Raw genomic sequence first — 54,620 nt, forward strand, 5'->3', positions numbered from 1 at the left:
GGCGCCGGCTCGCGCGGCCAGGGCGGCGGTTGCGGCCGCTCGATCCGGGAGCCGTGGGTCCGGTGGGGTCCGCAGTAACGCCAGTTCGTGGTACACCGGTGCGGTCGCGGCGATCAGTAGTGCGCGGGCGTCGACCGGCGGTGTGAGTTCGCCGCGCCGGATCGCGCGGTCGACGACGATCCCGGACTGGGTGTAGCGGTCCTCCCACAGCCGCCGCAAAGCCCGGGCGGCCTCCTCCGAGCGGAAGGAGACCGCGATCAGCGCGGCCGCGATCGACGGCCGCTCGGTCAGCGAATCCTGGATCTCGTGGTTGAGCGCCGCCAGATCGCCGCGCAGTGACCCGGTGTCGCGGGGGTGCCAGTCGATATCGGCGGCGGCCGATATGACATCGGTGATGAGGCCGCCGACATCGTGCCAGCGGCGGTACACCGTGGTCCGGTGCACTCCGGCGCGCGCGGCGACCGCATCCACGGTGAGGGCGTCGTAGCCGTGTTCGGTGAGTTCGGCGTGGACGGCCTCGAGTACCTGGGCGCGGATTCGGGCGGTCCGCCCGCCCGGGCGGGGCGCCGGGTGGGGGGTGTCGTCCGGGGAGTGGGAGGTCATGGTCGGAGATCCTGTTGCTCGCGGCGGTGCGGTGTGGCACCATGCTAATGCAACAGTCGTCGCACTAGTGAGGTAGCCGATGCTCATTCGAAGCGTTCCCGCAGTCCTGCGGTCCATCGCGGCCGCGCCGTACTCGAATGCTTCGGAGAGTGTCCATGCCCACCCAGATCACCGCGCTCGCGGTCGGCAAATCCTTCAACGGCCGGCCGGTACTCGATGAGGTGACCTGTTCGCTCGCCGCGGGCGAGCGCACCGGGATCATCGGTGAGAACGGATCCGGTAAATCCACCCTGCTGCGCCTGTTCGCCGGCCGTGAGCGGCCCGATCGCGGCGAGATCGTCGTCCGGGCCGACGGCGGAATCGGCTATCTCGCCCAGGATGAGCACCTGCCACCCGAGATGACCGTGCAGCAGGTCGTCGACCGGGCACTGGGTGAACTGCGCGCGCTGGAGAACCGGATGCGCCTGCTGGAGGCCGCGATGGCCGCCGGTGACGAATCCGCGCCGGCCGAATACGGCGAGCTGACGGCAGTATTCGAACTACGCGGCGGTTACGACGCCGACGCCCGGGTCGAACGGGCCCTGCACGGTTTGGGCCTGGGGCTGGTGGCCCGTGACCGTACGGTCGGCGGACTCTCCGGCGGCGAACAGGTCCGGTTACGGCTGGCCGCGGTATTGGCCGCCGGCCCCGAGGTGCTGCTGCTGGACGAACCGACCAACCACCTCGACGACGAGGCACTGACCTGGCTGGAAAACCATCTGCGGACCCGTCGCGGAACCACGGTGACGGTCTCGCACGACCGGGTGTTCCTCGAACGGGTGGCGACCTCGCTGCTGGAGGTCGACGCGGACCGGCGGCGCATCGTCCGATACGGCAACGGCTACAACGGTTTCCGCGCCGAGAAGGCCGCGGCCCGGCAGCGCTGGGTGCAGGCCCACGCGCAGTGGGAGGCCGATATCGACCGGCTCCGCGACACCGCCGCCACCACGGCGCGCCGCGTCGCGCCCGGCCGGGCGATGAAGGACAACAACAAGATGGCCTACGACCGGGCGGGCGGCCGCGTGCAGCAATCGCTGGCCGGGCGGGTCCGCAATGCCGAGGAACGACTGCGGCGCCTGCTCGCCGATCCGGTTCCGCGACCTCCGGAACCTTTGCGTTTCACACCGGCACTACGCACCGGGAAAGCCGGCGGCGTCGTGCTCGACGCCCGCGATATCGCCGTCGAAGGCCGGCTCGCGCCGACGAGTATCACGCTCGCCCCGGGAGACCGCGTGCTGATCACCGGACCCAACGGCGCGGGCAAGACCAGCCTGCTGCGGGTGCTCGCCGGTGCCCTCGCGCCCGGGCACGGCGTCGTCACCCGGCGCGGGCGGGTCGGATACCTCGCCCAGGAACCGCCGCCGGCCGAACCGGGCCAGACCTTGCAGGAGGCTTTCGCGCGCGGCCGGCCCGGTGATATCGAAGGGCATACCGAACAACTGCTCTCGCTCGGGCTGTTCACCCGCGCACAGCTCACCGCCCGGGTCGCGGAAATGTCCACCGGGCAGCGGCAGCGGCTCGCCCTGGCGCGGCTGGTCCGCGAACCGTGGGAGGTGCTGCTGCTCGACGAACCCACCAACCATCTCGCACCGGAACTCGTGGAGGAACTGGAGACAGCGCTGTCCGATTACCCCGGCGCACTCGTCGTCGTCAGCCACGACCGCCGGCTGCGGGCACGCTGGCACGGCGCGCGCCTCGAGATGCGCGCACCCGCACCGGCCCGCTGAGATCCGCCGCCCTCCGTCCCGCATCCGAAGGAGCCCATCGTGCCCGACCTCGTCCCCGCCGATCCCACTGTCGTGCACCCGATGCCCGGACAACCCCGGGTGGTGCTGTTGAAACCTCTTGTCACCTCACCGTTGATCGAGGTCGGCGAGTTCTCCTACTACGACGACCCCGACGACGCGACCGCGTTCGAAACCCGCAATGTGCTGTACCACTACGGACCGGAGAAGCTGATCATCGGCAAATTCTGCGCGCTGGGCACCGGGGTGCGGTTCATCATGAACGGCGCGAACCACCGGATGGACGGCCCGTCGACCTTTCCGTTCCCCACCATGGGCGGATCCTGGTCGGAGCATTTCGATCTGCTCGCCGACCTGCCGAACCGTGGTGACACCGTGGTCGGCAACGACGTCTGGTTCGGCTACGGGACGACGGTGCTGCCCGGAGTCCGGATCGGCCACGGCGCGATCATCGGGGCCGGGTCCGTGGTCACCGCCGATGTGCCCGATTACGGCATCGTCGGCGGTAATCCGGCCCGGCTGATCCGCACCCGCTACGCCGAGCCGGATATCGCGCGGTTGCTGGCGGTGGCGTGGTGGGACTGGTCGCCGGAAGATATTACGGCCCATATCCGCAGCATCATGTCCGGTACGGTGGCCGACCTCGAGGCTGCGATCGCGGGGCCGCGATGAGCTGTCAAACTGGATCGTATGACGAACGCCGCTCAGGACGACGTAGAGCACGAAGGCCGGACCGTAGGTGTGACAGCAGCGCTGCTGGGGGTTACCGTGCGGGCTCTGTACCACTGGGACGAGATCGGGCTGGTTCGCGCCTCCGCGCGGACCACCGCGGGCTACCGGCTCTACACCGGTTCCGATATCGCCAGGGCGCGGCGCGTGCTCGTGTACCGGGAACTGGGAGTGGCGCTCGACGAGATCGGTGAGCTGCTCGACGCTCCCGCCTCGGCGATCGATTCGCTGCGCCGTCAGCGGGACCGGGTCCGCGCGTACGCCGCGCGGCTGAACCGGACCGCCGAGGGGCTGGACCGGCTGATCGCGGCCCGGGAGGAGGGCATCCTGCTCTCGGACGAGGAAGAGGCCGAGATCTTCGGAGATCACTGGGAACCCGAAGATCTCGCCGAGGAGGCGCGGGGCCACGGGGGTGATCCGTCCGGGCCGGCCTGGAACTGATCGCCGCGGCGGACGCTCAGCCGATGACGGCGTTCATGATGGTGCCGGCGCTGGTCGCGATGACACCGCCGATCATGGCTCCGGCCACCATCTTCGGTGATTCCAGACCGCCGCCGGACCATTTCTCCCAGGCGAATTTGCCACCGGCGTAGATGATCGCGCAGATCCCGGCCAGCAGGACGAACCAGGTGAGGTACCGGACCAGTTGCAGGAATTTATCGGAGATGGGCGGAGCTTCGGGGGTGGGGTTGCCGATTTGCGCCAGCGTATCGGTCACGGCGGCCAGTATCATCTCGCAGCTCACTTGGGTGTTCGGGGCGGGCGGGAACGCACTCGCATCGTAACCGCTCGCCGGGACGGTCGCAGTAATCCCAGCTCCGGGCCGGGATTCGGGTCACCAGCGGTTATAGCGTGAAAGCCGCTGCGCGGCAAGAACTTGCGTCGCGGCGGTACCGGTCTGGATGATGGAGGGGGGCCGTGCGCCCCTGAGGTTGTCGGCGAGGGAGCAGACGGTGAGCATCATCGCGGCGTCATTCATGGACGCAGTTTCGGTATACGCACAGGTCACGGATCCCACCCCGGAGCCGCCGCCGCTGGCGGACAAGATCATGCAGTTCGTCCGGTACGCGACCTGGCTGGCCATTCTTTCCGGAATCGTCAGCATCGTCTACGCGGGCGGGCGATTCGCCTGGGAGAAATGGTCCGGCAGTGGTCTGCAGTCACCGAAGATGGTGGCCGGGGCCATGATCGGCGGTGTGGTCGCCACCAGCGCGGGCACCATCATGAATACCGTGCTGGAGATCTGAGAACGGCCGCGCCGACCGCGTCGGCAACCTTTCGGCTACCCTGGGCGTATCCTGCGATCAGTCCTTCGATACGCGATGATCAGGGAGTATGCCAATGGGCGAGGCCCGGGCCGCGGCAACCGGTGATCTGCTACGAGCGCTGGAAGCCGACCGCCTCCGATTGACCCGGCGTTCGATGCTGGGTCTGCTCGCGATGGCGGGGCTGACGGCCTGCGGGAGCGGCGAGGACGACAGCGATATCCCGCCGTCGGGAACGCCGGCCGATCGTCGCGCGGTGGCCACCGACGCCTATGTCTTCGGATATCCGCTGATCCTGCTGGCCATGATCCGCGGCCGGGCGCTCGAATACGCGGCCGCCAATCGCTTCCAGCACACCTCGTCGCTACCCGCCGCCAGCCAGCGCACCGTCCCCCGGATCGACCTGGACAACCTGTACTCGGTGGGCTGGCTGGACCTGCGGGACGAACCGGTCCTGTTCCGGGTACCCGAGATCGAGGACCGCCGCTGGGCGATGCAGGTTCTGGACGCCTGGACCAATACGGTTTCCTCGCCGACGATCGTGGATCCGGGGGCCGGACCGGACGCGAAAGCGCCGTTCACCTACGCCGTGACCGGACCGGGCTGGTCGGGGACACTGCCGGACGGCGTCGTGGAGATCCGCGTCCCCACCGCCGATGCCTGGTTGTACGGGCGAATAGAGGTACGCGGGCCGTCCGATGTGCCCGCGGTGCGGCGAATCCAGTCGGAATTGCGGCTCTCGCCGCTCAGCGCGTGGAATACCCCGGCGGCCTCGGAATCCGATTCGATCCCGGAGAACCAGGATTGGTCGGAGTCGGCGACCCAGGACAGGGTCGAACAGATGCCCGTCCGCGAATTCTACGAGCAGTTGTGCGACCTGATGGTGGACAATCCGCCCGCGCCGGAGGACGAACCGGCGCTGCGCCGTTTCGCGACGATCGGGATCCGGCCCGGAGGCGAGCCGCAGGGAGTGAGTACCGGTGAGCTGGGCGCCGGCGCCGATGCCGCCCGGAAGCGGATCATCGCCTACGTGGACCCGGGCAGCCAGCTGCGCAACGGCTGGGTACTCGATACCAATGTGGGCAGATACGGCACCAACTATCTGCTCCGCGCGACCACCGCCTACCGGGGTATCGGGGCGAACCTGGCCGTCGTGATCGTGTATCCGGCGCTGTTCGACGAGGCCGACGACAACGGCATGCCGTTGGATTTCGTCCTCCGGTTCGAACCCGGGCAGACTCCGCCGGTGGCCACCTTCTGGTCACTCACCGCCTACGACTCGCAGGGATTCCTGGTGCAGAACCCGGCCGGAATCCAGTCCGTCGGCCATTGGGAGGCGCCGCAACTCGCACCGGACGGCTCACTGGAGATCGCGGTGCAGGCCGCTGATCCGGGGTCCCGGGTACCGCGGACCAACTGGCTGCCGATCCCGGAGCAGGGGCAATTCTCCCTGCTGCTGCGCATGTACAACCCGGACGAACGAGTGCTCGACGGGCAGTGGTCCCCGCCGCCCCTGGTACCGCGCTGACCTCACCCGCTCAGATGTTCGCGCCCTTGTCGCGGTTACAGCCGCGGCACAGGATCTGCAGGTTCGCCGCGCTGGTGGCGCCGCCGCGGCTGAGCGGGATGATGTGGTCGAACTCCAGGTAGTGGCTCTCCCCGCATTCCACACAGCGCCCGCCGTCACGCTGCCACACCTGCGCCTTCACCTCCTGCGGGATACTGCGCGAATCCCGCTGCCCGGGGGCCAGCACCAGCCGTTTGGCGATCCGAAGCGCGCCTTCCAGCGCGGCGGCGAGGTAATCCGGATCGGCGGCGGCGAACAGGGCGCCGCCGCGCGCCGAGGTCGCCGCGACCACGACCGTGCCGTGCTCGGCCGATACCGAGACGATTCGCGACCACGGGATCTCCACCCCGGCGCCCGGGCCGACGAACCGTAGCTTCTTCGTGCTCACGATCAACCGGCCGTCGGTGTGTTTGGGCCCGCGGGCCAGCTCCCGGATATGGGTGGCGTCGATATCGAGGTAGACCAGTTCCTCGGCGTCCAGATGTAGATCCGGGGTGTGAATCGAGGGCAGCTCGCCTTCACGCAGGCGTGAGAGCTCCCGGCCGCGCGCCATCCGTGCCCGCAGCTCGTCGATCATCGGGCCGCGCAGGCCCAGTTCGGAGATCGCGTACTCGACCTCGTCGAATTCCTCGGCCGAGATCTGCCCGTCGGCGAAGGCGAAGGCCACCCGTCGCTCCACATACTGCAGGGCTTCCGGTTGCAGGGCGGCGCGGGCGGCCGCGGCGTCGATCCGCTGATAGCGCAGCGACGCCCACAACTCCGCCCAGTCGGCGCCGTGTGGACCCGGCCCGCCGAGTATCCGCGCCGCGCGAGTATGCCAGTGGACGAGGAATTCCTCGGTCTCCGCGGCGCAGGTCGCGCAGGGGTGGTGCCCGCCGAACATCCGCCGCCGGCGGCGCGCGCCGCACCGATCGCAATCGTGGGGATGCGGCCGCGCCGACGGCCGGGATTCGGCGGTCCATCGATCGCCGTCCCACCACCGCAGCACAGTGGGATCCTCGGGGTCGCGGTACCAGTCGGCGCGCCCGGAGCCCGGCGGCGGCGGCGGGAGCGGCGCCGGTTGCGATCCGGTGACCCGTCGCAGCGATACCGTGCCCGGTGTCCGCCGGGCCGGGATCTCACCGGCGAAACGATCCCAGGGTGCGGCCTGGACCGGGACTCCGGGCGCTTCGTCGAGTCGGTAGTGCGCGTTGCCGGGATGCATCTCGGCGTGCTGCCGTGCGGGCTCGGCCACCGGCCCCGGCCGTTCGGTCGCAGGGGCGGCGGCCCCCTGCCGGGGGTCGCGGGCCGGCTCGCCGCCACGCGCCGGCCCGGTCAGCACGGCGGTTTCGTTATCCGGGGCTCCCGGTGCGTCCTCCCGCACTCCGTGCCCGTTCGCTCGCGGCCGCCCGGGGGGCGCGCCGGCGCGCCGGGCGGCCGCCGGCGAATCGGATTCGTCCTCCACCTCGATCCCGAATTCGGTGATCAGGCCCGCCATTCCGGTGGCCCAGCCCTGGCCGACCGCCCGGAATCGCCAGCCACCGTCCCGGCGGTAGAACTCGCCGAACATCATGGCCGATACCGATTCCGAATCGGCGACGGTGTACACCGCGACCGGCCCGTCGACCGCGTGCACGGTGACGCGGAGGTCGCCGACCTGGGCGAAGGTCGCCTCCTCCAGTGATCCCGACACCACGATCCGGTCCACCTCGGATTCGGTGCGCGGCAGCGAGACGCTCAGCCGCGCCGTACCCGGCGCCGGATCCTGGTCGAGGGTCACGGCCTGCGAGATATGGCGCGGCGCGTTGTAGAACACGAGATCCCGGTCGCCCCGTACCGACCCGTCCGCGTCCAGCAGCAGGGCGTGCGCGTCCACCGCATGTTCGGACCGCCAGGAAATCACCACGGCCAGAAGAGATGTCGGTATCGGCGTATGGGCGCCCTTGCTCAGTTCCATCGCCGTCGAACTATGCCATGTGGCGCCGACACGCCCGCAGGCGCGCAGGTCATCGCATTGTTCGAGGTGGATGCGGCAGAGTTGTGCCATGACCGATCCGGGGCAGCCGGGAGCGAAACGTCCGGCGGGCAGATCGGGCGCGCGGCGCGTGCCCACGCCCGCCGATGTCCTCGCCGCCGCCCAGTCCGCGGTGGACGCCGCGCAATCGGCGGCGGGGCAGGCGCTCGAGGCCGCCCAGCTGACGGCCGGGACGGCCTTCGATACGGCGGTGCGGCTGCCGCCGGCCTCGGCGCAACTCGCGGCGCAGCTGCCCGATCTGCTCGACAATCTCGCCACCGCCATCGACCGGCTCAACGCCACGGTCGACCGCCTCGATCGCACGCTGGCCCTGGCCGACCCCGCCTTCGCCGCCTACGACCGGTTGCTGCCCCGGCTGGAGGCGCTGATCGCGCTGGGGGAGGACCTGTTCGGCGCACTGTCCCGGCTTCCCGGGGTGGGCCGGCTGGGCCGCATGGCCGGTCTGTCGGCGCCGGAACCGCCCGCCCCGGATCCGGACCCGCCTCGCAAACGCCCCCGCCGCCGGTCGTGACGGCACGAGGGGTCAGCGCGGATCGAGCGTGCTGCCGTTGTACGGGGTGTCGTGGGACGTGCCGTCGTGCACCGGCCGGACCCGCACCTGTTCGTCGTCGAAGGTGATCTGCGCGTTCCTGCTGGCGCTGAGCAGGATCAGCACCAGCTGATCGGCGATCCGCTCGGCGATCTCGCCGGTCGGATAGCGTCCGAGCACCCGGATACTCGGCCCCACCGTGCCGGTGCCGCGGTCGTAGTCCCAATTCCCGCTGCCGGTGGTCACCGCGAGCCGGGCGACCACCTCGACGGCACCCGACCCGTCGTTCGGCCCGCGCTCACGCACCGGTTCGGCGCCGATCTCGATGATCTGGTCGGCCCGAAGCCAGTTCCCGCCATGTGTTTTCACCCAGAGCTGTGCCATCGCTCCATTGTCGCGCCGTTCGCCGTATCGAGCCGCGCGTTTACGCCCCCGGTTCGCGACCGGCGGGCGCGGTCGTGCTCACCCCGCCGCCGGTAGGTCCGCCGTGGGCAGTGCCGGGCCGGGTGCCAGGGCCCGGAACACCGCGGCGGCCTTGAGCAGCATTTCGTCGTATTCGTCCTGGTCCACCGAATCCAGCACGATCGCGCCGCCCGCCCCGATCTGCCATTCGCCGCGGTAGCGCACCGCCGTGCGGATCACGATATTGAGATCGGCCGTCCCGCCCGGGCCCAGGAAACCGATCGTCCCCGAATACACACCGCGGGCCCGGGTTTCCAGTGCGTCGATGATCTCCATGGTGCGCAACTTGGGCGCGCCGGTCATGGAACCGCCCGGAAAACAGGCGCGCAGGCAGTCGACGACCCCGATATCGGCGCGCAGGACGCCGCGCACGGTCGAGACCAGCTGGTGCACCGTGGAATAGGTTTCGGTCGCCAGCAGCCGGTGCACCCGCACACTGCCGGTTTCGCAGACCCGGCCCAGATCGTTGCGGAGCAGGTCCACGATCATCACGTTCTCGGCGCGGGTCTTCGGATCCTCGGTGAGGCCGCGGCGCAACCGTTCGTCGATCTCGGGATCCGGGTCGCGGCGGGCGGTGCCCTTGATGGGTTTCGTCTCGACGGTGCGATGCCGATCGACCTTCAGGAACCGTTCGGGCGAGGAACAGGCGATCTCGAGATCGTCGAAGCGCAGGTAGGCGGAATAGGGCGCGGGGTTGGCGCGGCGCAGCGTGCGGTAGACGTCCAGTCCGCCGGTGGTGGCGGCGGCGGTGAGCTGGTCGGTCAGCGTGATCTCGTAGGACTCACCGGCCTGCAGCGCCCGCCGGCATTCCGCGATATCCCGCAGGTAGCGCGCGCGGCCGCGGGCCAGATGTTTCTCGAGCACGGCGCCGTCGAGCGGCACCGCGATCGGCGGCGGGTTGGTCCAGGTGGGCACCGCGTCGAGGATTTCCGCGGTGGCGCGCAGCCATGCGGTACCAGCGCCCGCGGCTTCGGCGCCCGGTCCGGTGAGAGCCAGCAGGTGGGTGCGGCCGGCCAGGTGGTCGACCACCACCAGCCGGTCGGCGAAGAGCCACTGCGCGTCGGGTGCGGCCGCCCGGTGCGCGGCCGCGCCGCCACAGTCGGCCTTCACCTCGTACCCCAGGTAGCCGACATAGCCCCCGGTGAAATCGAAGGGCAGGTCCGGGGTGGTCGGCAGGGACCTGGCCCGTAACTGCTCGTCCAGGTAGTCCAGGATCGTGCCGGACACTGTTCGCCGGCCGCCGGAGCCGGTCACGGTGACCTGCCCGCTGCCGACCCGGTACCGCACCACCTCCGCGAGCGGTCCCGCGGCGTCGCCGAGGAACGAGAAGCGGTCGAGACCCGGTTCGACGTGCTCGCTGTCCAGCCAGAACGCGGTGGGCGACGCGCCGTACAACCGGAGGAAGGCGGCCTCGGTGTCGACAGCGCGTTCGAGCAGCTGGTGCTGGAGCGTGAGAGAGAAGGACATCGTGGTCAGAACCCTACGCCCGGCCCGGGCGCCGAACTGTTGTCGGTTGCCCGCAGTTCGGAGCGGCGGGTGGGGCACAATGTCAGGCATGTCTGTTGCGCAGCCGGTAGGCGTGGATCGTGAGCACGTCGACTTCACCGTGGTCGGGAACTGGATGGATGAGCGGGGGCTCTCCGGTGGTGAGTTCCGGGATGTGAAGACCCTCGGTGGGGGCACCCAGAACATCATGCTGCGCTTCACCCGGGACGGGCGCGACTACGTCCTGCGCCGCGGCCCGGCGCATCTGCGCCCGAAGAGCAACGAGGTCATCCGGCGCGAGGCCCGCCTGCTGGGCGCGCTGGCGGGCACCGACGTCCGCGCGCCCCGGGTGATCGCCGCCGAACTCGACGAATCGGTCCTGGGCGCGGTGTTCTACCTGATGGAGCCGATCGACGGTTACAACCCGCAGACCGAACTCCCGGAGCGTTTCGCCGGCGACCCCGAGGCCCGGCGGCAGATGGGCCTGTCGGCGGTGGAGGCCATCGCCCGCCTCGGAGCCCTCGACTACCAGGCGCTGGGCCTGTCCGATTACGGCAAACCGGAGGGCTTCCTGGAGCGCCAGGTGGGCCGCTGGATGCACGAACTCGATTCGTATTCGTCCCACGAGGGCTATCCGGGACCGGAGATCCCCGGCCTGAACGATGTGGCCGACTGGCTCGAGCGCAACAGGCCCGCCGAGTGGACGCCCGGCATCCTGCACGGCGACTGTCATCTCGCCAACATCATGTTCTCCTATGAGCGGCCCGAGGTCGCGGCGCTGGTGGACTGGGAGATGTCGACCATCGGCGACCCGCTGCTGGACCTCGGCTGGCAGATCGCGACCCGGCCCGAACCCGGGACCTCCGGCGCGGCCCTCATCGGCAAACTGGGCGAGGCCGGCGGGCTGCCGTCGAGCGCGGAGATGATCGCGCACTACGGCAAGTTCTCCCAGCGCGACCTGAGCGCGGTCACCTGGTACACCGTGCTGGCCTGTTTCAAACTCGGCATCGTGCTCGAGGGCACCTACGCCCGCGCGTTCGCGGGGAAGGCGCCGAAGAAGGTCGGCGATTTCCTGCACGCCAATACGCTCGAACTGTTCGCGCGGGCGCGTGGACTCATGGAGTGAGAACAGGTTTCACTCTCGCGAGGTTGTCGCGGGGGTGCGCTCCGCGTCGGAGTGCGGCCGGCCGGGAGGTCCCGCGGTCGCCTTCGGGTGGGCCCGTCGGTGGGCATCGACGGTGGAAGCGGACGATTCGATAGTGATCTCGGCGGTGGCCGGCGACGGAGATTCCGACGCCGGCCACCGTGCTGTGGTCACTTGACCAGTTTCGCCGGACAACTTCCGACAATCAGTAGAACGTGTTCCAGTTCGTATCGTACTGTGGAGACTGTCACATGAAAGCCCGCGCATGCGAGAGGTCGGACACGAATGAAGACGAAGGGCGCGATCCTGTGGGGGATCGACGAGCCGTGGTCCGTGGAGGAAATCGAACTCGGCGACCCGCGCGCCGGTGAGGTGCAGATCCAGCTGGAAACCGCCGGAATGTGCCATTCGGACCATCACATGGTCACCGGTGCCACCCCGATGCCGTCGTTCCCGGCCATGGGCGGTCACGAAGGCGCGGGCGTCATCACCGAGCTCGGCCCGGGCACCCCGCCCGATCTGGCGGTCGGCGATCACGTGGTGCTGTCGTTCATCCCCGCCTGCGGCCGCTGTCCGGCCTGTGTATCGGGCAATATGGCGCTGTGCGACCTCGGGATGGGCCTGCTCTCGGGACAGTCCGTCAGCGACGGCAGCTACCGCATCCAGGCCCGCGGCAAGGACGTCATCCCGATGTGCCTGCTGGGGACCTTCTCGCCGTATATGACGGTGCACTACAGCTCGGTGGTCAAGATCGACCCCGAGGTCCCGTTCGAGGTCGCCTGCCTGGTCGGCTGCGGTGTGCCCACCGGTTTCGGCTCCTCCACCCATGTCGCCAACGTGATGCCCGGCGATACCGCGGCCATCGTCGGCATCGGCGGTGTCGGGATGAGTGCGCTGCAGGGCGCCGTGCTGGCCGGGGCGCAGAAGGTCGTCGCCATCGACCCGAACCCGTGGAAACTCGAACAGGCGAAGAAGTTCGGCGCCACCCACACCTACACCAGCATGACCGACGCGATCATGCCGCTGATGGAGGCCACCGAGGGGCGGATGGCCGACAAGGTCATCCTCACCATGGGTGAGATGGAGGGCGAGTACATCGAGGAGGGGCTGATTCTCACGGCGAAGGCCGGCACCCTGGTCGTCACCTCGATGGGCCGGATGGACGCCTTCGACGTGCGGATGAACACCTTCCTGCTCTCCATGCTGCAGAAGACGGTGAAGGGCTGCATCTTCGGCGGCGGCAATGCCCGGCAGGACATCCCGCGGCTGCTCTCGCTGTACAAGGCCGGCCAGCTGAATCTCGACGATATGGTCACCCGCAGCTACTCCCTGGAGGACGTGAACCAGGGGTACAAGGACATGCTGGACGGCAAGAACATCCGCGGCATCATCAAGTACACCGACGCGGATCGCTGATCCGCCGTCTCCCGGCCGGGCGGTCCGTCCCGGCCCGGGAGGCCCTGGCGGCCCGTGATTCGGGCGGCTGCCGGACGGCCCGCCCGGTCTCGTAATGTCGAGGTGTGCGCGCACTCGAGCAGATCAAGCAATGGCCGGTCCGGCACGCCGCGGCCGGCGTCGTCACCCGGGACGGCCGGGAATCGGCCGGTGATCCCGACCGCGTCTTCCGCCTCGCCTCGGTGACCAAACCCCTTGCCGCCTACGCGGTGCTGGTGGCCGTGGAGGAGGGCGCGATCGAACTCGACCAGCCCGCCGGCCCACCCGGATCGACGGTCCGGCATCTGCTGGCGCACACCTCCGGCGTCGCCTTCGATACCACCGATATCCTCGCCGAACCCGGCGCCCGCCGGATCTACTCCAGTGCCGGCTTCGAGATCCTGGCCGATTTCGTCGCCGCGAACACCGGTATCGCCTTCCCGCGGTACCTGCGTGAGGCCGTATTCGAACCGCTCGGCATGACCGGGTCCGAACTCACCGGTTCGGCCGGTCACGGCGCGCATTCCACCCTGGCGGACCTGCTGTCCTTCGCCTCCGAACTGCTCGCGCCCCGACTGATCTCGCCACAGACCCATGCCGAGGCGGTCGCCGTCCAGTTCCCCGGCGTCGGCGGCGTACTGCCCGGATTCGGTTCGCAACGGCCCAACGACTGGGGCCTGGGTTTCGAGATCCGCGACGGCAAATCACCGCACTGGACCGGAACGGCCAACTCGCCACGGACATACGGTCATTTCGGGCAATCGGGCACCTTCCTGTGGGTGGATCCGGCACTCGATCTGGCCTGTGTCGCGTTGAGCGACGAGAATTTCGGCGACTGGTCGCGCGAAGTATGGCCCCCGTTCAGCGATTCGGTGATCGGGGAAGCGAAGCTCGCGCGCAACACGGGGCGATAAGTAACACGTGCAACACCGGGCACTCGAGTACACTCGGGCAACGCCTTTTCGACGGACCGTTGGGGAAGACGAGCATCGTCGAAACCGGAGGTGTACGTGGTGCGCGCATCGAGTCGATACGGGGAGGCGACGGCGGGTGTGGTCTATATCCACTCGTCGCCCACCGCGCTGTGCCCGCATATCGAATGGGCTCTCGCGGCCGCCCTCGGCGCACCCGCCAGCCTGCGCTGGACCGCCCAGCCCGCCGCCCCCGGTCAGCTCAGAGCCACCACCGACTGGGTCGGCCCGGTCGGCACCGCCTCGCGTCTCGCGCAATCACTGCGCTCGTGGCCGGTCCTGCGCTTCGAGGTCACCGAGGACCCCAGTGAGGGGGTGGACGGCGAACGCTACAGTTTCGTCCCGTCCCTCGGCCTCTGGCACGGCTCCACCAGCGCCAACGGCGATGTGATGGTCGGCGAGATGCGTCTGCGCGCCATGCTGCGCGCCGACGCCGAACTCGGCCGCCACGCCGCCTACGATCTGCCCGCCGAAATCGATCGCGCCCTCGGCACCGCCTGGGACGAGGACCTCGAGGTCTACCGCACCGGCAGCGAGGGCGCGGAGATCACCTGGCTGCGCCGCGACGTCAGCTGACGCGGGGGCCTGCAGCCGGGCTATCGGCCTACCGCTGTCCCGGCCCGCTGCGCCGGCGTCGCTCGGCCCGATCCGAGACGATGCATATGCGGCCGAGTGCTGCGAGATAGGCTGTGCGCTATTCGCTCTCATGATCGCTGATCAGCGGCTGGGCGGGTACAGACGCGTAGGGGGAGCTCGCAATGACCACATCCGCGGATGCGGTGATCACAGACCTCGGCACAGTAGGCACAACGAGGTTCACGGTGGCGTTGACCGAGCGGCCCTGGGAGCTGGATATCGATACGATCGCCGTATCGGTCGGCAGCCAGCTCGGGTCACTCGGGTACATCCTGCGCGATCAGTATCCGGATGCGGCATGGAACCTGATCACCTACGAATTGATCGACGCCGACCATCCCAGGTTCTTCGCGCTCTCCCCGACGCGGCCGGAGCGGGCTCTGTTGGTCAACCCCCGCCGGCTCGGTGGCGATAGCCACGTACCCGATTCCTTGCAATCTGCCGTCCGGCAAGCGATCCGGGTCGCCGCCGAAGGCGCGACGCGGTCGCTGGGGCTGCCCCTGCTCACCACCGGTATTCTGGGCCAATCCAGCTCTGATGTCGTGCCGGTCATCGTGGGAGCCGCGCTCGAGTACGCAGTCGACGAAACACCGGACCAGCTGGAGTCCCTCGTATTCTTCTGTCGCAGGGCGGACGAAGCGGAGGCCATCACCGCTGAGTTCGCCCGCGTGCGACCACCCGCGGTCAGTGAACTGGCGGGTGGGCTGTCCAGCGATCTGGTCGATCCGAATATCGGGATCCCGCTCGGTCGTGACCAGCTCGGTGTCGCACCCTACGTTTCCATGCTGGCCACGGTTATCGCCGATCGGCAGACACCGCTGCCGCTGTCGGTGGGCGTATTCGGCGCGTGGGGCTCCGGCAAAAGCTACTTCATGGCCATGTTGCGTGACCGGATCGGCGAACTCGCCGGTTCCGAGGCGCGCTACTGCTCCGAAATCGTGCAGATCGGTTTCAACGCCTGGCATTACACCGACAGCAACCTGTGGGCCAGCCTCGGCGATGAGATCTTCCGCCAGCTCGCCGGGCCCGATCCGAGTGGGCGTGAGCGGGCGGAGCTGATCCGGCGGGAACTGGCCCGGCGCGTCGACGAACGCAGACAACTCGAGATCGCCACGGCCGAGGCCGGTGAAGTGGCCGCCGAGCTTCGTGCCGCTGTCGAACGCGCGACGGCAGCCCGGCAGAACTCGGTGGGCGATCTACTGACCGCGCTCCGGAATTCCGATATTTTCCGTGATCGGGTCGAGGAGCTGTGGCGCCACTTGGGGGTAACAGATCAGGTCGCCCAGGCCCGGTTGCTGTCGGATGAGATGCACGGCACCCTGACCGAGGCCGAAGCCCTGCGGCGGGCCCCGGCCGACCGCCGGGGCCGGCTCGCGCTCGCGGGGGCGGCGGCGGTGCTGCTCACCTGTCTGCTGCTCGTTGTCGTCGCTCCGGCGGTGCGCCAATGGCTGACCGGGTTGGCGGGACTCTTCGGCGTGCTGGCCGGAACCGGAATCGCCCTGCTGGTCCGGGCGCGTACCGGGTTGCGCACGCTTCATGATTTCGCCCAGGACCTGCACGCCGGCATGCGTGATGCCGCGGACTCGGCAGTGGCCGAACAGATGTCGGACACCCTCGACCGGCTCCGCGCCGCCGAGGCGGAACAGAGCGTGGCGCAGGCACAACTGGACGAGGTCGTGGTCCATATCGGTGAACTCGGCAGGCAGCTGGCCCAGCTCGGGCCGGGGCGGCGGTTGCACAGTTTCATCGCCGGTCGCGCCGGCAGCGAGGACTACGCGGGCAACCTCGGTCTCATCTCGACGGTCCGCAAGGATTTCGAACAGCTGGTCGCGCTGATGGCGGAGTGGCGGGACAGCGAGCAGGAGTGGGATCGGTCGCGCCGCCCGGTGGACCGGATCGTGCTCTACATCGATGATCTCGACCGGTGCCCGCCCGCCCAGGTGGTCGAAGTCCTGCAGGCGGTCCATCTGCTCCTGGCATTCGAGTTGTTCGTGGTGGTCGTGGGAGTGGATCCCCGGTGGCTGCTGCGCTCGCTGCGGACCGGCTATGCCGACCTGTTGTTCTCCGTCGAGAACGGCGAACCGGACGAGTTGCGGAGCAGACCCGAGGACTATCTGGAGAAGATTCTCAATATTCCCCTCGTTCTGCCTGCCGTGTCGGGACCCGGTCTGGAGAGTCTTTTCCGCTCGCTCATCAGGCCCGACGCTCTCCCGCCCGCCGCCGGCGAGCCGGCTGCCGAAACCGCTCGCCCCGCGACCGGTGGCCCCGCAGCGCCGGAAACCGGTGCACCGGAGGGTTCCGCCGGTACCGTTATCGGGGGCACGATCCAGTCGGCTCGGATCGAATCGATCGTCGCCGAACCCGGGTCCGAACTCGACGCCCAGCAGCGTGCCGGGGTCACGGCGGCACCGCGCCCGCTGATCGAAGCGGAGATCACGATCCTCGCGGCGCTGGACGAACTGATCGGCGCGCCCCGCGAAGCGAAACGTATTCTCAACCTCTACCGGATGGTGCGATCGACCCGGGACCTGTCGGATGCTTCCCGCTTTCTGGGGCTGGACGGCGGGCCGGGCGAGTACGAGGCGGTAATCGTCCTCTTGGGCCTGCTGACAGCCGGATCCCGCGTACTCGGCGCCGTCCTGGACCGGATCCCCGAGCCATCGGAAGATATCGCCGGTGGCCTGGCCCACCGGATGCCCGATATCCCACTGGACCGCTTCGTCGCGGACCTCGAGCCGTACGGGGTCGGGGATCACTGGGCCAACCGGGTCGTGGGCCGCATACCGGAGGGCGAACTCGCGCAATGGCGCCGGTTGCATCGCGGGCTCGTGCGGGTCAGCGGGGCCACCGGGTTGACCGATCTGAGCGAGTTGCTGCTGTGGCTGCCCCGGGTGCGGTGGTTCTCCTACGTGCTGCCGACGGCGGACCGATAACCGCCGCGCCGGCAGTGCGGGCACGGAATCGCCTGGATATGCCGCGCAGTCAGCTCATCGGCCCCGCGGTCCATCCGCTCGCCGCCAGCACCCGCGCCAGCTCCCGCCAGCGGCGGTGCCGGTACCGGAAGATCAGGTGGACGAACAGCCGGATACCCGCGCCCCGCCAGCCGTCCTCGACCTCGACCTCATCGGTGTAGCGGCAGCGGGTTTCGCCGAGCGGGGTGAAGGTCAGCCGATGGTTCCAGACCCGCACCGGCCCGCCGCGCTCGTTGGTGTAGATCTCGGTGTCGTCGAGATGGACCAGCGTCAGCCGGTGGGTCCAGGTGGGCAGGATGCCGAACCACCACAGGCGCGCCGATCCGGATGTGCCCGGCGCGAGGGTGTCCGGGAACTCGAGCCCCGGAACCCGCAGCACCGGGGAGACGACGAATTCGAAGAGTTCCGGGCGCCGGGCCAGCAGGCACGCGTCCCGGGCGGGAAGGGGAAGTTCGGTCGACAGCGTGACCTTGCTCATCGACCGATCATGGCCGACCGGACGACGCCGGGCAACAGCGTCGTGTCCGCCCGTGGATGCCGAATCGATGGGAAAATCACGGCACAAGCCTCGGGCAAGCACAGACCCGGGTCCGGCGGAAGGCATACCGTGCCCAGCGAATCCGACCGCACCGCGAGAATCCCCCCACGCTGGTTCGTCGTCTCGGCGTGGCATATCCACCGCGCGCTGTATCGAGTGACGTTCGGGCGGATCGGGTTGTGGGCTCCGAAGGACGCCACCCACTGGGGGACCATGCGGCTCACCACCACCGGGCGCCGATCCGGTCGTGAGCGCAGCGTCCTGCTCGGCTACTTCGAGGACGGTCCGAACCTCGTCACCCTGGCGATGAACGGCTGGTCCGACGGCGAACCGGCGTGGTGGCTCAATCTCCGGGAACATCCCGAGGCGAACGTCGAACTCAAGGACGGGGCACGCGCGGTGCGCGGGCGGATCGCCGAGGGCGCGGAGCGGGCCCGGCTGTGGGACCGGTGGGGGGAGCGGATGGACGATCTGGACGCCCACGCCGCGCTCCGCTCTACCGAGACCGCTGTCGTCGTCCTGGAGCCGCGCCCCTGAACGCCCCGGCAGGCATAGCGGTCACGATGGGACAACGACACAGATTCGCGACCGCGCTGCCGGGCCGGGTCGCGGACGCTCTGCTCTACCTTCCTGAGCATGGGCAGTGTCCTGGGCGATCTGTTACCCCTCGCGGTCGGCGTGGCCATCTCGCCGATCCCGATCGTGGCGGCGATCCTGATGATCCTGTCGGCGCGGGCACGCGGTGCCGGTCTGGGGTTCGCGGGTGGCTGGGTGGTAGGGATCGCGCTGGCGACGGCGGTCGTCACCCTGCTGGCCGGACCGCTGGGCGGTTCGCCCTACCGGGAACCGTCCACGGCCGGGTCCTGGGTGAAAATCGTGCTCGGGCTGCTGCTGCTGGCCCTGGCCGCGGTGCAGTGGTGGCACCGTGAGGACACCGAGGTTCCGGCGTGGATGCGCGCCGTCGACGAACTCACCGTCGAGCGGGCCGCCGGATTGGGCGTACTGCTGTCGGCGGTGAACCCGAAGAACCTGCTGCTCTGCCTGTCCGCGGGTGTGGTGATCGGGTCCAGCGGCACCGGCGGGGGCGGGCAGGTGGTGGCCATCGTGGTGTTCACGCTGCTCTCGGCCGCCAGCGTGCTCGCGGTGATCATCGGCTACATCGTGGCCGCCGAACAATTGCGGGCCCCGCTGGGCCGGCTGCGCGACTGGTTGCAGGACAACAACCACATCGTGCTGGCGATCGTCCTGCTACTGATGGGGGTCGTGGTTCTGGGCAAGGGCATCGGCGGACTCTGAGGTCCCTCGCCGGCGGAAATCTTGTGCCTGCCGGCCCGCGGCCGGTTCAGCCGAGAATATCCTCGACGGACTCGGCTGTGGTGGCCAGGTCGAGCCAATGCCGGAGAACGTCGAGGTCAGTGCACGACCGGATCCGGGCTCGCTGTGATTCACTGACGGGAATGCTGCGACGGTCGAGCACTCGTATGATGCTGCCCGCTGCTTCGTCGGCGCGGCCTTCGGCGCGGCCTTGATCCCGGCCTTCGTCGCGTATGCGTTCGGTGGTGACCGTGCGGATCATCGACGAGGTCAGCGTCATGAGGTGCCTCCAGGTTTCTCCGGCGGGGCTGGTCCCGAGGCCGGCTTCGGTGAGCAGCGCGAACACTTCCGCGTCGCTTTCGTCGATGGTGCATTGCCTCGTGCCGGGCTCCGACCATGCGGTCAACCTGGAGACGTCGCGGGCGTTCGGCCGCATCCCGCGCGGCGTGTGCGACCGGGTCGGCGTGTCGTGACGCTGTTGGAGGCGAGGGACCGTGCAGGCGAGTCGAACTGCAGATGCGTCGTGACGGCGTCGTAGTCGCGTGCCGGGCAGCGGTGGTTCCGTCGCGACCTTGCCGGAGTCCGCGCAGGTCGGCCCCTGATTTGGAACAGTGTTACTCCACACGGCGTGGTGAACTGGAACACATAGTCGCTCGCCGGATATGAATCCGTTCGGCCTAGACTGCTCGGACGAGCTGGTGAGATTTCCTGGAGTTCTCGCACTCGGTACGAACGACGGTGGGTAACGCGGTCGGGACCAAGGGTGAGTCATGAATGACGGCAAGACGCTGCGGGCCTGGTGGAACGACCCGGTCGACTACGACTGGCTGGTGCGCACCCTGGCGGCCCGGTCGGCGCTGGGACCGCTCAGGTTGCTGATCGGTGTCGCGGGCGCGGCCATCGCGGTGATGGGCGCGGTGATCGCGGGCACGCCGGTGGGGCCCGTCGGGAGTCCCGATATCGCGTCCACCGTCGGGGTACTGTCCGGAACGCTGTGGGCCTTGCGCTGGTGGGTACTGCCCTGGCCGAGCCGGACCGAATCACTGGTGCTCATCGCCTGCGCCGATGTGCTCTTCACGATCGAGTTCCTCCAGTTGCCCGACCGGTTGTTCGGGGCGATGGGCACATTGCTGCTCGTGGTCACCGGCAGCTACCTGGGCTTCTTCCACAGCGCGCGGGCATTGGCCGCGCATACGGTGTGGTCGCTGCTGTCGGTGATCGTGTTCTCGGTGCGGATCGAAACCGGCGGTGGTGATGTGCGGCTGGCCGTCGCGGTCGCGCTGCTGCTGTTCGTCTCGGTGGTCAGCGCGCTGCCCGCACTGCAACTCCTCTACTGGATGCTGCGCACCGAATCACTGTCGGACCCGCTGACCGAACTGCTGAACCGCCGGGGCCTGGAGATCCGGCTGCGGCCGCTGGTGGAGCGTTATCCCGCGGTCTGTGTGATGACCTTCGACCTCGACCGGTTCAAGGACGTCAACGACACCTGGGGCCACCCCGTCGGCGATACCGTCCTGGTGCGCACCGCGCGCTGTCTGTACGACGCCGCCGGCGAGTCGGCCGTGGTGGCCCGGACGGGCGGGGAGGAGTTCGTGGTGGCCGCCCCGATAGCCGCCACGGCAGCCCGCGCGGAGGCCGAGCGGTTGCGGCGCGCGGTGGCCGATACGCCCGAGACGGCGGTGGAGGTCACGGCCAGTGTCGGAGTGGCGGTTTTCGACGCCACCCTCTGTCCCCGATGTCCCCGCCCGGATCCGAGCCGCCTGCTGCAGTCCGCCGACGCCGCCATGTACCGGGCCAAACAGTCGGGCGGGAATCTGGTGGTGGTCGACGAACTCACCCCACCGGAGGACCACCGCCACCCGGTCACCTGATAACGCGCCGCGGCAATTCTGCGCACCGGGCACCTGACCTCACGCGGAAGGCGGCGGGACGAACCCGTCCGGCCACCGCGTGCTGTCGTCATAGACGATTCCGGTGAAGTTCACGTCGATCAGGCCGGCTCCGGTGAAGTTCACGCCGGTCAGGTCTGTTCCGGTGAAGTCCGCGCCGGTGAGGCCGGCTCCGGTGAAGTTCGCGCCGGTCACGTACGCCCGGGTGAAGTTCGCGCCGGTCAGGCGCGCCCGGGTCAGGTCGGCATCGACCAGATACGCCCGGGAGAGGTCGGCATCGATCAGGGACGCCTGGGTGAGGTTCGCACGATAGAGGTTCGTGTCGGCGAAGATCGCACCGCTCAATTGCGCTTCGGTGAGGTTCACGCGGGCCATGCCGGTTTCGGTCAGGTTCACATCGACCAGAAACGTGTAACTCAGATCTGTGCCGTTGAGGTACGCCTGGGAGAGATCCGCGCCGGTCAGGTGCGCCCCGGTCAGATTCACGTCGATCAGGACGATATCGGCGAGACAGGCGCCCTCGAGATACTCGTGGGTCGATCCCGGTAGGCCGTCGTATTTCACGATGACGTCCATCGCGGCCTGGATATCGACCGGTGCTTCCCGTTCGGGAACCTCACACGGCCTGTCTGTGGTTTCGGTCCGCACGAATGCCTCCAGCAATCGCCGGACGGTGGGCTGGTCGGCGACCGAATCCTGGGCGAGGCGTTCGAGCAGGTACACCCCGCTCAGGCGGAGACTTTCCTTATCGGATTCCAACTGCTCCGTCGCCGACCTGAGTAGCTCCGATTGCGCGGTCCGGCGCGCCAGGCCGAGCTCGTCGTTGGATGCGCTCAGCGTGCTGTTGGAGAAGTAGAGAGCCCCGACCGCGGCGAACGCCGCCATCACTGTGCCGGCAGCGCTCGCTATCGTGGCCGCCTTGGTCCACCTCGCTGTCGCACGAGTGGCAGGCGCCGCCGACGGGCCGGCGGGCGGTGCCGGCGCTGCGCCCGGAGTCGTCGGTGTGTCCCGCTCCTCCTGCCCGTCTCGCCGATCTCGCGAAACCGGGGGGTCGACCGGAGCGAGTGCGTCGTGATCCGGCGGATCCGGTGCCTTCGGTGTCCTCAGGGAGCGACTTCGACCCGCCACCACCGGTCCGGGCCGACGGCCCGAAGACGGACTCTCCCTCGCCATGCTGCTGCCCCCTCGAATCGGCTGTGTGACAGGATATATCGACCTTCGCCGGACGCTGATCCGAAAAGCAGAGGGAAGGGACGTCCCGGCCACGGTCCCGTCGGCTGCGCCCCGTGGGGGGTTTGGGCACGCCCGTCTAAAGGTGATGGGTCGCCGCCGCGGCGAGCCCTTGGTCCGCATAGGCGATATCGAGGTCGTCTCGACCCGCCGCGAATCCCTCGCCGATATCACCTCGGCCGAGGTGACCGCGGAAGGCTTTCCGCAGATGAGCACCGCCGAGTTCGTCGAGTTCTTCTGCGCCACCCACAAGGGATGCCGACCTGACACCGAGGTCACCCGTATCCAATGGCGCTACCTCGACGACGCCACCCAGCTTCAGCTCGACACCCCGGAGACCGGCCGATGATCACCCTGACCGATCTGTTCTGCGGTGCCGGCGGATCCAGCACCGGCGCCCCACGAGGCTGCGATCAGCCGATATCCGAATCAATCCAGATTCCATTTCATGGTGCCAAACCCCGCCGGTGGACTTCGGTTGCAGTCCGCCGATGCCGCCATGTACCGGTCCAAGGAGTCGGGCGGGAATCTGGTGGTGGTCGACGACCTCACCCCACCGCAGGACCACCGCCACCCGAATCCCCGAGTGATCAGGTCCTGACCTGGAACCGTCGATATCCTCGCAGTATGGGCACGGTCACTCTGGACGTCCTCGCCGCCGCGCTACAGGCGTCGTGGTCTGCGGAAACCAGTAGCTCGCCGACTGGCCGCACCGAGGCCACGGCGAAGGGACAGTGCGCCGTGACAGCGTGTGTGGTGCACGACTATCTCGGAGGAGACATCGTCCACACGGTCGCCACGCTGCCCAGCGGCGAGACGGTCTCGCACTACCTCAACTACATCGACGGCCGGACCGTCGACCTCACCGCGCAGCAGTTCCCACCGGGTACCACATTCACCCGGCCGGCGCCCAAGACCAGAGGAATGGGATCGACGAGGGAGTACTGCCTGTCCTTCGACCGCACGCGCAGGCGATACGAACTGCTGAGCACGCGAGTGGCGGAATCTCTCGAAACCGGTCGGCGGTCATGATCGGGCAGTCCACCTGCCGAGGACGTCACGAACCTCTCGTACCGAGCTATATGGGCGGAGAGCAGAGGTGATGCCGCCGACGGCCGCTCGCAATCTCGAGGAGGCAACAGAGTCGGTCATGTCGAAATACTCGGTCAGCAGTGCGCAGCCTTCGGCGATCGAACCTGCTTGCACGCAGTTATCCGCAAGCCGAATCTGCCATGCGGCCTTCTCTCGCGGGTATGCAGCCGAACCTGTGATCGCCGCACGCAGGTGGGAGCCGGCTTCCCGATGACTGCCGATCCGCATGAATGCGAGTCCGGTGAGTCCGCTGAGCTGTGCTACCGGGAGATGCGCAAGGTAGCCCGGATCGCGACCCCTGGTCGATTCGTAGGCGCGGTGGGCGCGACCGACGGCATCAACCATGGCCGAGCGATCGCCGATGGCCCCTAACGCTTCCGCTTCGCGGATCGCGGCCAGTGCTCGCAGTTTGGGTCCGCCTTCGCGCCGCGCGGCCAACTGCGCCGCCTCTGCCAGCTTCACCCCTTCTCTGGGACGAGTCCCCTCGCGGTATGACAGCAGGCAGGCGTTTATCCAGGCATGTGCGGCGGCGATTCCGTCACCTGCGGCTGCGGCGGCTTGGGCCGCATCGGCGTAGTAGCGCTTGGCATCGTCCCAGCGTCCGGCGTCGTAGTGGATCCAGCCGGCCGCCGTCATGGTTTCCGCGGACGCCCCGGCCAGAGCCGAACCGACCTTCTCGGAGTAGTCGCCGTGATCGAGGAGATGTTGAACAAGGCGCGACTGGTTTGCGGCCAGATCGCATAAGCGGTCTCCGCCCGCCACCAATTGGAGTTCGTGCAGCCGGTCGATACTGCCGACGATGCGTTCCACATCGGACACGCCGATCTTCGTTCCGGCCTCGGAGGGCCTGCTCGTCCGCTGACCTATATCGAAGGTCAGCGTCGCCGCGCCGGAACCGATCGCCCCGGCCTTGATGAACTGGCGTCGCCTCAACTCCGCCTCATCATCGCCCGCCAGCAACACTGCAAGGGGCACCTGCAATGCCGTCGCCACCCGACGCAGAACACGAACATCGTTGACGGCGGGACCATCGTGTTCCAGCTGCGAGACGGCGGGCTGGGTGAGGTGGATGAGCGCACCGAGTTCGGCCTGGGTCAGGCCGCTGGACTTGCGTATTCGCCGGATGGTCCCGCCGATGCTTACTTGCACCCCAGCCCCCGCTTCGCTGCGCCGTCATCGTTATCGGTACGTCAGGCGGGACACGCGCCAGATTTCTCGCCCGGTCGCACGATATACCGATCTCGCTATATCTCAGAAGAGTTCGCCGATACGACGCCTCATTTCCCGCTTCCCTCGCCCTACCTTCCCAAGTGCCCGGCACCGGGCGTCGCCGCTCCCATGCGGCGCACCGCCCGCCCGATGGGAGGCGGAGCGGTGGCGAGAGCCCCCGGTGCCGGGCACCGAACCTTGACATTTCGAGCGGGGAGAATCATGGGTGAACCGAAGCGAGCGGTCGGGCTGATCCGCAGGGATATCGACGAATCCAGCGGGACGGATATCGGCGAACTGGCGCAGCGGCACGGGTATCGCGTGGTGTGGACGGTGTATCTCGATACCGGACCGCTGGCTTCGGTTCTGATCGTGGCCGGCTCGATGACCGAGCACAATGCTTCGGCGCTGGTGGTGCCGTCGATCCATCATGTGAATGGATACCGGAAGGCCGTTACCGACATCGTCGCCTTGATCACGCCGATGCGGTTCTATCCACAAGGGTTTCGGTGGCCGGATATCGGACCGCGTTCCGGGCCGGAGCTCGGCCGAAACAGTCGGTGAAGGGGATGGTTGCCCTCGGTTGGGTGGTTGTCACCGGGCTACCGCTCTTGGTGTTGCTGTGGTGCCTGATCTGGCCGGTGCGTTGACGTGGCGTGAGACCGGTCAGTATCCAGGCAAGTTCAACTGGCACGAAGACTTCGCGCGTCACGCCGGCCACGGCGACATCCTGCGCGAGCAGATCAAACCACCAGCCTCGCCCAACATCGACGTTCCAGAAAAGCTCTAGCCAAGTGATCTACGCCATATGATCCAGACGGTGACCAAATCGTTAGGCGCCTTCTGCCCGACCTGATCCGCTGCCAACCGGCGGAGCCTGGACAGAACCGCGATCTCAGCATCGGCGACCAGGACTTGCGTCACGTCATCGATCACGCTGTGAGGCCAGCCCGAGATTTCGACCAGGCCTTGTTGCCCCACAAAAGCCCCACGAACTGCGTGGGGCAAGATGGCCGGTCTCTTTCGGCTCGACTACCTGGGTGTTCGTGGTGGGCGCAGAGGGGTTCGAACCCCCGACCGCTGGTGTGTAAAACCAGAGCTCTACCGCTGAGCTATACGCCCGGACCCCCGGACCACGTCCGAGGGGAACGGCTTATGAATCTAGCGCGGCGAGCGCTTTCTCCCAAGCCGCCTGGTCACGGGCCTCTCCGGGGCCGTTCATCTCCGCGAAGCGGATGATGCCCTCGCGGTCCACCACGAAGGTGCCGCGGTTGGCGAAACCGGTGGTGTCGTTGAAGACGCCGTAGGTCTGGGCGACCGCGCCGTGCGGCCAGAAATCCGACAGCAGCGGGAAGGTGTAGCCCTGTTCCGCGGCCCAGATCTTGTGGGTGGGCGGCGGGCCCACCGAGATCGCGAGGATTTCGGTGTCGTCGTTCTGGAAGCGCGGGAGCTCGTCGCGGACCTTGCACAGTTCGCCCTGGCAGATGCCGGTGAAGGCGAGCGGGTAGAACACGATCAGGACGTTCTTCTCGCCGCGGTAGTCCGACAGCGAGACTTCCTGATTGTTCTGATCCTTGAGGGTGAACTCCGGCGCCTGGGTGCCGACCTCGAGGGGCATGGGTGTCCTCCAAATCTCGGGCCGCGCGGCCGACAGTGACCGGCCGCGCGGTAAAGCGATGGGCGGCTCAGCGCTGTTTCGTGGGAGCCTTCGGCTGGACCAGCCGGCTGGCCGACCATTCGCCGAGTTTGATCGCCGAGGTCTGGGTGAGCCCCGCGGTCGGTGCGGCCTCGGCGATCTCACTGGGATCGACGTGACCGTCGTTGCCGGTCTTCGGGGTGAGCACCCAGATGAAACCGTCCTCCGACAGCGGCCCGATGGCCTCCATCAGTTGGTCGACCAGATCACCGTCGCCGTCCCGCCACCACAGCAGTACGACATCGATGACCTCGTCGGATTCCTCGTCCAGCAATTCACTGCCGGCATTTTCCTCGACGTCGGCCCGAAGGTCGTCGTTGGTGTCCTCGTCCCAGCCCAGCTCTTGGACGACCATGCCGTGGGTGATGCCAAGCTTCTGAGCGAAATTCTGATCCTCCGCCGCGGCGACCACGGTGGCGTCCTCCTCAACTCCCGACTACAGATATCTGCAAGCGAACATGGTTATCGGCCCTAACGCAAGCCGATCGGGTAGATCGAATTTCTGATGTCGCGGGAAACGCCTGGTGACGGGCGATCCGGGTCAGGCAGGGCAGGCATCGCGCACCGCGTTGCGCGCGTCGTTCACGCGCTTGCTCGCATCGTTGAGCGGACCGACGGGGGAGGTGTAGGTCATCTCGCGGGTGGCCTGGGAGAGGGCACGCGCGGCGGTGACGTAGTCGACGAACTTGGTCTTGAGTTCCTCGGGCAGATCGGCGCCGGCGGTGTTGACCCCGCCCTCGACCGTGTTGGCGGCATTGTCCAGCGCGGTCACCGCGGCATCGCGTTTGGCGTCGTAGTCGGGCGCGTTGTTGTCGTGCGCGTCCACGAACTCGTTGTATTTGCTCACGCCGGTACCGGTGGTGCCGGGGAACAGGGTGCAGTTGTCGGAGATGGCCTTGTTCCGGGCGGCGGCGATCCGGGAGGAGGTCGCGGCGGCGGACGAGGACGACGCGGCGTCCCGGTAGGAGCTCGCCTCGGCGGCGTTCGGGGTCGCGACACCCTGGATCTGGGTCGCGCAGCCCGCCACGGTCGCCCCGGTGACCAGGGCCGCGACAGCACACACCAGCCCGGCCCGGCGCGGGTCCAGCCCTCTCATCGTCCTCCAGACTCCTCGGTTCGGCCCTGAGACCTGCCTGTCGCACGGTACTGGATCGGCGGCTGACATGATGATGTGGGACGCGCCACGCGAGGACGCGGGCGTGCCCGCAATGTTCGTCACGGGTGATCCGCACACCAGCGGGCCACTCGGGGTCACCGCAGCCATCAGCTCGACCACCCCCTGTACGAGGAGCAGTTTTGACCGATCTGATCCACTCTGGCGTCCCGGCGGAATCCGCTGTGCCGGGTTCCGCTCCCACCCCTCGCGACGCCAACGGCGTGCCGCCCGGTGGCCGAGTCCGCGTGATTCGCGAAGGAGTGGCCTCATACCTACCGGATATCGATCCGGAGGAAACCAGCGAATGGCTCGAGTCGTTCGACGAGATGCTCGAGCGCGAGGGGCCCGGCCGGGCCCGCTACCTGATGCTCCGGATGCTGGAACGCGCCGGTGAGCGCCGGGTCTCCATCCCTTCGCTGACCTCCACCGACTACGTGAACACCATCCCCACCGAGAACGAGCCCTGGTTCCCCGGCGACGAGGAGACCGAGCGGCGCTTCCGGGCCTGGATCCGCTGGAACGCGGCCATCATGGTGCACCGCGCGCAGCGCCCCGGTATCGGTGTCGGAGGCCATATCTCGACCTACGCGTCCTCGGCGGCGCTCTACGAGGTCGGGTTCAACCATTTCTTCCGCGGTAAGGACCACTCCGGCGGCGGCGATTCGATCTTCATCCAGGGTCACGCCTCGCCCGGTATCTACGCCCGCGCCTTCCTCGAGGGCCGGCTCAGCACCGACCAGCTCGACGGATTCCGCCAGGAGTACAGCCACGGCGGGCTCGGCAAGGGCCTGCCGTCGTACCCGCATCCGCGGCTGCTGAGCGATTTCTGGGAATTCCCCACGGTGTCGATGGGCCTGGGCCCGATGAACGCCATCTACCAGGCGCGTTTCAACCACTACCTGCACGATCGCGGTATCAAGGACACCTCCGACCAGCACGTGTGGGCGTTCCTCGGCGACGGCGAGATGGACGAACCGGAATCGCGGGGTCTCGCGCATGTGGCGGCCATGGAGGGCCTGGACAATCTGACCTTCGTGGTGAACTGCAACCTGCAGCGCCTCGACGGCCCGGTGCGCGGTAACGGCAAGATCATCCAGGAGCTGGAGTCGTTCTTCCGGGGCGCCGGCTGGAATGTCATCAAGGTGATCTGGGGCCGGGAATGGGACGCGCTGCTGGGCGCCGACCGCGACGGCGCGCTGGTGAACCTGATGAACACCACCCCCGACGGCGACTACCAGACCTACAAGGCCAACGACGGCGCCTACGTCCGCGACCATTTCTTCGGCCGCGACCCGCGTACGAAGGCCCTGGTGCAGGATCTGTCGGATCAGGAGATCTGGAATCTCAAGCGCGGTGGTCACGACTACCGCAAGGTGTACGCCGCCTACGCCGCGGCACTGGCGCACAAGGGCCAGCCGACGGTGATCCTGGCCAAGACCATCAAGGGTTACACCCTCGGTAAGCATTTCGAGGGCCGCAACGCCACGCACCAGATGAAGAAGCTGACGCTGCAGGACCTCAAGGATTTCCGCGATCTGCAGCGCATCCCGATCAGCGATGCCGAGCTGGAGAAGGATCCGTACCTGCCCCCGTACTACCACCCGGGCGCGGAGACCAAGGAGATCCAGTACATGCTGGATCGCCGCAAGGCGCTCGGCGGGTTCCTGCCCGAGCGGCGGACCTCCCCGAAACCGCTGCAGCTGCCCGGCGACGAAGCGTACAAGTCGGTGCGCAAGGGGTCGGGTAAACAGAACGTGGCCACCACCATGGCGCTGGTGCGGCTGATGAAGGAACTGCTGCGCGACAAGGAGATCGGCAAGCGCATCGTGCCGATCATCCCGGACGAGGCCCGCACCTTCGGGATGGACTCGTGGTTCCCGTCGCTGAAGATCTACAACCGCAACGGCCAGCTCTACACCTCGGTCGACGCGGAACTGATGCTCGCCTACAAGGAGAGCACGGTCGGGCAGATCCTGCACGAGGGCATCAACGAGGCCGGTTCCACCGCGTCGTTCACCGCGGTCGGCACCTCGTATGCCACCCACGGCGAGCCGATGATCCCGCTCTACATCTTCTATTCGATGTTCGGGTTCCAGCGCACCGGCGACGGCCTGTGGGCCGCGGCCGATCAGCTGGCCCGCGGGTTCGTGCTCGGCGCGACCGCCGGGCGCACCACCCTCACCGGTGAGGGCCTGCAGCACAACGACGGCCATTCGCTGCTGCTGGCGTCGACCAATCCGGCCGTGGTGTCCTACGATCCGGCGTTCTCCTTCGAGATCGCCCATATCGTGCGCGACGGCCTGCGCCGGATGTACGGCGGCACACCGGGTGTGGACGGGTTCGGTGGCGAGAACATCTTCTACTACCTGACCCTCTACAACGAGCCCTACCAGCAGCCGGCCGAGCCGGACGATCTGGACGTGGACGGTCTGCTCAAGGGCCTGTACCTGTATCGCAAGGGCGGTGCGGGCGAGGTGCGCGCGCAGATCATGGTCTCCGGCGTCACCGTGCCCGACGGCCTGCGCGCGCAGCAGCTGCTGGCCGACCACTGGGGTGTGGCCGCCGATGTGTGGTCGGTGACCTCCTGGGGCGAACTGCGGCGGGAGGCGCTCGAACTCGAGACCGAGGCGCTGCATCATCCGGGCGAGGATCCGGGGCAGCCCTATGTCGCGCGGGCGCTGGCCGGCGCCGAGGGCCCGTTCGTGGCCGCCACCGACTGGATGCGCGCGGTGCCGGATCAGGTCCGCAAATGGGTCCCCGGCGATTTCACCACCCTGGGCACCGACGGGTTCGGCTTCTCCGACACCCGTCCCGCCGCTCGCCGGGTGTTCAACGTGGACGCCGAGTCCATCGTGGTCGCCGCGCTGGCGGGGCTGGGCCGGATGGGCAGGCTCGATCGGGCGAAGGCCGCCGAGGCCGCCGCCCGGTACCGCATCGACGATGTGTCCGCCGCCCCGGAGTTCACCGCCGGCGGCGCCGGAGACGCGGAGTAACGGAAGGTCGATGATCGAACGCAGACCACCGCGTCCCCGCCGGGTCACCGACGGTTCCTCGGACAACGAGGTATACCTGCCCACCGGCGCGCTGTCGCCGAACCGGCAGAACCGTGATCCGCTGCCGGACACCCTCCTCAAGCGGGTCAAGCAATTCTCCGGACGGCTCTCCACCGAGGCCGTCGGGTCGATGCAGGACCGGTTACCGTTCTTCGCCGATCTGGACGCCGCGCAACGTGCGGGAGTCCAGATGCTGGTGCAGACCGCGGTGGTCAACTTCCTGGAATGGCTCCAGGACCCGGACAGCGATATCCGGTTCAGCCTGGACGCCTTCCAGGTGATCCCACAGGATCTGGCGCGGCGGCTGACGCTGCGCCAGACCGTGGACATGGTGCGGGTGGCCATGGAGTTCTTCGAACAGTGGCTACCCGCCCTCGCTCGTAACGATCGCCAGCTGGTGGCGCTCACCGAGGCGGTCCTGCGATACGGGCGCGAGCTCGGTTTCGCGGCCGCCTCGGTGTACGCCAGCGCGGCGGAATCCCGGGGCGCCTGGGATACCCGCCTCGAGGCGCTGGTGGTGGATGCGGTGGTGCGTGGCGACACCGGGCCCGACATGCTCTCCCGGGCCGCCACGCTCAACTGGGACGCCACCGCGCCGGCGACGGTGCTGGTGGGTACCCCGCCCCGGGATCAGGGCGTCTCGGTGGTCGGCGCGGTGCACACCATCGCGGCCCGGCACGGGCGCGCGGCGCTGGCGGTGGTGCAGGGGTCACGGCTGGTGATGGTGGTCAGCGGGAACCTGGGCGACGCGCCGCACAATTCGCCGTTCATGGCCGATCTGCTCACCGAGGCGTTCTCCGACGGCCCGGTGGTGATCGGGCCGACCACCCGCACCCTGGGCGCCGCCCACGGCAGCGCGCTCGAGGCGCTGGCCGGTATGGAGGCGGTGATCGGCTGGCGGGAGGCGCCACGCCCGATCCACGCCATGGAATTGCTGCCGGAACGCGCTCTGCTCGGCGATCGGGCTGCGGTGGACGCTCTCGTCGAGTACCTTGTCCTTCCGTTGGCTTCTGCCGGATCGTCCCTCGCGGACACCCTGGATGCCTACCTGGATTGCGGTGGCGCGGTCGAGATGTGCGCACGTCAACTGTACGTTCATCCAAATACTGTGCGTTATCGCCTGAAGCGGATCAGTGAAGTCACCGGGCGTGACCCGCTCAATCCGCGCGATGCCTACGTGTTGCGAATCGCCGCCACAGTAGGTCGTTTGACACGAACGCGTAACGAATCGTCAACATCGGTACCAGAGGACACATTTGTCCCGATGGACAACGACGGGGTGTAACGCGCGGGCCGATTCGGTCGATCCGGACACCCCACGCGGGCTTTTGTGGAGACCATACAAAAGCTGTCGGCAAGCTCTATTCACGTCGACATCTCGCGAAAGGGCCTTCACAGTGTTTTCTTAGGTACGTGATCGCGTTGTTCGCCCCTGGACAGGGCTCTCAGACACCCGGCATGCTCGCGCCCTGGCTCGACCTGCCCGGCGCTCATGACCGCCTCGCGCTGTGGTCGAAGGAATCCGGCCTGGATCTGATCCGGCTCGGTACCGAAGCGACCGCCGAAGAGATCACCGATACCGCCGTCACCCAGCCGCTGGTGGTCGCGGCCGCGCTGCTCGCCTTCGCCGAGATCGGCGACAAGCGGGTGCCGGCCGATACCGTCGTGGCGGGCCATTCGGTGGGTGAACTCGCCGCCGCCGCCGTCGCCGGGGTGATCTCGGCCGACCAAGCGGTTACGCTGGCGGCCATCCGCGGTGCCGAAATGGCGAAGGCGTGCGCGCTCGAGCCGACCGGTATGTCCGCGGTGCTCGGCGGCGACGAGGCCGCCGTGCTCGCCAGGCTCGAGGAATTGGAACTGGTTCCGGCCAACCGGAACGCGACCGGCCAGATCGTTGCGGCCGGCCGCCTGGAGGCACTTGCCGAACTGGCTGCCGACCCGCCGGAGAAGGCGCGCGTGCGCGCACTTCCCGTGGCGGGCGCGTTCCACACCCGATTCATGGCACCGGCCCAGGAAGCGGTAGCGGCGGCGATCGCGGAGATCACCCCGCACGAACCCACCCGCGTCCTGCTGTCGAACTCCGACGGTAAGCCGGTGGAATCCGGTGCGGATGCGGTGGCTAAGCTCGCCGCGCAGGTCACCCGGCCCGTCCGGTGGGACCTGTGCACCGAAACCGTCCGGCAGGCCGGCGTTTCGGCGGTGGCGGAGTTGCCACCGGCGGGAACCCTCGTCGGCATTGCCAAGCGGGAGCTCAAGGGCACCCCGAACCTGGCACTGAAGACCCCGGAGGACATCCCCGCGCTGGCCGAGCTCACGAGTTCGGGCTAGCTTGCCTGCGGCCGTGTTTTCCCGACCCCCAGGAAGACACGGCACCGAGCGGCGTAACCGTACGCCGTCTCGGCCCGAAGAAATATGTAGAGCCCTACCCAGAGAAAACAAGAAGGGAGCCACGAAGTGGCCGCTCTGACCCAGGAACAAATCGTCGAGGAGCTCGGCAAGATCATCGAAGAGGTGACCGGCATCGAGCCCTCCGAGGTGACATTGGAGAAGTCCTTCGTCGATGACCTGGACATCGACTCGCTGTCGATGGTCGAAATCGCGGTGCAGATGGAGGACAAGTACGGCGTCAAGATCCCCGATGAGGATCTCGCCAGCCTGAAGACCGTCGGCGATTCCGTCGCTTACGTCCAGAAGCTCGAGGCCGAGAACTCCGAGATGGCCGCCGAGCTCAAGGCCAAGTTCGACAACGCCGAGTAGAGGCCGACACCGTGACCACTCCTTCCACCCTGAACGGGAACTTCCCCAACGTAGTCGTCACCAGCCTGGCGGCGTCCACGTCCATCGCGGGTGACGTCGATGCGACGTGGAAGGGACTCCTCAACGGTGAGAGCGGAATCGACGTTCTCGAGGACTCCTTCGTCGAGGAATACGACCTTCCGGTCCGCATCGGCGGGCATCTGAAGGTCCGGCCCGAAACTCTGCTGAGCCGGGTCGAGACTCGCCGGATGGCCTACGTCGAGCAGCTCGCGACCGTGCTCGGCCGCGAAGTCTGGCGCAACGCGGGCAGCCCGGAGGTCGATCCGGATCGGCTGGGTGTGGCCATCGGCACTGGACTAGGTGGCGGTGACGCGCTCATCGATTCGGTCGACAAGCTGAAGAACGGGGGCTATCGCAAGATCTCGCCGCTCGCTGTTCAGATGGTCATGCCGAACGGGCCGTCCGCCGTCGTCGGTCTCGAGCTGAAGGCCCGGGCAGGAGTGGTCACTCCGGTCTCGGCGTGCTCGTCGGGCTCGGAGGGCATCGCCAACGCGTGGCGCATGATCGTCATGGGCGATGCCGATATGGTCGTCACCGGCGGAGTCGAGGGCTTCATCGACGCCGTGCCGATCGCCGCGTTCACCATGATGCGCGCGATGAGCACCCGCAACGACGATCCGAAGGGCGCCTCGCGACCCTTCGACAAGGACCGCGACGGGTTCGTCTTCGGCGAGGCCGGTGCGCTCATGGTCATCGAGACCGAGGAGCACGCCAAGGCACGCGGCGCGACCATCCACGCCCGCCTGCTCGGTGCCGGGATCACCTCCGACGGCTTCCACCTGGTCGCCCCGGACCCCGAAGGCACCGGCGCCGCCCGCGCCATGACCCGCGCCATGCAGACCGCGGGCCTGTCCAAACAGGACATCACCCATATCAACGCGCACGCCACCGCCACCCCCATCGGTGACACCGCCGAGGCGAAGGCCATCAACAAGGCCGTCGGCAACCACGCCTCGATCTACGCGCCGAAGTCCGCGCTGGGCCATTCGATCGGCGCCGTCGGCGCGCTGGAATCGGTGCTCACCGTGATGGCGATCCGGGACGGTATCGTGCCGCCCACCCTGAACCTGGAGAACCAGGATCCCGAGATCGACCTCGATGTGGTGAAGGGCGAAGCCCGCCGCCAGGAGATCGAGTACGCGATCAACAACTCGTTCGGTTTCGGTGGGCACAATGTCGCGCTCGCCTTCGGTCGGGCCTAGGCACCAGCCCCCGATCGAACTGTTCGACGACCCCGGGCGGGGCCGCCGGAAATACCGGCCGGCCCCGCCCGGCGTTTTTCGACACCCGTGGCCCGCGTTTCGGCCACGCACATTCGAGGAGAACCCGCGATGACGATCATGGCTCCGGCCCGCCATCAGGAGACGGCCACAGACCCACGCGATCCGCTCGGCCGGCTACAGCGTTTCTTCGACCCGGGCACCGTGCTGCCCCTGCATCCGCGTGACAAGTCCGGGGTGCTCGCCGCGATCGGCGAGGTCGACGGCGTCCGGACCGTCGCCTACTGCTCCGATGCCACCGTGATGGGCGGGGCCATGGGTGTCGAGGGCTGCCGCCATATCGTCGACGCCATCGACACCGCGATCGAATCCGGCGCGCCGGTGGTCGGGCTCTGGCATTCCGGCGGCGCCCGCCTCGCCGAAGGCGTCGAGGCCCTGCACGCCGTGGGCCTGGTCTTCGAGGCCATGGTCCGTGCCTCCGGGCAGGTCCCCCAGATCTCCGTCGTACTCGGTTTCGCCGCCGGCGGCGCCGCCTACGGCCCCGCGCTCACCGATATCGTGATCATGGCGCCCGAGGGCCGTGTTTTCGTCACCGGCCCCGATGTGGTGCGCAGCGTCACCGGCGAGCAGGTCGATATGGCCACCCTCGGCGGCCCGGAGACCCACGGTAAGAAATCCGGCGTCACCCATATCGTCGCCGACGACGAGGCCGACGCCATGCACCGTGCCCGCCGTCTGGTCTCGATGTTCGCCGAACAGGGCGAATTCGATCCGCTGGCCGCCGAACACGGCAATGTCGATCTGCAGGCCATGCTGCCCGCCTCGCCGAAACGCGCCTACGACGTCAAACCGCTGGTCCACGAACTGCTCGACAATGTCGACGGCGAATCCAGCTTCGAAGAACTACAGGCCGGATACGCCCGCTCCATGGTCACCGGCCTGGGCCGGCTGGCCGGGCGCACGGTCGGCATCCTCGCCAACAACCCGCTGCGCCTCGGCGGCTGCCTCGACTCCAAGAGCGCGGAGAAGGCGGCCCGTTTCGTGCGGCTGTGCGACGCCTTCGGCATTCCGCTGGTCGTGATCACCGATGTTCCCGGCTACCTGCCCGGAGTCGGCCAGGAATGGGACGGCGTGGTGCGCCGCGGCGCGAAACTGCTGCACGCGTTCGCCGAGGCCCGGGTTCCGCGGGTCACCCTGGTGACCCGCAAGATCTACGGTGGCGCCTATATCGCCATGAACGCCCGCTCGCTGGGCGCTACCGCGGTCTATGCCTGGCCGGGCTCGGAGGTCGCGGTGATGGGCGCCAAGGCCGCGGTCGGCATCCTGCACAAGAAGGCGCTCGCCGCCGCCCCGGAAGACGAACGCGAAGCGCTGCACGAACGGCTCACCGCCGAACACGAGGCCATCGCGGGTGGGGTGGAGCGGGCACTGTCGATCGGGGTGGTGGACGAGGTCATCGACCCGGCGAAAACCCGCAGCGTGATCGCCGCGGCCTTGGCCGCCGCCCCCTGCCACCCGAGCCACCACAAGAACATACCTGTGTAATTGGAGCGGCTCCGCCGCTCGAGGGTGCTGTGACTTTGGAGCGGCTCCGCCGCTCGAGGTTCGGCCCTCTTTTGCGTCTGCTGTCGGCCCTCGAGACTCGCGGCTGCGCCGCATGCGCTTCGAGGGCCGACAGCAGACGCGGGCCGAACCCTTGTCCGTGGGGCCTGCTGGGCTGTTCGGTGCCGTGGAAGGGTGGTGTGGTCTCGGGGGCGCGCCAATAAAGGGCAAAAGGATCCGGTGTGGGTGGCCGGCGACGAGAATGCGCGCATGGGACGCGATGCAGCGGGGGCTCGCGAGCGTAAACGGCACGGTCGGCATTACACCCCCGCCGACCTGGCGGAATTTCTGGCGGAACGGGTGGTGACGCGGGTTTCGCCGGGGCGACCGGCGATCCGGGTGCTGGATCCGGCGTGCGGGGCGGGCGAGTTGCTGTTCGCGCTGCGGAAGGCGCTGGCCGCGCGGTTCCCCGGGGTGCCGGTCGAGCTGGTGGGGTACGACCTGGATCCGGAGGGGCTGGCGGCGGCGCGGCGGCGGGCGGACGGCGACGGGGTCCTCGCGCAGTGGCGGCGGGCCGATTTCCTCGCCGAATGCGCGCGATTGCCGGCCGCATCGTTCGATGCGGTGATCGCGAATCCGCCGTATGTGCGGACCCAGCAGCTGGGCGGGCCGGCGGCGGAGGCTTTGCGGGGGCAGTTCGGGTTGCGGGGGCGGATCGATCTCACCCACCCGTTCGTGGCGGCGTTGCCGCGGCTGCTGGTGCCCGGGGGTGTGCTCGGGTTGCTGTGCGCGAACCGGTTCCTGACCACGAAGGCGGGTGCGAATCTCCGGGCCGTGCTGCTGGCGGATCTGTCGCCGGTGGAGTTGTACGACCTCGGCGATACGAAACTGTTCGAGGCGGCGGTGCTGCCGGCGGTGACCATCGCGGTGCGCGGCGGGGCGCGTGGTGCGTGCCGGTATGTCTCGGTCTATCAGGACGAGCCGGGGACGGGCGCGGGTGAGCTCTCGGACGGCGCCGCGAAGTCGCCCGCGGAGCGGCCTGGACCGCCGCCGGTACCGCCGACCCCTGTGTCGGCGGCCGGAAACGTGGTGGCGCGGAGACCGGGCCGGGTCCCGGACGACGGTGACCTCTTCGCGGCGCTGTGTGGCGAAGCCGATGCCACGGTGCGGCGGCAGGGCCGCAGGTTCGCGGTGACGGTGGGGGAGCTGGCGACCGCGGCGGGGGCGGACGCGGCGGTGGTGGGGTGGCGGATGTCCCGGGTGGGGCACGAGGACTGGCTGCGCGCCGTATCGGACCGTATGTGGCGGACGTTCGGGGACCTCGGGCGTATCCGGGTGGGGATCAAGACCAATGCCGACCGGGTTTTCATCGCGGCGCAGTGGGGTGATCCCGCGGAGGAGCCGGAGCTGCTGCGTGATCTGATCACCCATCACGATCTGCGGCCGTGGCGGATCGAGCGGGCGCGGGAGACCCGGGTGCTCTACCCGTACGAACCGGGCCGGACCCGCCGGGTGCCGGTGGATCTGTCGCGCTATCCGCGGACGGCGGCCTATCTGGAACAGCACCGGGAGCTCTTGACGGCGCGGGGTTACCTCACCGGTGCGGGCCGGCAGTGGTTCGAGCACTGGGTGCCGCAGCGGCCGCATCTGTGGCAGGTGCCCAAGGTGGTGTTCCCGGATATCAGCGACCGGCCGCGGTTCGCGCTGGATCGTTCGGGCGCGGTGGTCAACGGGGACTGCTATTGGATCTCGCTGGCCGATCTGGGTGGCGGCAGCGGTGCCGAGGATCTGGCGTGCCTGATGATGGGGGTGGCCAATTCCGCACTGGGACTGCGGTTCTACGACGCGGTCTGCGGTAACCGGCTGTACTCGGGCCGCCGCCGCTGGATAACCCAGTACGTTTCGCGGCTGCCGCTGCCGGATCCCGCGACACCCGCCGCCGCGGCGGTAGTGCGGCGGGTGCGGGTACTGGCCGAGGATCCCGCCGCCGATCCGCCGGGGGAGACCGAACTCGACGATCTGGTGAACCGGGCCTTCGCGCTGTGATCAGCCGGTGGTGTGCCCCGACACCATCGGCAACAGGGTGCGGCGGGCGAACTCGCGGCCCGCGGCCTCGTCCTCGATGGGGATGAGGCCGTCGGGGGTGAGCGCCAGCGACTGCGCCAGCCGGGCCATGATCTCGGCGACCAGGTCGGGATCGAAATCGACGCCGGCCTCGCTGTCGTGGAGTTCGCGCAGTTTGGCGGCGAGATAGGTGCGGCCGAGGGCCAGGATGGGGGCGGCCTCGGTGGTGAGGCGGGGCAGGATCAGATCGGGTTCGGTGCGCAGCAGGCGCAGCAGCAGCGGGTTACCGGCGATCGCCGAGATGAAGGCGACGAAGATCTCGACCAGCTGGTCCTCGGAGCCGGCCACGCCGCTCACCCGGTTGTCGATTTTGGCGACGAACCGTTGCGCCTCGCGGATGGTCACCGCTTCCACCAGGTCGTTCTTCGATTCGAAGCGCCGGTACAGGGTGGCGGGGCTGATCCCGGCCCGCCGGGCGATCTCGCCCATACTGGTGCGTTTGATCCCGAAGTCCAGGAACGCCGATAACGCGCTGTCGAGGATCTTGCCGCTGTCGGCGGCGGGCTCGGACAGGATGCGCTGCAGAATCGGCGGTACGGGTGGCATGGTCATCACACCCTATCGGACCGGGTTCGCGGCGTATGACCTGCGCATTGGTTTCGTGCCGGGTATCACTCCGCCGGCAGATCGAGTTCGGCCATCTCGTGCTCGATCGCGTTGGCCGCGAAATCCACTCCTCGGGAACGCAGTTCGTGGACCCGGCGCCGTAACGCCTCGATTCCCCCCGGCTGTGCGGCGATATCGGCCACACTGATCCGCCCGGTCGGCCGGCGCGTTTCGGAACGCTCGCACGCCACCCGTCATACCTCCTGCCGGCACTCGGTGCCCACACGCTCGGGCTCGCCCGAAACACCGATTCCTTGCAGGACAGCGGGTTTCGAGCTCGCCCGCTCCCCGGATACGTCGATTCCATGCTATCAGCCGCCTACTGGACGCTTGTCCAGTAACGAGTCCGGGAGAAGTCGGCGGCGGCCGCTACAACTCCTCGGCGTTCCGGTGCTCGGACGTGTGATGCAGGTAGACCATGGCGTTGAGCTCGACGCCGCGCTGCTGCTCCTCGGTCAGTTCCCGGCGCACCTTGCCCGGCACACCGGCCACCAGCGAACCCGGCGGGATCTGCGCGCCCTCCGGGACGAGCGCGTTGGCGGCGACGAGACTGCCGCGGCCGATCACCGCGCCGTTGAGGATCGTCGCGCCCATACCGATCAGGCAGTCGTCCTCGACCGTGCAGCCGTGCAGGATCGCGTTGTGACCGACCGATACTCCGGCGCCGACGGTGGCCGGGAATCCCGGATCGGCGTGCAGTACGCAGCCGTCCTGGATATTCGAGCGTTCGCCGACCGTGATCTGGTCGCTGTCGCCGCGCAGCACCGCGTTGTACCAGATGCTGACCTGCGCCTCGAGCTTCACCCGGCCGATCACGGTGGCGGTGGGGGCGATCCACGCGCTCTCGTGGATATCCGGCTGATGTCCGCTGACTTCGATCCTCATACTGTGAACCTAACCCGCCCGGTTCCGGTCATTCGCCGGCCGGGTCGCGCAGGAGCCACTCCGGACCGGCGCCGGCCGGCAGGTCACGCATCTTGTCGGGGTTGCGGATGGCGTGGATGGCGGTGATCCGGCCCGCGTCGACGGTGAAGGAGAAGATGCCGTAGTTGCGCCCGTCGAAGATGAGCAGTCCGGGCATACCGTTGACCTCGATCGTGCGGCCCCAGCCGGCCGACGCCGCGGGGGCGTTGTGCCAGCCGACCAGCACCTCGGCGATCCGCTCGGCGCCGAAGATCGGCTGGCGGACGGCCGAGACCTTGCCCCCGCCGTCGGCGGTGAAGGTGACCCGGTCGTCGAGGACACCGAGTAACGCGTCCATATCGCCCGACCGCCAGGCCAGCGCGAACGCCGAGACCACCCGTTCGTGCTCGTCCGGGGACGCCGGGAAGCGGGGTGTACCGCTCTCGACCCGTTTGCGGGCCCGGGAGGCGAGCTGGCGCACGGCGGCCGGAGTGCGGCCGACCACTTCGGCGACCTCCGGGCCCGTCATCCCGAACACGTCCTGGAGCACGAACGCGGTGCGCTCGGCCGGGGACAGCGATTCCAGGACCACCAGCAGCGCCATGGTCACGCGTTCGTCCTGCGAGATCCGGTCCGCCGGATCCTCCCAGGCGCCGACCGCGGGTTCGGGCAGCCATTCTCCGACGTACTCCTCGCGCCGGACCCGTGCCGATCCCAGCTGATCCAGTGCCAGCCGGCCGGTGACGGTGGTGAGCCAGGCCTGCAGATTGTCGATGGGCGCCGCGCCCGATTCCTGCTGCCGCTGCAACCGCAGCCAGGCCTCCTGCACGACATCGTCGGCATCGCTGAGACTGCCCAGGGTGCTGTAGGCGAGCCGCCGCAGATACGGGCGCTGTTCCTCGAAGAGCCGGGCCAGTTCGTCGGGGTCGGCGGGGGTGTTCCGGTCGGTCACTGCGTTCCCCGTTCGGTCGGTGCCCGGCGCGTCGGGCGGAGGGTGGTGTCGTCGAGTAGACGAACACGGCCTGCGATGTGTGACAGCCCTGCCGCGTCGGCGAATATTCCGGTCGGGCGGGTGTGCGCGAGCGGGCTCGAAGTCCGGTCGGGTGGCAGGCGGCCGCGTGCCGGTCGGCGACGGCTGGATACTCTCGCCTGGTGCGTAGCGGGGTTTCGACGGCGGCCGGGTTGCTCATCGGGTTCGCGCTGGACCGGGCGTTCGGCGATCCGCTGCGGTGGCATCCGGTGGCCGGGTTCGGAATGCTCGCGTCGCGGCTGGAGTCGGTGACCTATGCCGACCGGCGCCGGGCCGGTGTCGTGCACGAGCTGGTCCTGGTCGGCGGGGTGGTGGGCATGGGCGCCGTGCTGCACCGGGGCGGGACGGCGGCGGTGGCCGCCGCGACCTGGACGGCACTGGGCGGCCGGAGCCTGGCGAAGACCGGGGCGGAGATGGCCGGGTATCTGGAAGCGGGCGATCTGGTGGGCGCCCGGACCCTGCTGCCCTCGCTGTGTGGCCGCGACCCGGAATCGCTCGACGCCGACGGCCTGGCCCGCGCGGCCCTGGAGTCGATCGCCGAGAACACCTCCGACGCCGCGGTCGCGCCACTGGTGTGGGGCGCGGTGGCCGGTGTGCCCGGGCTGCTCGGGTACCGGGCCGTCAACACCCTCGACGCGATGATCGGCTACCGGAATCCGCGCTACGGCCGCTTCGGGTGGGCGGCGGCGCGGGTCGACGATATGGCGAATCTGCTCCCGGCACGCCTCACCGGAGTGCTCACCGCGCTGGTGGCGCCGCTCGTCGGCGGGCGCCCGGCCGAGGTGCTGCGGACCTGGCGCCGCGACGCCGCCCGGCATCCCAGCCCGAACGCGGGAGTGGTGGAAGCCGCCGCGGCCGGGGCGCTCGGGGTGCGGCTGGGTGGGCGGACCGCGTACCGGCACGGGGTCGAGCACCGGCCCGAACTGGGGGCCGGGCCCGCGCCGGGGGTCGCCGATCTGCGCCGGGCGGTGCGGTTGTCGGAGCTGGTGCAGTACGCCGCGGTCGCGACGGCGGTGGTGGTACCGCTGGCCGGGGTGGTGCGCCGAAGGGGTCGGGGAAGGTAACCGCCGCGGGGCGTTCTCGCCGGTGTCCGCGTGCTCTATTAATTGAACGATGGTACAACTAGTACGATAGTTCAATTAGATCGAGGAGGCGGGATGGGCGCGAGACAGTCGGCCGGATGGCGTGAATGGGGCGGACTCGCGCTCTTGGCGTTGCCGACGGTGCTGCTGGGGCTGGATGTGACGGCCCTCTACCTGGTGGCGCCGGGTCTGACCGCGGATCTGGACCCGACCGCGACCGAGACGCTGTGGATCATGGACGCCTACGGCTTCTTCATCGCCGGACTCCTGATCACGATGGGAACGCTGGGCGACCGGGTCGGACGGCGCCGGCTGCTGGTGATCGGAACGGCGGCGTTCGCCGCGGCCTCGGTCGCGGTGGCCTTCGCGCCCACGGCGCTGTGGCTGATCGTGGCACGCGCGCTTCTGGGCGTGGCCGGAGCGACCCTGATGCCTTCGACCCTTTCGCTGATCAGCACCATGTTCACCGACGCCCGGCAGCGGGCGCTGGCCATCGGGGTCTGGGCGACGATGTTCGCTCTGGGGATGGCCGCGGGCCCGATCGTGGGCGGGGTCCTGAGTGCCGCCTTCTGGTGGGGCGCGGTGTTTCTCCTCGCGGTTCCGGTCGCCTTGCTGGTGGCGGCCGGGGCGCCGGTGCTGCTCCCGGAGCACCGGACGCGGGCCGGTAGGCCCGATCTGCTCAGCGTGGGGCTGTCGCTGGCGGCGATGCTGCCGATCGTCTACGCGATCAAACATGCCGCCACCCACGGTGTGGACCCGCAGGCCGTGGGCGCTGTCCTCGTCGGTGGCGCCGCGGCTGTCGCGTTCGTCCGCCGTCAGCTGGGTCTCGCGGAGCCGCTGCTCGATATGAAGTTGTTCTCCGGCCGGGCCTTCTCGGCGGCCCTGTCGGTGTTGTTGATCGGTCTGATCGGGTTCGGCGGCGTGATGTTCCTGGTCACCCAGTATCTGCAACTGGTCGCGGGCCTCTCGCCGATACGGGCGGGGCTGTGGATGGGCCCGCCCGCGCTGGCCATGCTCGTCGGGGCCATCGGGGCGCCGCTGGTGGCGGGCCGCGTCTCGCCGGGGGTGGTGATGGCGGTCTCCTCGGCGCTGTCGCTGGTCGGATACCTGCTGCTGGCACTGGCCGGGACCGATAGCACTCATACCGTGGTCGCCGGATTCGCCGTGGTCTACCTCGGGCTCGGGGTGATCGCCGCGCTGGGCACCGATATCGTGGTGGGCGCGGCGCCGCCGGAGAGGTCCGGATCGGCGGCCGCGCTGTCGGAGACCGTTCAGGAACTCGGTATCGCGGTCGGCGTCGCACTCCTCGGAAGTCTCACCACCGCGATCTATCGGAGCGGTATCGAGCTTCCCGCCGGGTTGCCGGCGCCGGAGACCGAAACCTACAGCGACAGTCTCGCCGGGGCCGCGTCCCTGGCCGCCCGGATCCCGCCCGACGCTCTCGACCATGCGCGCGCGGTGTTCACCGGCGGGCTCAACGCCGCTTCTCTCCTCGCCGGTACCGCCGTCGCGGTGGCCGCCCTGACCTGTTTCGTGATGCTGCGACACCTCCGGCCCCTCGGCGCCGCCGATCGTGAGCCGGAGCCGGTAGCCTCGACATCCGGGAGAGCGAGGGATGACGGATAACACTGTGGCGGCCGAGCCGGACGCCGGCGACGGCCGCCTGCTGCGCGGCCGGCGCCGGCGAGCCCAGATCATCGAGGCGACGCTGGAGATCGTCCGCCGCGACGGCGCGACCGGCGTCACCCACCGCACCGTGGCCAAGGAGGCCGGGATCGCCACCAGCCTCACTCTCTACTATTTCGCCACCCTGGACGATCTGCTGGTGGCCGCCCTGACCAGCGTCACCGACGCCTACACACAGCGCATTCGGCAACTCATCGATACCGAGGCGGACCCGCTCGGCGGCCTGGCCGAGCTGATCGCCGAATCGGCCGGGCCCGGACGCGAACGCGCTCTCGCCGAGCGGGAACTGTCGACCCTCGCGGCCCGCCGGCCGGCGCTGCGCCCGGCCGCCCGGCGCTGGCGCGAGAACGTGGCCGAACTCGCCCGGACCCGGACCGACGACCCCGACGCGGTCGAGGCCCTGGTCGCGCTGTCCGACGGCCTGTGCACCGCGCTCCTGCTCGACGATCGCGAGGCCGACCCCGGCCATATCCGGGCAGTTCTCGGCACGGCGCTGGACCGGCGGAGCCGGTAGCGGCGAAGGGGTCAGGGGCGGGTGCGGCCGTAGCGGTCGGCGAGGCGGGCCTCGGTGGTGGCCGGTGCGGGCTCCGGATCGGGCCCGGCCGGTGCGGGCCCGGCCGGTGCCGGTGCCTTCTTCTTGCGGCGTTCCCGGATCTCGGCCCAGACGAAATAACCGAGACCGAGCGGCGCCATGATGCCGAACGCGAGCCACTGCAGGCCGTAGGAGAGATAGGGCCCGGCATCGAGTTGCGGGAGCGGGACCGGCGTGAATGCGCCCGGCTGGTCCTCCGACAACTGCAGGTAGGCGCCGCGCTCACCGACCGGGATCGGATTCAGCGGCAGGTCCAGCACCGTGGATTCCTGCGGTACATCGATGGAGTACACGTGCGGGATGCCGTTCTGCGCCGCCGGACTGCGCTGCGGGTCGACGTTCTCCGAGACCCGGACCCGTCCCTCCACCCGCTGCACCCCGGCCGGCGGTTCCTCGATCGGCGGCGGCTGGGAACCGTCGACGGCCGCCACCAGACCACGGTCGACGAGCAGCGTGCGGCCGTCGGTGAGGGTGAAGGCGGCCAGCACCCCGTAGGCGGGGGCGCCGTCGAGATGACGCAACCGCACCAGCGCGGTGGAGCCCGGGACGTAGCTGCCCTCGGCGAACACCTTGCGCCATTCGGTGGCCGAACCGGAGTCGGCGTCCAGCAGATCGGTGACGGCCACCGGGTCGGCGTCCACCGAATCGGCGATCAGGTCGTTGCGTTCGGAGGTGGATTCGTTCTTACCGAGCTGCCAGGGGGCCAGCACGGTGAAGCACAGGTAGGCGAACGCGACCACCAGTGCGGCGAGGATCAGCCAGCCGGGCCGCAGCAGGAAGGTGAGGCGGCGCATCAGGCGGGCTCGCCGGTGCCGGCGGCGCGGGCCGCGAGGGTGGTGTGGATCCAGTCGAGCAGGCCGGGGATCGCGGCCTCGATCTGAGCGCGGACCAGCTCGAACTCGGCGGTATCGCCGTAGTACGGATCCGGTACGTCGGTGTCGTCGGCGCCGGGATCGAAACTGCGCAGCAGGCGCCGCCGGTCCAGCGGGACACCCAGCGCGGCCAGGCGGCGGTCGTGTTCGGCGGTCATCGGGACCACCAGGTCGGCGCCCGCGTGCTCGGCGCCGAACGCGGCGGCGGCGTGACCGGTGGGGTAGCCGTGGCGGCGCAGCAGCGCGGTGGTGCGCCGGTCGGCCTCGGATCCGGTATGCCAGTCGTGGGTGCCCGCGCTGCTCACCCGGACCCGGGTGTCGAGCCCGGTCCGGGACAGATGTCCGGCCAGGATCTTCTCCGCCATCGGCGACCGGCAGATATTGCCGGTACACACGAACGATATGTGCAGCTCACCCACGACTGCCATTCTGGCGGGTCGGGCGTATCGGGCGCCACGTAGGGTGCGTCTCATGTCCGCCGACCACGTCGATCTCGCGGGTCTCCGTCACCACGGTGATGTGGAGGCCGTGGCGGGTCTGCTCGATTTCGCGGTGAATGTGCAGGGGAGCGCGCCCCCGGCCTGGCTGCGGGAGCGGCTGGCCGGCGCGCTGGACACCCTGGGCCGCTACCCCTCGCGCGACGACGACCGGGCCGCGCGGGAAGCGGTCGCCCGGCGGCACGGTATCGAGGCCGACCAGGTGCTCACCCTGGCCGGCGGTGCGGAGGGGTTCGCGCTGCTGCCGCGTCTCGCGCCCCGGCTGGCCGCCGTGGTGCATCCGTCCTTCACCGAACCCGAACTGGCTCTGCGCGAGGCGGACGTCGCGGTGACCCGGGTGGTGCTGGAACCGCCCTACACGCTGGACCCGGCGCTGGTCCCGGCGGAGGCGGATCTGGTGGTGGTCGGCAATCCCACCAACCCGACCTCGGTCCTGCACCCCGCCGCGGCCCTGCGCGCGCTGTGCCGGCCGGGCCGGATCGTGGTGGTGGACGAGGCCTTCATGGACGCTGTGCCCAGCGAACCGGAATCGCTGGCCGCGGCGGCCGGTGACGGACTGCTGGTATTGCGCAGTCTCACCAAGACCTGGGCGCTGGCGGGGCTGCGCTGCGGCTATCTGCTGGGGGCGCCGGAGGTGCTGCGGCGGCTGGAACGGGGCCGTGCGCACTGGCCGCTGGGCACCCTGCAACTGGCCGCGGTCGCCGCGACCGCCGACCCTGTAGCCGTGGCCGAGGCCCGGGACCGGGCGGTGCGGATCGGGCACGAGCGCCGGTCGATGGCCGGGCGGCTGACCGCGCTGGGGTTCGAGGTCGCCGGACCGGCGGCCGGGCCGTTTCTGCTGCTGCGCGTCCGGGACGGGGAGATCCTGCGCAAGCACCTGCGCGAGCGGGGGATCGCGGTCCGGCGCTGCGATACCTTCCCGGGCCTGGGCCCCGATCATCTGCGGGTGGCGGTCCGGTCGGCCGCCGAGGTGGACCGGCTGGTGGCGGTATTGCGCGAGACCGGTGCGCGGCACCGGATCACGGACGGGACATGATTGTCGCCGACGCCCACCGACGGAAGTCGCTGACGCCCACCGACGGAAGTCGCTGACGCCCACCGACGGAAGTCGCTGACGCCCTCCGACCGAAGTCGCCGATGCCCTCTGACGAAAGGTGTGCCGTGGCGAAACTGGCCGATCTCATCGAGACGCTGGACACCGCCTATCCGCCGGGACTGGCCGAGCCGTGGGATTCGGTGGGCCTGGTGTGCGGGGATCCGGGCGACGAGGTCCGGCGGGTGCTGTTCACCGTCGATGTCACCGAGGCCGTGGTCGAGGAGGCCGTGAACTGGGGCGCGCAGGCGCTGGTGGCCCACCATCCGCTCCTGCTGCGCGGGGTGGACAGCGTCGCCGCCGACCGGCCCAAGGGCGCGCTGGTCCACCGGCTCATCCGCGCGGGCTGCGCGTTGTTCACCGCGCACACCAACGCCGATTCGGCCGACCCCGGCGTCTCCGACGCGCTCGCCGAAACGCTCGGGCTCACCGTCACCGGGCCGCTGGACCCGAAACCGGCCGCCGCCGTGGACAAGTGGACCGTGCAGGTCCCACGGGACCGGTCCGACGAGGTGCTGGCCGCGCTGTTCGCCGCCGGGGCCGGCGGTGCGGGCGATTATCGCGAAGCCGCCTGGCGCGTCACCGGAACCGGGCAGTTCCGGCCGCTGGCCGGAGCGGACCCGGCGATCGGTTCGGTGGGTGAACTGACCCGGGTGAGCGAGGACCGGATCGAGGTCGTCGCCGATCCGCGCCATCGCGCGCGGATCCTGGCCGCGCTGCGGGCGGCGCACCCGTACGAGGAACCGGCCTATCACGTCACCGAGCGCGCGCCGCTGTCCGGCGCGCTCGGGCTGGGACGGGTCGGCACCCTCGCCGAACCGCTGACCCTGCGGGAATTCACCGCCCGCGCCACCGCGGTCCTTCCGGAAACGGCCTGGGGGGTGCGGGCCGCCGGCGACCCCGGCCGTGTCCTGCGCACCGTGGCGGTCTGCGGCGGGGCGGGGGATTCCCTCCTGGACGCCGCCGCACGCCGCGGAGTGGACGCCTACCTCACCGCCGACCTGCGTCATCATCCCGCCGACGAGTATCTGCGCCGCACCGGCCCGGCGCTGATCGATGCCGCGCACTGGGCCACCGAGTTCCCGTGGTGCGCGCAGGCGGCCGGGGTGCTCGGCGCGGGTTTTCCCGATCTGGAGACCCGGGTGTCGACCATCCGCACCGACCCGTGGACCGTCGGCTGCGCCCACTGACCGAGCACCCGTCGGCCACCCGACCTGCCTGTCGCGCGAATCGGAACGCCAGGGGGCGGACCGGTGCGGCGGCCGGAGTACGGTGGACCCTCTATCCGTCCACAGCGTGCAGGGAGTTCGTTCGCGTTGAATGTCGAACCATCGATTCAGGCCCGACTGCTGCGTCTCGCCGAGGTCGACACCGAGTTGACCAGGATCGCCCATCGGCGTCGCGTGCTACCCGAACAGCAGGAGGTCGACCGGGTCGAGACGGAACGCAACGCGCAGAAGGACGCGGCGGTGGCCGTGGAGATCGTGCTCGACGACCTGGACCGCGATATCCGCAAACTCGAGGGTGAGGTCGAGGCGGTCCGCAAACGCGAGGAACGCGACCGCGGCGTACTGGAGGCCGGATCGGTCGGCGCGAAGCAGCTCTCCGAACTCCAGCACGAACTGGGCAGCCTGGAACGCCGGCGTTCGGTGCTCGAGGACGAACTGCTGGAGGTGATGGAGCGCCGCGAGGCCTCCGCCGCCGATCACGAGCATGCGGGCGCCCGCCTGGACCACGCCGAATCCGAGCTCGCCACCGCGCGGGAAAGCCGTGACCGGGCGGTGGGCGATCTCGACGTGGCTCAGCAGCGCTGCGAAGGCGACCGCGCGAACCTCGTCGGTGATTTCCCGGCCGACCTGCTCGCCGTCTACGACCGGCAGCGTGCCGACCACGGCACCGGCGCGGCGCTGCTGCAGGCCCGCCGGTGCGGGGCCTGCCGGATCGAACTCGACCGCGGCGAGATAGCCCGGATCGCGAAAACCGCGCCCGATGTGGTGGTCCGGTGCCCGGAATGCGGCGCGGTCCTGGTGCGGACCAAAGAATCCGGGCTCTGAGCGGCCGACGGTAGCGGGTAGCGGACGAGCGCGGATCGGGAGGCCGGGATGAGTGTGCGGGAAGTGGTCGTCGAGGCCGACGGTGGCTCGCGGGGCAATCCGGGAACGGCGGGCTACGGCGCGGTGGTCTTCGACGCCGACCGGGTCGGGGTGCTGGCCGAACGCAAAGAGGCGCTGGGGATCGCGACCAACAATGTCGCCGAATACCGCGGCTTGATCGCCGGACTGGAGGCGGCCGCGGAACTCGGCGCGCGGGTGGTTGCGGTGCGGATGGATTCCAAACTCGTGGTCGAGCAGATGTCGGGCCGCTGGAAGATCAAGCACGCCGCGCTGATCCCGCTCGCCGACCGGGCCCGCCGTCTGGCCTCCGGATTCGAGCGGGTCACCTATCGCTGGATACCGCGCGCCGAGAATTCGCACGCCGACCGGCTCGCCAACGAGGCGATGGACGACGCGGGACTGGTGGCGGAGATCCGCTTCGCCGAGCAGCCCGCGACCGCCGCCGACCGCCCGGCCTCGGCCGACGCCCGCAGCGCGGCCGCCCGCCTGTCGGGCGCCGCGACCGCACCGGGCTGGACCGGCGCCACCGGCCGGCCGACCCGGTTCCTGCTGTTGCGGCACGGCCAGACCGAATTGTCGATCCAGCGCCGCTATTCCGGTCGCGGTAACCCGCCGCTCACCGCGGTGGGCCGCGAGCAGGCGGCCCGCGCGGCGAAAATGCTGGCGGCGAAGGGCGATATCGCCGCGGTGGTGAGTTCCCCGCTGGGCCGGGCGCGCGAAACCGCCGAGGCCGTGGCCGCCGCGCTGGGTCTCGAGGTCCGGGTGGTGGAGGGTCTCACCGAGACCGATTTCGGTGCCTGGGAGGGACTGACCTTCACCGAGGCCGCCGAACGCGATCCGGAACTGCACGCCCGGTGGCTGGGCGATCCGTCGCTGCCCGCGCCGGGCGGGGAGAGTTTCGACGAGGTCCGGGAACGGATCGAGGCGGTACGTGGCGATCTGGTGGCGCGCTACCCGGGGGCGAATATCGTCGTGGTCAGTCACGTCACGCCGATCAAGACACTGCTGCAGCTCGCCCTCGGGGTCGGGCCGTCGCTGCTCTACCGCCTGCATCTGGACCTGGCGTCGCTCTCGCTGGCCGAGTTCTATCCCGACGGCGGGGCGTCGGTACGACTGGTCAACGATACGAGCTACCTCTGACAGGCCGGACGTTCGAGTAGTTGTTCGGAACCCGCGGCAGGAATTGGCCATCCCCCGGTTCTGTATCGACTGTGGCGCCGCGATGACCCCGCTGTGGACGATCGACTCGTGCGAATGGGACGGCGCCACAGTCGAGAGCTGGGCCCCGTACGAGGATCAAGCCCTCGGTGATGCCCGCGTGGCGAACCCTGCCAACGTTGTGGTTTCCAGAGGTTACGGACTCCAGCTCTACGTCTGCCCGAAGGTTCCGTCCCATGCACACACCGACCTGTTCCAGTGAGCCGCTACCGCCACATCGAGCACGGATAGTAAGTCCACGCAGCGTCGCAAGGCGATCAGCCACCGGTGCCCAGCCACTCGGGTGGGCGCGAGAACCGACCCCTACCAGCGAACTGCACTATATCCGCCCGATTTTCGGCGATAACTTACGGCTACCCCGTCCCGCCGGCGCGGCCCGCCCCGCGAGTTGTCAGCCCTGCTGCTCGGTATCCTGTTTGATCGCCGAGACCTCGAACTCGAGGACGACCTTTTCCGAGACCAGCACACCGCCGGTCTCCAGCGTGGCGTTCCAGGTGATTCCCCAGTCCTTGCGGTTGATTGCCGTGGATCCCTCGAAACCGACGCGGACGTTGCCGAACGGATCGTTGGCCTGGCCCTCGAAGGTGAACGGGACCGTGACCGGACGGGTGACTCCCTTGATGGTGAGGTCGCCGGTGACGTCGAAGGTATCGGGGCCGGTGGGGGTGATAGCTGTGCTGCGGAAGGTGATCTCCGGGTATTCGTCCAGGCCCATGAAATCGAGTCCGCGCAGATGCTCGTCGCGCGGGGCGTTGCGGGTGTCGATGCTGGCGACCTGGATGGTCACCTCACCGGAGGAGGCGGCCGGGTTCTCCGCGTCGAAGTAGGCGCTGCCGGTGAACTCGTTGAACGATCCGCGGACCCTGGTCACCATCGCGTGCCGGGTGACGAAGCCCACGCGGGTGTGGGTGGGGTCGAGTACGTAGGTGCCGCTGAGTTCTTTCACGTTCGTCGCGGTCGTCATCTGGTGCCTCCGGTTCGGTAAGAAGTAGTTGATGTGTCATACATATGGTGCTGCGTAATTGGTGATGTGTCAACTACTGCGTTAAGCTGGGCTTATGACCGAGACGCGATGGCTGGATGAGCAGGAGAGCCGAGCCTGGCGGGGCTACCTGGCGATGCACACCCAACTCGTCGCCCGCCTGCACCGGCAGCTGCAGCGCGACTCCGGGCTGTCCCTGGCCGATTTCGAGGTGCTGGTCCGGCTCACCGACGAGGCGGAGCCGCGGATGCGCATCGGGGAACTCGGGCAGATCCTGCAATGGGAGAAGAGCCGGCTGTCCCATCATCTGGGCCGCATGCAGAAGCGCGGACTGGTGCGTCGCGAGGATTGTCCCGACGACGCCCGCGGCGCCTTCATCGTGCTCACCGGCCAGGGGCGCGCGGCGATCGAACAGGCGGCACCCGGCCATGTGGCCACGGTGCGCGAACTGGTTTTCGACCCGCTCTCCGACGAACAGGTGGAGACGTTCGCCGCTATCGTCGGGCGCGTCCTCGAGCGGCTGGACGCACCCGAATAGACGCCTTTCCCGGCCGCACAGTGATGCGTGGTGTGCCGAATCGACCTGCCGGGAGGTCAGGCCGGATAGGTCTGGATCTCGGTGGCCTTCACTGCCGCCCACAGCGCCGACCCCGGCCCGATACGGAGATCGGCGACGGTGGCCGGGGTGATATCGGCCAGTGCCGGAATGTCGCCGTCCAGCCGGACCCGCACCGTATGCGCGTGCTGTTCCAGACCGGCCACGGTCACCGGCCAGGTATTGCGCGGGCTGCCCGCGGGGCGGTCGGGGTGCAGGCCCACCGCGGCCGGTGCGAAGGTGAGATGCACTGGCCCGGTGGCCGGTTCGGCGACGGTGAGCACGCCGCCGCCGCGCAACCGCACCCGGGTCCCGTCGGCCGTACCGCGGAACAGGTTGAGTCCCACCAGTTCCGCCACATAGTCCGAACGGGGCCGCCGGGCGATCTCGCCGGGCGGCCCCTGCTGGACGATACCGCCGTCCTCCACGATGACGAGCCGGTCGGCCAGCACCATCGCGTCCAGCGGATCATGGGTGACCAGCAGCGTATGCCCCGGGAAATCGCCGAGATGACGGGCCAGTTCGGATCGCACCCGGACTCGGGTGGCCGCGTCCAGCGCCGCCAGCGGTTCGTCCAGCAGCAACAGTTGCGGTTCGACGGCCAGCGCCCGCGCCAGCGCGACCCGCTGCGCCTGCCCGCCCGAGAGCGCGCGGGGGCGGCTGTGCGCGAATTCGGTGAGCCCCACCCGGTCCAGCCAGTGCGCGGCCCGTTCGCGGGCCGCGGCCCGGCGCATTCCGCGGGCCCGGGGGCCGAAGGCCACATTGTCGAGGGCGTCGAGATGGGCGAATAGCAGATAGTCCTGGAACACCACACCGCACGACCGGTGTTCGGCGGGCACGAACGCGCCCGGGGGTTCGTCCCAGACCTGCTCGTCGAGCCGGATCACGCCGCCGGTGAGCGGTGTCAGCCCGGCCAGCGCCCGCAGCGCGGTGGTCTTACCCGCGCCGTTGGGGCCGAGCAGCGCGACCACCTCACCCGGGGCGAGGGTGAGGTCCAGGTCGAGGGTGAAATCGCCGCGGCCGACCCGCACTGCGGCCGAGAGTGTCACAGCGCCCCCCGGATCCAGCGTTCCCGCAGCGCGACCAGCACCAGCACGGAGACCGCCAGCAGCACCAGACTCAGCACGATCGCGGCCGCCGGATCGGTTTCCAGCGCCAGGTACACGGCCAGCGGCATGGTGGTGGTGCGGCCCGGGAAATTACCGGCGAAGGTGATGGTGGCCCCGAACTCACCCAGGGCCCGCGCCCAGCACAGGACGGTTCCGGCGACCACCCCCGGCAGAATCGACGGCAGCGTCACCCGGCGGAAGGTCAGCCAGCGCGACGCACCCAGCGTGGCGGCCGCCTCCTCGTAGCGGGGGTCGGCGCCGCGCAGCGCGCCCTCCACCGAGATCACCAGGAAGGGCATGGCCACGAACGCTTCCGCCACCACCACCCCCGCGGTGGTGAACGGCAGCGCGACGCCGAACCAGTCGTACAGATACTGGCCGACCAGCCCGCGCCGGCCGAGGACCAGCAGCAGCGCCACCCCGCCGACCACGGGCGGGAGCACCAGCGGCACCGTGACCAGCGCGCGCACCAGGCCGCGTCCGGGCAGTTCGCCGCGGGCCAGCAGCCAGGCGAGCGGGATCCCGAGCACCAGGCACACCACGGTGGCCAGGCTCGCGCAGATCAGCGACAGCCGCAGCGCCTGGCCGACCTCGGCGCTGAACAGCCGCGACGGCAGATCCCGCCACGGCGCCCGCACCAGCAGCCCGGCCAGCGGTACGAGCAGGAACAGCAGCCCCAGCAGCGCGGGCACCAGCAGGATCAGCGGCCGGCGTCCGCGCACCGCCCGGCGCCGGCGCAGCGCCGTGGTACGCCGCCGCACCGCCGCCGCGATGCTCACGGCGTATCGAAACCGGCCGTGGTGAAGACCGTGCGGGCCTGCGGGGAGCCGATGAACTGGACGAACGCGGCCGCGGCCGCGGGGTTGGGCGCCGCGGCCACGGGCGCGATCGGATAGTCGTTGATCGCCTTGCCGGCCTCGGGGAACTCGATTCCCATCACGGTGTCCTCGGCGGACCGCACATCGGTGCGGTACACCAGCGCCGCGTCGACCTCACCGAGCCGTACCTTCGTGAGCACGGCCTTCACATCCTGCTCGCGGGTATCGGGCTGCGGAGTGATACCCGCCGCGTCGAACACCTTCTGTGCCGCGGCCCCGCACGGAACCTGCTCGGCGCACAGCGCGATCCGCGGTTCGGGTTTCCCGAAATCGGCCAGTCCGCTGATACTGCCGGGATTGCCCGTGGGCACCGCGATCTCGAGCCGGTTGCGGACGAACGTGACCGGTGCGGCGGTGATATCGCCGGAATCCACCACCTGCTGCATATTGCGCGGCGCGGCCGAGGCGAAGACATCGGCGGGGGCGCCCTGGGTGATCTGTTCGGCCAGGGTGGAACTGCCGCCGAAGTTGAACACCACGTCGACCCCGGGGTTGTCGGCTTCGAACTGTTCGCCCAGGGTGGTGAAGGTTTCGGTGAGCGAGGCGGCCGCGAACACGTGCACCGTGCCCCGGATCCCGGTGGCATCCTCGTCGGCGGTATCGCCGGACGAACACCCGGTCAGCGCCACCAGCGCGACGGCGGCGGGAGCCATCCAGCGCAGCAATCGTGCAGTACTCATCATCAGCTCTCCGGGATCTCGACCACGACATGCGTCGATTTCACCGACGCCACTGCCACACTGCCCACTTCGAGCCCGAGTTCGTCCACCGATTCCCGGCTCAGCAGCGAGACCAGCCGGAAAGGCCCGGCCTGCATCTCCACCTGCGCCATCACGGTATCGGTGACCACCCGGGTCACGATGCCACGCATCCGGTTACGCGCGGACG

General features: G+C 69.2%; 58 protein-coding genes and 1 tRNA gene (2 of these 59 running past the window's edge). 34 read left to right on the forward strand and 25 right to left on the reverse strand.

Going from position 1 to position 54,620, the window contains the following annotated elements:
• A protein-coding gene (locus ACZ6SF_RS17750) for a TetR/AcrR family transcriptional regulator (protein WP_466063223.1) crosses the window boundary here: on the reverse strand, positions 1–603 show its 5' portion. It extends 24 nt beyond the left edge of the window; the window shows 603 of its 627 coding nt (coding positions 1–603); it begins with the start codon at positions 601–603; the stop codon falls past the left edge of the window.
• Between the two features lie 155 nt (positions 604–758).
• Here ACZ6SF_RS17750 and abc-f point away from each other — a divergent pair, with 155 nt between their 5' ends.
• The 3 genes from abc-f (at position 759) to ACZ6SF_RS17765 (ending at position 3,557) form a co-directional block, all read left to right on the forward strand.
• Complete coding sequence (gene abc-f, locus ACZ6SF_RS17755; RefSeq protein WP_466063224.1) at positions 759–2,369, forward strand: ribosomal protection-like ABC-F family protein; 1,611 nt, start codon at positions 759–761, stop codon at positions 2,367–2,369.
• Positions 2,370–2,450: 81 nt separating this feature from the next.
• Positions 2,451–3,059, forward strand: coding sequence for a CatB-related O-acetyltransferase (locus ACZ6SF_RS17760; protein WP_466063611.1), 609 nt, complete (start codon positions 2,451–2,453; stop codon positions 3,057–3,059).
• Between the two features lie 18 nt (positions 3,060–3,077).
• Entirely contained in the window at positions 3,078–3,557 is a 480-nt protein-coding gene (locus tag ACZ6SF_RS17765) for a MerR family transcriptional regulator (RefSeq protein ID WP_466063225.1), read from the forward strand.
• Between the two features lie 16 nt (positions 3,558–3,573).
• On the opposite strand, the gene ACZ6SF_RS17770 is transcribed toward ACZ6SF_RS17765, so the two are convergent.
• Both ACZ6SF_RS17770 and ACZ6SF_RS17775 read right to left on the reverse strand, forming a co-directional pair.
• On the reverse strand, positions 3,574–3,849 hold the full coding sequence (locus ACZ6SF_RS17770; protein WP_030524066.1) for a hypothetical protein: 276 nt from the start codon (positions 3,847–3,849) through the stop codon (positions 3,574–3,576).
• A gap of 102 nt (positions 3,850–3,951) precedes the next feature.
• Positions 3,952–4,095 (reverse strand): hypothetical protein, encoded by a 144-nt coding sequence (locus tag ACZ6SF_RS17775; protein ID WP_466063226.1) that lies wholly within the window; start codon positions 4,093–4,095, stop codon positions 3,952–3,954.
• On the opposite strand from ACZ6SF_RS17775, the gene ACZ6SF_RS17780 reads away from it, so the two are divergent.
• Entirely contained in the window at positions 4,094–4,363 is a 270-nt protein-coding gene (locus ACZ6SF_RS17780) for a hypothetical protein (RefSeq protein ID WP_357427186.1), read from the forward strand. The two genes, ACZ6SF_RS17775 and ACZ6SF_RS17780, sit on opposite strands and share 2 nt — an antisense overlap.
• Before the next feature lie 94 nt (positions 4,364–4,457).
• The gene (locus ACZ6SF_RS17785; protein WP_466063227.1) at positions 4,458–5,909 is read left to right on the forward strand and encodes a DUF1254 domain-containing protein; all 1,452 of its coding nucleotides are present in this window, start codon (positions 4,458–4,460) and stop codon (positions 5,907–5,909) included.
• 10 nt (positions 5,910–5,919) lie between these two features.
• Here ACZ6SF_RS17785 and ACZ6SF_RS17790 read toward each other — a convergent pair whose 3' ends face one another.
• On the reverse strand, positions 5,920–7,974 hold the full coding sequence (locus tag ACZ6SF_RS17790; RefSeq protein ID WP_466063228.1) for a TerD family protein: 2,055 nt from the start codon (positions 7,972–7,974) through the stop codon (positions 5,920–5,922).
• Between ACZ6SF_RS17790 and ACZ6SF_RS17795 the strand changes: the two genes are divergently transcribed.
• Complete coding sequence (locus ACZ6SF_RS17795; RefSeq protein ID WP_466063230.1) at positions 7,973–8,473, forward strand: hypothetical protein; 501 nt, start codon at positions 7,973–7,975, stop codon at positions 8,471–8,473. The genes ACZ6SF_RS17790 and ACZ6SF_RS17795 overlap by 2 nt on opposite strands.
• 12 nt (positions 8,474–8,485) lie before the next feature.
• On the opposite strand, the gene ACZ6SF_RS17800 is transcribed toward ACZ6SF_RS17795, so the two are convergent.
• Together ACZ6SF_RS17800 and pabB are read right to left on the reverse strand one after the other, a co-directional pair.
• A complete protein-coding gene (locus ACZ6SF_RS17800; protein WP_466063231.1) occupies positions 8,486–8,875 on the reverse strand; it encodes a hypothetical protein in 390 nt (129 codons plus the stop codon).
• A gap of 78 nt (positions 8,876–8,953) precedes the next feature.
• The gene (gene pabB / locus ACZ6SF_RS17805) at positions 8,954–10,420 is read right to left on the reverse strand and encodes an aminodeoxychorismate synthase component I (RefSeq protein ID WP_466063232.1); all 1,467 of its coding nucleotides are present in this window, start codon (positions 10,418–10,420) and stop codon (positions 8,954–8,956) included.
• Positions 10,421–10,499: 79 nt separating this feature from the next.
• Between pabB and ACZ6SF_RS17810 the strand changes: the two genes are divergently transcribed.
• The 5 genes from ACZ6SF_RS17810 (at position 10,500) to ACZ6SF_RS17830 (ending at position 17,556) form a co-directional block, all read left to right on the forward strand.
• Complete coding sequence (locus ACZ6SF_RS17810; protein ID WP_466063233.1) at positions 10,500–11,564, forward strand: phosphotransferase family protein; 1,065 nt, start codon at positions 10,500–10,502, stop codon at positions 11,562–11,564.
• Positions 11,565–11,867: 303 nt separating this feature from the next.
• On the forward strand, positions 11,868–12,998 hold the full coding sequence (locus ACZ6SF_RS17815) for an NDMA-dependent alcohol dehydrogenase (RefSeq protein WP_466063234.1): 1,131 nt from the start codon (positions 11,868–11,870) through the stop codon (positions 12,996–12,998).
• Between the two features lie 104 nt (positions 12,999–13,102).
• Positions 13,103–13,930, forward strand: coding sequence for a serine hydrolase domain-containing protein (locus tag ACZ6SF_RS17820; RefSeq protein WP_466063235.1), 828 nt, complete (start codon positions 13,103–13,105; stop codon positions 13,928–13,930).
• Between the two features lie 99 nt (positions 13,931–14,029).
• Positions 14,030–14,563, forward strand: coding sequence for a DUF3145 domain-containing protein (locus ACZ6SF_RS17825; protein WP_466063236.1), 534 nt, complete (start codon positions 14,030–14,032; stop codon positions 14,561–14,563).
• A 182-nt stretch (positions 14,564–14,745) separates the two neighbouring features.
• The gene (locus tag ACZ6SF_RS17830) at positions 14,746–17,556 is read left to right on the forward strand and encodes a P-loop NTPase fold protein (protein WP_466063237.1); all 2,811 of its coding nucleotides are present in this window, start codon (positions 14,746–14,748) and stop codon (positions 17,554–17,556) included.
• Positions 17,557–17,605: 49 nt separating this feature from the next.
• Here the strand turns inward: ACZ6SF_RS17830 and ACZ6SF_RS17835 are convergent, their stop codons facing one another.
• Positions 17,606–18,073 (reverse strand): hypothetical protein, encoded by a 468-nt coding sequence (locus tag ACZ6SF_RS17835; RefSeq protein WP_466063238.1) that lies wholly within the window; start codon positions 18,071–18,073, stop codon positions 17,606–17,608.
• A 129-nt stretch (positions 18,074–18,202) separates the two neighbouring features.
• Here ACZ6SF_RS17835 and ACZ6SF_RS17840 point away from each other — a divergent pair, with 129 nt between their 5' ends.
• Together ACZ6SF_RS17840 and ACZ6SF_RS17845 are read left to right on the forward strand one after the other, a co-directional pair.
• On the forward strand, positions 18,203–18,670 hold the full coding sequence (locus ACZ6SF_RS17840) for a nitroreductase/quinone reductase family protein (protein WP_466063239.1): 468 nt from the start codon (positions 18,203–18,205) through the stop codon (positions 18,668–18,670).
• Positions 18,671–18,769: 99 nt separating this feature from the next.
• Positions 18,770–19,429 carry a GAP family protein gene (locus tag ACZ6SF_RS17845; RefSeq protein WP_466063240.1) on the forward strand — a complete coding sequence of 220 codons (660 nt, stop codon included), beginning with the start codon at positions 18,770–18,772 and terminating at the stop codon, positions 19,427–19,429.
• Between the two features lie 46 nt (positions 19,430–19,475).
• Here ACZ6SF_RS17845 and ACZ6SF_RS17850 read toward each other — a convergent pair whose 3' ends face one another.
• On the reverse strand, positions 19,476–19,883 hold the full coding sequence (locus ACZ6SF_RS17850; RefSeq protein ID WP_466063241.1) for a hypothetical protein: 408 nt from the start codon (positions 19,881–19,883) through the stop codon (positions 19,476–19,478).
• Positions 19,884–20,217: 334 nt separating this feature from the next.
• Between ACZ6SF_RS17850 and ACZ6SF_RS17855 the strand changes: the two genes are divergently transcribed.
• A complete protein-coding gene (locus ACZ6SF_RS17855) occupies positions 20,218–21,318 on the forward strand; it encodes a GGDEF domain-containing protein (protein ID WP_466063242.1) in 1,101 nt (366 codons plus the stop codon).
• Positions 21,319–21,357: 39 nt separating this feature from the next.
• Here ACZ6SF_RS17855 and ACZ6SF_RS17860 read toward each other — a convergent pair whose 3' ends face one another.
• Entirely contained in the window at positions 21,358–22,221 is an 864-nt protein-coding gene (locus ACZ6SF_RS17860; protein WP_466063243.1) for a pentapeptide repeat-containing protein, read from the reverse strand.
• 433 nt (positions 22,222–22,654) lie between these two features.
• Between ACZ6SF_RS17860 and ACZ6SF_RS17865 the strand changes: the two genes are divergently transcribed.
• From ACZ6SF_RS17865 to ACZ6SF_RS17875, 3 genes are all read left to right on the forward strand, one after another.
• Complete coding sequence (locus ACZ6SF_RS17865; RefSeq protein WP_466063244.1) at positions 22,655–22,915, forward strand: ASCH domain-containing protein; 261 nt, start codon at positions 22,655–22,657, stop codon at positions 22,913–22,915.
• A gap of 99 nt (positions 22,916–23,014) precedes the next feature.
• Positions 23,015–23,167 (forward strand): hypothetical protein, encoded by a 153-nt coding sequence (locus ACZ6SF_RS17870; protein WP_466063245.1) that lies wholly within the window; start codon positions 23,015–23,017, stop codon positions 23,165–23,167.
• Positions 23,168–23,193: 26 nt separating this feature from the next.
• Complete coding sequence (locus tag ACZ6SF_RS17875) at positions 23,194–23,598, forward strand: YunG family protein (RefSeq protein WP_466063246.1); 405 nt, start codon at positions 23,194–23,196, stop codon at positions 23,596–23,598.
• On the opposite strand, the gene ACZ6SF_RS17880 is transcribed toward ACZ6SF_RS17875, so the two are convergent.
• Positions 23,593–24,807 carry a helix-turn-helix domain-containing protein gene (locus tag ACZ6SF_RS17880; protein WP_466063247.1) on the reverse strand — a complete coding sequence of 405 codons (1,215 nt, stop codon included), beginning with the start codon at positions 24,805–24,807 and terminating at the stop codon, positions 23,593–23,595. The genes ACZ6SF_RS17875 and ACZ6SF_RS17880 overlap by 6 nt on opposite strands.
• A gap of 189 nt (positions 24,808–24,996) precedes the next feature.
• On the opposite strand from ACZ6SF_RS17880, the gene ACZ6SF_RS17885 reads away from it, so the two are divergent.
• Together ACZ6SF_RS17885 and ACZ6SF_RS17890 are read left to right on the forward strand one after the other, a co-directional pair.
• Positions 24,997–25,431 carry a hypothetical protein gene (locus ACZ6SF_RS17885; protein ID WP_466063248.1) on the forward strand — a complete coding sequence of 145 codons (435 nt, stop codon included), beginning with the start codon at positions 24,997–24,999 and terminating at the stop codon, positions 25,429–25,431.
• A 61-nt stretch (positions 25,432–25,492) separates the two neighbouring features.
• Positions 25,493–25,657, forward strand: a complete 165-nt coding sequence (locus ACZ6SF_RS17890) for a hypothetical protein (RefSeq protein WP_466063249.1) — start codon at positions 25,493–25,495, stop codon at positions 25,655–25,657.
• A 257-nt stretch (positions 25,658–25,914) separates the two neighbouring features.
• Here the strand turns inward: ACZ6SF_RS17890 and ACZ6SF_RS17895 are convergent.
• The 4 genes from ACZ6SF_RS17895 to ACZ6SF_RS17910 all read right to left on the reverse strand — a co-directional run bounded on the left by ACZ6SF_RS17895 (position 25,915) and on the right by ACZ6SF_RS17910 (position 27,659).
• A tRNA-Val gene (locus ACZ6SF_RS17895) sits at positions 25,915–25,989 on the reverse strand.
• Between the two features lie 31 nt (positions 25,990–26,020).
• A complete protein-coding gene (locus ACZ6SF_RS17900; RefSeq protein ID WP_466063250.1) occupies positions 26,021–26,485 on the reverse strand; it encodes a peroxiredoxin in 465 nt (154 codons plus the stop codon).
• A gap of 67 nt (positions 26,486–26,552) precedes the next feature.
• The gene (locus ACZ6SF_RS17905; protein ID WP_466063251.1) at positions 26,553–26,975 is read right to left on the reverse strand and encodes a DUF3052 domain-containing protein; all 423 of its coding nucleotides are present in this window, start codon (positions 26,973–26,975) and stop codon (positions 26,553–26,555) included.
• Between the two features lie 129 nt (positions 26,976–27,104).
• Positions 27,105–27,659 (reverse strand): hypothetical protein, encoded by a 555-nt coding sequence (locus ACZ6SF_RS17910; protein WP_466063252.1) that lies wholly within the window; start codon positions 27,657–27,659, stop codon positions 27,105–27,107.
• Positions 27,660–27,901: 242 nt separating this feature from the next.
• Between ACZ6SF_RS17910 and aceE the strand changes: the two genes are divergently transcribed.
• From aceE to ACZ6SF_RS17945, 7 genes are all read left to right on the forward strand, one after another.
• Positions 27,902–30,712 carry a pyruvate dehydrogenase (acetyl-transferring), homodimeric type gene (gene aceE, locus ACZ6SF_RS17915; RefSeq protein ID WP_466063253.1) on the forward strand — a complete coding sequence of 937 codons (2,811 nt, stop codon included), beginning with the start codon at positions 27,902–27,904 and terminating at the stop codon, positions 30,710–30,712.
• A gap of 10 nt (positions 30,713–30,722) precedes the next feature.
• Positions 30,723–32,057: a PucR family transcriptional regulator gene (locus tag ACZ6SF_RS17920; protein WP_466063254.1), complete on the forward strand. Its 1,335-nt coding sequence runs from the start codon at positions 30,723–30,725 to the stop codon at positions 32,055–32,057.
• A 128-nt stretch (positions 32,058–32,185) separates the two neighbouring features.
• Positions 32,186–33,100 (forward strand): ACP S-malonyltransferase, encoded by a 915-nt coding sequence (locus ACZ6SF_RS17925; RefSeq protein ID WP_466063255.1) that lies wholly within the window; start codon positions 32,186–32,188, stop codon positions 33,098–33,100.
• 126 nt (positions 33,101–33,226) lie between these two features.
• Positions 33,227–33,529: a meromycolate extension acyl carrier protein AcpM gene (acpM, locus tag ACZ6SF_RS17930; protein ID WP_459545041.1), complete on the forward strand. Its 303-nt coding sequence runs from the start codon at positions 33,227–33,229 to the stop codon at positions 33,527–33,529.
• Between the two features lie 11 nt (positions 33,530–33,540).
• Entirely contained in the window at positions 33,541–34,791 is a 1,251-nt protein-coding gene (locus ACZ6SF_RS17935; protein WP_466063256.1) for a KasA/KasB family beta-ketoacyl-ACP synthase, read from the forward strand.
• Between the two features lie 129 nt (positions 34,792–34,920).
• Positions 34,921–36,354, forward strand: a complete 1,434-nt coding sequence (locus tag ACZ6SF_RS17940) for an acyl-CoA carboxylase subunit beta (RefSeq protein ID WP_466063257.1) — start codon at positions 34,921–34,923, stop codon at positions 36,352–36,354.
• Positions 36,355–36,621: 267 nt separating this feature from the next.
• Complete coding sequence (locus tag ACZ6SF_RS17945; protein WP_466063258.1) at positions 36,622–38,397, forward strand: Eco57I restriction-modification methylase domain-containing protein; 1,776 nt, start codon at positions 36,622–36,624, stop codon at positions 38,395–38,397.
• Here ACZ6SF_RS17945 and ACZ6SF_RS17950 read toward each other — a convergent pair whose 3' ends face one another.
• From ACZ6SF_RS17950 to sigJ, 4 genes are all read right to left on the reverse strand, one after another.
• Positions 38,398–39,021 (reverse strand): TetR/AcrR family transcriptional regulator, encoded by a 624-nt coding sequence (locus ACZ6SF_RS17950; RefSeq protein ID WP_466063612.1) that lies wholly within the window; start codon positions 39,019–39,021, stop codon positions 38,398–38,400. It lies immediately after the preceding gene.
• A gap of 65 nt (positions 39,022–39,086) precedes the next feature.
• Positions 39,087–39,272, reverse strand: coding sequence for a hypothetical protein (locus tag ACZ6SF_RS17955; RefSeq protein ID WP_466063259.1), 186 nt, complete (start codon positions 39,270–39,272; stop codon positions 39,087–39,089).
• A gap of 178 nt (positions 39,273–39,450) precedes the next feature.
• Complete coding sequence (locus ACZ6SF_RS17960) at positions 39,451–39,966, reverse strand: gamma carbonic anhydrase family protein (protein WP_466063260.1); 516 nt, start codon at positions 39,964–39,966, stop codon at positions 39,451–39,453.
• A 28-nt stretch (positions 39,967–39,994) separates the two neighbouring features.
• Complete coding sequence (gene sigJ, locus ACZ6SF_RS17965; protein WP_466063262.1) at positions 39,995–40,936, reverse strand: RNA polymerase sigma factor SigJ; 942 nt, start codon at positions 40,934–40,936, stop codon at positions 39,995–39,997.
• A 200-nt stretch (positions 40,937–41,136) separates the two neighbouring features.
• On the opposite strand from sigJ, the gene ACZ6SF_RS17970 reads away from it, so the two are divergent.
• From ACZ6SF_RS17970 to ACZ6SF_RS17980, 3 genes are all read left to right on the forward strand, one after another.
• On the forward strand, positions 41,137–42,078 hold the full coding sequence (locus ACZ6SF_RS17970) for a cobalamin biosynthesis protein (RefSeq protein ID WP_466063263.1): 942 nt from the start codon (positions 41,137–41,139) through the stop codon (positions 42,076–42,078).
• Positions 42,079–42,171: 93 nt separating this feature from the next.
• Positions 42,172–43,722, forward strand: coding sequence for an MFS transporter (locus ACZ6SF_RS17975; RefSeq protein ID WP_466063265.1), 1,551 nt, complete (start codon positions 42,172–42,174; stop codon positions 43,720–43,722).
• Positions 43,712–44,296 (forward strand): TetR/AcrR family transcriptional regulator, encoded by a 585-nt coding sequence (locus ACZ6SF_RS17980; RefSeq protein WP_466063266.1) that lies wholly within the window; start codon positions 43,712–43,714, stop codon positions 44,294–44,296. The genes ACZ6SF_RS17975 and ACZ6SF_RS17980 overlap by 11 nt, the downstream gene beginning before the upstream one ends.
• An 11-nt stretch (positions 44,297–44,307) precedes the next feature.
• On the opposite strand, the gene ACZ6SF_RS17985 is transcribed toward ACZ6SF_RS17980, so the two are convergent.
• Together ACZ6SF_RS17985 and ACZ6SF_RS17990 are read right to left on the reverse strand one after the other, a co-directional pair.
• Positions 44,308–45,168: an SURF1 family cytochrome oxidase biogenesis protein gene (locus ACZ6SF_RS17985; RefSeq protein WP_466063267.1), complete on the reverse strand. Its 861-nt coding sequence runs from the start codon at positions 45,166–45,168 to the stop codon at positions 44,308–44,310.
• Positions 45,168–45,674 (reverse strand): low molecular weight protein-tyrosine-phosphatase, encoded by a 507-nt coding sequence (locus ACZ6SF_RS17990; protein WP_466063268.1) that lies wholly within the window; start codon positions 45,672–45,674, stop codon positions 45,168–45,170. The genes ACZ6SF_RS17985 and ACZ6SF_RS17990 overlap by 1 nt, the downstream gene beginning before the upstream one ends.
• 43 nt (positions 45,675–45,717) lie before the next feature.
• On the opposite strand from ACZ6SF_RS17990, the gene cobC reads away from it, so the two are divergent.
• The 4 genes from cobC (at position 45,718) to ACZ6SF_RS18010 (ending at position 50,090) form a co-directional block, all read left to right on the forward strand.
• Positions 45,718–46,779, forward strand: a complete 1,062-nt coding sequence (gene cobC / locus ACZ6SF_RS17995) for an Rv2231c family pyridoxal phosphate-dependent protein CobC (protein ID WP_466063269.1) — start codon at positions 45,718–45,720, stop codon at positions 46,777–46,779.
• 101 nt (positions 46,780–46,880) lie between these two features.
• Positions 46,881–48,026, forward strand: a complete 1,146-nt coding sequence (locus tag ACZ6SF_RS18000) for a Nif3-like dinuclear metal center hexameric protein (RefSeq protein WP_466063270.1) — start codon at positions 46,881–46,883, stop codon at positions 48,024–48,026.
• Between the two features lie 126 nt (positions 48,027–48,152).
• Entirely contained in the window at positions 48,153–48,890 is a 738-nt protein-coding gene (locus ACZ6SF_RS18005; RefSeq protein WP_466063272.1) for a zinc ribbon domain-containing protein, read from the forward strand.
• 48 nt (positions 48,891–48,938) lie between these two features.
• The gene (locus ACZ6SF_RS18010; protein WP_466063273.1) at positions 48,939–50,090 is read left to right on the forward strand and encodes a bifunctional RNase H/acid phosphatase; all 1,152 of its coding nucleotides are present in this window, start codon (positions 48,939–48,941) and stop codon (positions 50,088–50,090) included.
• 469 nt (positions 50,091–50,559) lie between these two features.
• On the opposite strand, the gene ACZ6SF_RS18015 is transcribed toward ACZ6SF_RS18010, so the two are convergent.
• A complete protein-coding gene (locus ACZ6SF_RS18015) occupies positions 50,560–51,132 on the reverse strand; it encodes a YceI family protein (protein WP_466063274.1) in 573 nt (190 codons plus the stop codon).
• Between the two features lie 94 nt (positions 51,133–51,226).
• Here ACZ6SF_RS18015 and ACZ6SF_RS18020 point away from each other — a divergent pair, with 94 nt between their 5' ends.
• Positions 51,227–51,688, forward strand: a complete 462-nt coding sequence (locus tag ACZ6SF_RS18020) for a MarR family winged helix-turn-helix transcriptional regulator (protein WP_466063275.1) — start codon at positions 51,227–51,229, stop codon at positions 51,686–51,688.
• Positions 51,689–51,744: 56 nt separating this feature from the next.
• Here ACZ6SF_RS18020 and ACZ6SF_RS18025 read toward each other — a convergent pair whose 3' ends face one another.
• The 4 genes in view from ACZ6SF_RS18025 to ACZ6SF_RS18040 are tightly spaced (at most 2 nt apart) and all read right to left on the reverse strand, a layout consistent with a single transcriptional unit that may run on beyond the window.
• Positions 51,745–52,794 carry an ABC transporter ATP-binding protein gene (locus tag ACZ6SF_RS18025; RefSeq protein WP_466063276.1) on the reverse strand — a complete coding sequence of 350 codons (1,050 nt, stop codon included), beginning with the start codon at positions 52,792–52,794 and terminating at the stop codon, positions 51,745–51,747.
• The gene (modB, locus tag ACZ6SF_RS18030; RefSeq protein ID WP_466063613.1) at positions 52,791–53,627 is read right to left on the reverse strand and encodes a molybdate ABC transporter permease subunit; all 837 of its coding nucleotides are present in this window, start codon (positions 53,625–53,627) and stop codon (positions 52,791–52,793) included. Before modB ends, ACZ6SF_RS18025 begins: the two co-directional genes overlap by 4 nt.
• Before the next feature lie 2 nt (positions 53,628–53,629).
• The gene (modA, locus tag ACZ6SF_RS18035; protein WP_466063277.1) at positions 53,630–54,412 is read right to left on the reverse strand and encodes a molybdate ABC transporter substrate-binding protein; all 783 of its coding nucleotides are present in this window, start codon (positions 54,410–54,412) and stop codon (positions 53,630–53,632) included.
• A gap of 2 nt (positions 54,413–54,414) precedes the next feature.
• Positions 54,415–54,620, reverse strand: partial view of a TOBE domain-containing protein gene (locus tag ACZ6SF_RS18040; protein WP_466063278.1) — the 3' portion only. Its footprint extends 193 nt past the window's final position; the window shows 206 of its 399 coding nt (coding positions 194–399); its start codon lies beyond the right edge, outside the window; it ends in the stop codon at positions 54,415–54,417.

It is taken from the genome of Nocardia sp. NPDC049935 (genome assembly GCF_055586645.1).

Coding starts and splice junctions, on each gene's coding strand:
- modA (WP_466063277.1), bottom strand. CDS start 54,412: ATGAGTACTGCACGATTGCTGCGCTGGATGGCTCCCGCCGCCGTCGCG.
- ACZ6SF_RS17785 (WP_466063227.1), top strand. CDS start 4,458: ATGGGCGAGGCCCGGGCCGCGGCAACCGGTGATCTGCTACGAGCGCTG.
- ACZ6SF_RS17980 (WP_466063266.1), top strand. CDS start 43,712: ATGACGGATAACACTGTGGCGGCCGAGCCGGACGCCGGCGACGGCCGC.
- ACZ6SF_RS17795 (WP_466063230.1), top strand. CDS start 7,973: ATGACCGATCCGGGGCAGCCGGGAGCGAAACGTCCGGCGGGCAGATCG.
- ACZ6SF_RS18015 (WP_466063274.1), bottom strand. CDS start 51,132: ATGACGACCGCGACGAACGTGAAAGAACTCAGCGGCACCTACGTACTC.
- ACZ6SF_RS17960 (WP_466063260.1), bottom strand. CDS start 39,966: ATGAGGATCGAAGTCAGCGGACATCAGCCGGATATCCACGAGAGCGCG.
- ACZ6SF_RS18010 (WP_466063273.1), top strand. CDS start 48,939: ATGAGTGTGCGGGAAGTGGTCGTCGAGGCCGACGGTGGCTCGCGGGGC.
- ACZ6SF_RS17990 (WP_466063268.1), bottom strand. CDS start 45,674: ATGGCAGTCGTGGGTGAGCTGCACATATCGTTCGTGTGTACCGGCAAT.
- ACZ6SF_RS17845 (WP_466063240.1), top strand. CDS start 18,770: ATGGGCAGTGTCCTGGGCGATCTGTTACCCCTCGCGGTCGGCGTGGCC.
- ACZ6SF_RS17885 (WP_466063248.1), top strand. CDS start 24,997: ATGCGGCGCACCGCCCGCCCGATGGGAGGCGGAGCGGTGGCGAGAGCC.
- ACZ6SF_RS17940 (WP_466063257.1), top strand. CDS start 34,921: ATGACGATCATGGCTCCGGCCCGCCATCAGGAGACGGCCACAGACCCA.
- ACZ6SF_RS17860 (WP_466063243.1), bottom strand. CDS start 22,221: ATGGCGGCGTTCGCCGCGGTCGGGGCTCTCTACTTCTCCAACAGCACG.
- ACZ6SF_RS18000 (WP_466063270.1), top strand. CDS start 46,881: ATGCCCTCTGACGAAAGGTGTGCCGTGGCGAAACTGGCCGATCTCATC.
- ACZ6SF_RS17765 (WP_466063225.1), top strand. CDS start 3,078: ATGACGAACGCCGCTCAGGACGACGTAGAGCACGAAGGCCGGACCGTA.
- ACZ6SF_RS17830 (WP_466063237.1), top strand. CDS start 14,746: ATGACCACATCCGCGGATGCGGTGATCACAGACCTCGGCACAGTAGGC.
- ACZ6SF_RS17865 (WP_466063244.1), top strand. CDS start 22,655: ATGGGTCGCCGCCGCGGCGAGCCCTTGGTCCGCATAGGCGATATCGAG.
- ACZ6SF_RS17950 (WP_466063612.1), bottom strand. CDS start 39,021: ATGCCACCCGTACCGCCGATTCTGCAGCGCATCCTGTCCGAGCCCGCC.
- ACZ6SF_RS17945 (WP_466063258.1), top strand. CDS start 36,622: ATGGGACGCGATGCAGCGGGGGCTCGCGAGCGTAAACGGCACGGTCGG.
- ACZ6SF_RS17780 (WP_357427186.1), top strand. CDS start 4,094: ATGGACGCAGTTTCGGTATACGCACAGGTCACGGATCCCACCCCGGAG.
- ACZ6SF_RS17985 (WP_466063267.1), bottom strand. CDS start 45,168: ATGCGCCGCCTCACCTTCCTGCTGCGGCCCGGCTGGCTGATCCTCGCC.
- ACZ6SF_RS17800 (WP_466063231.1), bottom strand. CDS start 8,875: ATGGCACAGCTCTGGGTGAAAACACATGGCGGGAACTGGCTTCGGGCC.
- ACZ6SF_RS17810 (WP_466063233.1), top strand. CDS start 10,500: ATGTCAGGCATGTCTGTTGCGCAGCCGGTAGGCGTGGATCGTGAGCAC.
- ACZ6SF_RS17920 (WP_466063254.1), top strand. CDS start 30,723: ATGATCGAACGCAGACCACCGCGTCCCCGCCGGGTCACCGACGGTTCC.
- cobC (WP_466063269.1), top strand. CDS start 45,718: ATGTCCGCCGACCACGTCGATCTCGCGGGTCTCCGTCACCACGGTGAT.
- ACZ6SF_RS17760 (WP_466063611.1), top strand. CDS start 2,451: ATGCCCGGACAACCCCGGGTGGTGCTGTTGAAACCTCTTGTCACCTCA.
- ACZ6SF_RS17855 (WP_466063242.1), top strand. CDS start 20,218: ATGAATGACGGCAAGACGCTGCGGGCCTGGTGGAACGACCCGGTCGAC.
- abc-f (WP_466063224.1), top strand. CDS start 759: ATGCCCACCCAGATCACCGCGCTCGCGGTCGGCAAATCCTTCAACGGC.
- ACZ6SF_RS17975 (WP_466063265.1), top strand. CDS start 42,172: ATGGGCGCGAGACAGTCGGCCGGATGGCGTGAATGGGGCGGACTCGCG.
- ACZ6SF_RS17790 (WP_466063228.1), bottom strand. CDS start 7,974: ATGGCACAACTCTGCCGCATCCACCTCGAACAATGCGATGACCTGCGC.
- pabB (WP_466063232.1), bottom strand. CDS start 10,420: ATGTCCTTCTCTCTCACGCTCCAGCACCAGCTGCTCGAACGCGCTGTC.
- ACZ6SF_RS17875 (WP_466063246.1), top strand. CDS start 23,194: ATGGGCACGGTCACTCTGGACGTCCTCGCCGCCGCGCTACAGGCGTCG.
- ACZ6SF_RS17770 (WP_030524066.1), bottom strand. CDS start 3,849: ATGATACTGGCCGCCGTGACCGATACGCTGGCGCAAATCGGCAACCCC.
- ACZ6SF_RS17870 (WP_466063245.1), top strand. CDS start 23,015: ATGGTGCCAAACCCCGCCGGTGGACTTCGGTTGCAGTCCGCCGATGCC.
- ACZ6SF_RS17815 (WP_466063234.1), top strand. CDS start 11,868: ATGAAGACGAAGGGCGCGATCCTGTGGGGGATCGACGAGCCGTGGTCC.
- ACZ6SF_RS17835 (WP_466063238.1), bottom strand. CDS start 18,073: ATGAGCAAGGTCACGCTGTCGACCGAACTTCCCCTTCCCGCCCGGGAC.
- ACZ6SF_RS18020 (WP_466063275.1), top strand. CDS start 51,227: ATGACCGAGACGCGATGGCTGGATGAGCAGGAGAGCCGAGCCTGGCGG.
- ACZ6SF_RS17850 (WP_466063241.1), bottom strand. CDS start 19,883: ATGCGGCCGAACGCCCGCGACGTCTCCAGGTTGACCGCATGGTCGGAG.
- ACZ6SF_RS17910 (WP_466063252.1), bottom strand. CDS start 27,659: ATGAGAGGGCTGGACCCGCGCCGGGCCGGGCTGGTGTGTGCTGTCGCG.
- ACZ6SF_RS17775 (WP_466063226.1), bottom strand. CDS start 4,095: ATGAATGACGCCGCGATGATGCTCACCGTCTGCTCCCTCGCCGACAAC.
- ACZ6SF_RS17900 (WP_466063250.1), bottom strand. CDS start 26,485: ATGCCCCTCGAGGTCGGCACCCAGGCGCCGGAGTTCACCCTCAAGGAT.